The 57,671-nt window shown below is 35.5% G+C and carries 52 protein-coding genes, 5 tRNA genes and 1 other RNA gene (1 of these 58 running past the window's edge); 14 read left to right on the top strand and 44 right to left on the bottom strand.

The features are described 5' to 3' along the window. The 22 genes from rpoB to F6U93_RS07410 form a co-directional block, all read right to left on the bottom strand. On the bottom strand, nt 1-2,113 hold the 5' portion of the coding sequence (gene rpoB, locus F6U93_RS07515) for a DNA-directed RNA polymerase subunit beta (protein WP_150938413.1). 1,700 nt of this gene lie to the left of the window's left edge; only the first 2,113 of its 3,813 coding nucleotides appear in the window; the start codon lies at nt 2,111-2,113; the stop codon falls past the left edge of the window. A gap of 124 nt (nt 2,114-2,237) precedes the next feature. Beyond that, on the bottom strand, nt 2,238-2,612 hold the full coding sequence (gene rplL, locus F6U93_RS07510) for a 50S ribosomal protein L7/L12 (protein WP_150938411.1): 375 nt from the start codon (nt 2,610-2,612) through the stop codon (nt 2,238-2,240). Nucleotides 2,613-2,674: 62 nt separating this feature from the next. Continuing rightward, nucleotides 2,675-3,196 (bottom strand): 50S ribosomal protein L10, encoded by a 522-nt coding sequence (gene rplJ / locus F6U93_RS07505; RefSeq protein WP_150938409.1) that lies wholly within the window; start codon nt 3,194-3,196, stop codon nt 2,675-2,677. Between the two features lie 19 nt (nt 3,197-3,215). Continuing rightward, nucleotides 3,216-3,905, bottom strand: a complete 690-nt coding sequence (rplA, locus tag F6U93_RS07500) for a 50S ribosomal protein L1 (RefSeq protein ID WP_150938407.1) — start codon at nt 3,903-3,905, stop codon at nt 3,216-3,218. A 20-nt stretch (nt 3,906-3,925) separates the two neighbouring features. Continuing rightward, entirely contained in the window at nt 3,926-4,363 is a 438-nt protein-coding gene (gene rplK, locus F6U93_RS07495; protein WP_150938404.1) for a 50S ribosomal protein L11, read from the bottom strand. Between the two features lie 72 nt (nt 4,364-4,435). Further along, nucleotides 4,436-4,990 carry a transcription termination/antitermination protein NusG gene (gene nusG, locus F6U93_RS07490; RefSeq protein WP_150938402.1) on the bottom strand — a complete coding sequence of 185 codons (555 nt, stop codon included), beginning with the start codon at nt 4,988-4,990 and terminating at the stop codon, nt 4,436-4,438. A gap of 25 nt (nt 4,991-5,015) precedes the next feature. Then, entirely contained in the window at nt 5,016-5,210 is a 195-nt protein-coding gene (gene secE / locus F6U93_RS07485; RefSeq protein ID WP_150938400.1) for a preprotein translocase subunit SecE, read from the bottom strand. 148 nt (nt 5,211-5,358) lie between these two features. Then, nucleotides 5,359-5,431, bottom strand: a tRNA-Trp gene (locus F6U93_RS07480). A gap of 68 nt (nt 5,432-5,499) precedes the next feature. Further along, a complete protein-coding gene (gene tuf / locus F6U93_RS07475; RefSeq protein WP_150938398.1) occupies nt 5,500-6,687 on the bottom strand; it encodes an elongation factor Tu in 1,188 nt (395 codons plus the stop codon). 70 nt (nt 6,688-6,757) lie between these two features. After that, nucleotides 6,758-6,829, bottom strand: a tRNA-Thr gene (locus F6U93_RS07470). 147 nt (nt 6,830-6,976) lie between these two features. After that, nucleotides 6,977-7,049 (bottom strand) — tRNA-Gly (locus tag F6U93_RS07465). A gap of 61 nt (nt 7,050-7,110) precedes the next feature. Beyond that, nucleotides 7,111-7,192, bottom strand: a tRNA-Tyr gene (locus F6U93_RS07460). 75 nt (nt 7,193-7,267) lie between these two features. Next, nucleotides 7,268-7,341 (bottom strand) — tRNA-Thr (locus F6U93_RS07455). 101 nt (nt 7,342-7,442) lie between these two features. After that, on the bottom strand, nt 7,443-7,745 hold the full coding sequence (gene hpf, locus F6U93_RS07450) for a ribosome hibernation-promoting factor, HPF/YfiA family (protein WP_150938396.1): 303 nt from the start codon (nt 7,743-7,745) through the stop codon (nt 7,443-7,445). 123 nt (nt 7,746-7,868) lie between these two features. After that, a complete protein-coding gene (locus F6U93_RS07445) occupies nt 7,869-8,759 on the bottom strand; it encodes a tyrosine-type recombinase/integrase (protein ID WP_150938393.1) in 891 nt (296 codons plus the stop codon). A gap of 265 nt (nt 8,760-9,024) precedes the next feature. After that, nucleotides 9,025-9,219 carry a 30S ribosomal protein S21 gene (rpsU, locus tag F6U93_RS07440; protein WP_150938392.1) on the bottom strand — a complete coding sequence of 65 codons (195 nt, stop codon included), beginning with the start codon at nt 9,217-9,219 and terminating at the stop codon, nt 9,025-9,027. Between the two features lie 86 nt (nt 9,220-9,305). Next, nucleotides 9,306-10,472 carry an acyl-CoA dehydrogenase family protein gene (locus tag F6U93_RS07435; RefSeq protein WP_150938389.1) on the bottom strand — a complete coding sequence of 389 codons (1,167 nt, stop codon included), beginning with the start codon at nt 10,470-10,472 and terminating at the stop codon, nt 9,306-9,308. Beyond that, entirely contained in the window at nt 10,465-11,346 is an 882-nt protein-coding gene (locus F6U93_RS07430; protein WP_150938387.1) for a ComEA family DNA-binding protein, read from the bottom strand. Before F6U93_RS07430 ends, F6U93_RS07435 begins: the two co-directional genes overlap by 8 nt. Nucleotides 11,347-11,370: 24 nt before the next feature. Then, entirely contained in the window at nt 11,371-12,993 is a 1,623-nt protein-coding gene (locus tag F6U93_RS07425; RefSeq protein ID WP_150938385.1) for an alanine/glycine:cation symporter family protein, read from the bottom strand. Nucleotides 12,994-13,097: 104 nt separating this feature from the next. After that, nucleotides 13,098-14,117 carry a potassium channel family protein gene (locus tag F6U93_RS07420; protein ID WP_150938383.1) on the bottom strand — a complete coding sequence of 340 codons (1,020 nt, stop codon included), beginning with the start codon at nt 14,115-14,117 and terminating at the stop codon, nt 13,098-13,100. A gap of 3 nt (nt 14,118-14,120) precedes the next feature. Continuing rightward, nucleotides 14,121-14,348, bottom strand: coding sequence for a PspC domain-containing protein (locus F6U93_RS07415; RefSeq protein ID WP_150938381.1), 228 nt, complete (start codon nt 14,346-14,348; stop codon nt 14,121-14,123). A gap of 35 nt (nt 14,349-14,383) precedes the next feature. Further along, entirely contained in the window at nt 14,384-15,655 is a 1,272-nt protein-coding gene (locus F6U93_RS07410) for a DUF2851 family protein (RefSeq protein ID WP_150938379.1), read from the bottom strand. A 209-nt stretch (nt 15,656-15,864) separates the two neighbouring features. Between F6U93_RS07410 and F6U93_RS07405 the strand changes: the two genes are divergently transcribed. Further along, the gene (locus F6U93_RS07405; protein ID WP_150938377.1) at nt 15,865-16,275 is read left to right on the top strand and encodes a DUF2721 domain-containing protein; all 411 of its coding nucleotides are present in this window, start codon (nt 15,865-15,867) and stop codon (nt 16,273-16,275) included. A gap of 10 nt (nt 16,276-16,285) precedes the next feature. On the opposite strand, the gene F6U93_RS07400 is transcribed toward F6U93_RS07405, so the two are convergent. After that, a complete protein-coding gene (locus F6U93_RS07400; protein WP_150938375.1) occupies nt 16,286-17,521 on the bottom strand; it encodes an ABC transporter permease in 1,236 nt (411 codons plus the stop codon). 8 nt (nt 17,522-17,529) lie between these two features. Here F6U93_RS07400 and F6U93_RS07395 point away from each other — a divergent pair, with 8 nt between their 5' ends. After that, the gene (locus F6U93_RS07395) at nt 17,530-18,786 is read left to right on the top strand and encodes an exo-beta-N-acetylmuramidase NamZ family protein (protein WP_150938373.1); all 1,257 of its coding nucleotides are present in this window, start codon (nt 17,530-17,532) and stop codon (nt 18,784-18,786) included. A 1-nt stretch (nt 18,787) separates the two neighbouring features. Here the strand turns inward: F6U93_RS07395 and F6U93_RS07390 are convergent, their stop codons facing one another. The 3 genes from F6U93_RS07390 to F6U93_RS07380 all read right to left on the bottom strand — a co-directional run bounded on the left by F6U93_RS07390 (nt 18,788) and on the right by F6U93_RS07380 (nt 20,042). Further along, a complete protein-coding gene (locus F6U93_RS07390; RefSeq protein WP_150938371.1) occupies nt 18,788-19,213 on the bottom strand; it encodes a type II toxin-antitoxin system VapC family toxin in 426 nt (141 codons plus the stop codon). Further along, complete coding sequence (locus F6U93_RS07385) at nt 19,214-19,465, bottom strand: DUF6364 family protein (protein ID WP_150938369.1); 252 nt, start codon at nt 19,463-19,465, stop codon at nt 19,214-19,216. It abuts the gene before it with no gap. An 85-nt stretch (nt 19,466-19,550) separates the two neighbouring features. Next, on the bottom strand, nt 19,551-20,042 hold the full coding sequence (locus tag F6U93_RS07380; protein ID WP_150938367.1) for a YkgJ family cysteine cluster protein: 492 nt from the start codon (nt 20,040-20,042) through the stop codon (nt 19,551-19,553). A 256-nt stretch (nt 20,043-20,298) separates the two neighbouring features. Between F6U93_RS07380 and F6U93_RS07375 the strand changes: the two genes are divergently transcribed. Next, on the top strand, nt 20,299-21,003 hold the full coding sequence (locus F6U93_RS07375) for a class I SAM-dependent methyltransferase (RefSeq protein WP_150938365.1): 705 nt from the start codon (nt 20,299-20,301) through the stop codon (nt 21,001-21,003). Nucleotides 21,004-21,106: 103 nt separating this feature from the next. Here the strand turns inward: F6U93_RS07375 and F6U93_RS07370 are convergent, their stop codons facing one another. Together F6U93_RS07370 and F6U93_RS07365 are read right to left on the bottom strand one after the other, a co-directional pair. Then, nucleotides 21,107-22,861: a porin family protein gene (locus tag F6U93_RS07370; RefSeq protein WP_225312608.1), complete on the bottom strand. Its 1,755-nt coding sequence runs from the start codon at nt 22,859-22,861 to the stop codon at nt 21,107-21,109. A gap of 4 nt (nt 22,862-22,865) precedes the next feature. Next, nucleotides 22,866-25,886 (bottom strand): tetratricopeptide repeat protein, encoded by a 3,021-nt coding sequence (locus F6U93_RS07365; RefSeq protein WP_150938363.1) that lies wholly within the window; start codon nt 25,884-25,886, stop codon nt 22,866-22,868. A gap of 188 nt (nt 25,887-26,074) precedes the next feature. Between F6U93_RS07365 and F6U93_RS07360 the strand changes: the two genes are divergently transcribed. From F6U93_RS07360 to F6U93_RS07345, 4 genes are read left to right on the top strand one after another with little or no spacing between them, the layout of a single operon-like run. Beyond that, nucleotides 26,075-26,758, top strand: a complete 684-nt coding sequence (locus F6U93_RS07360) for a cell division ATP-binding protein FtsE (protein WP_150938361.1) — start codon at nt 26,075-26,077, stop codon at nt 26,756-26,758. A gap of 3 nt (nt 26,759-26,761) precedes the next feature. After that, on the top strand, nt 26,762-27,496 hold the full coding sequence (locus F6U93_RS07355; RefSeq protein ID WP_150938359.1) for a methyltransferase domain-containing protein: 735 nt from the start codon (nt 26,762-26,764) through the stop codon (nt 27,494-27,496). Beyond that, nucleotides 27,493-28,383 (top strand): glycosyltransferase family 2 protein, encoded by an 891-nt coding sequence (locus F6U93_RS07350; RefSeq protein WP_150938357.1) that lies wholly within the window; start codon nt 27,493-27,495, stop codon nt 28,381-28,383. The genes F6U93_RS07355 and F6U93_RS07350 overlap by 4 nt, the downstream gene beginning before the upstream one ends. A 1-nt stretch (nt 28,384) precedes the next feature. Beyond that, nucleotides 28,385-29,338: a glycosyltransferase family 2 protein gene (locus F6U93_RS07345; protein ID WP_191963470.1), complete on the top strand. Its 954-nt coding sequence runs from the start codon at nt 28,385-28,387 to the stop codon at nt 29,336-29,338. A 12-nt stretch (nt 29,339-29,350) separates the two neighbouring features. Here F6U93_RS07345 and F6U93_RS07340 read toward each other — a convergent pair whose 3' ends face one another. The 5 genes from F6U93_RS07340 to typA form a co-directional block, all read right to left on the bottom strand. Beyond that, nucleotides 29,351-30,436, bottom strand: a complete 1,086-nt coding sequence (locus F6U93_RS07340; protein WP_150938355.1) for a glycosyltransferase — start codon at nt 30,434-30,436, stop codon at nt 29,351-29,353. A 2-nt stretch (nt 30,437-30,438) separates the two neighbouring features. Further along, nucleotides 30,439-32,055, bottom strand: a complete 1,617-nt coding sequence (locus F6U93_RS07335) for a sulfatase-like hydrolase/transferase (RefSeq protein ID WP_191963469.1) — start codon at nt 32,053-32,055, stop codon at nt 30,439-30,441. Continuing rightward, entirely contained in the window at nt 32,042-33,355 is a 1,314-nt protein-coding gene (locus tag F6U93_RS07330; protein ID WP_150938351.1) for an O-antigen translocase, read from the bottom strand. The genes F6U93_RS07335 and F6U93_RS07330 overlap by 14 nt, the downstream gene beginning before the upstream one ends. A gap of 6 nt (nt 33,356-33,361) precedes the next feature. Then, a complete protein-coding gene (locus F6U93_RS07325) occupies nt 33,362-34,684 on the bottom strand; it encodes an O-antigen translocase (protein ID WP_150938349.1) in 1,323 nt (440 codons plus the stop codon). Between the two features lie 372 nt (nt 34,685-35,056). Next, on the bottom strand, nt 35,057-36,856 hold the full coding sequence (gene typA, locus F6U93_RS07315) for a translational GTPase TypA (RefSeq protein WP_150938345.1): 1,800 nt from the start codon (nt 36,854-36,856) through the stop codon (nt 35,057-35,059). A gap of 278 nt (nt 36,857-37,134) precedes the next feature. Here typA and kdsA point away from each other — a divergent pair, with 278 nt between their 5' ends. Both kdsA and F6U93_RS07305 read left to right on the top strand, forming a co-directional pair. Continuing rightward, nucleotides 37,135-37,953: a 3-deoxy-8-phosphooctulonate synthase gene (gene kdsA, locus F6U93_RS07310; RefSeq protein ID WP_150938342.1), complete on the top strand. Its 819-nt coding sequence runs from the start codon at nt 37,135-37,137 to the stop codon at nt 37,951-37,953. Nucleotides 37,954-37,985: 32 nt separating this feature from the next. Further along, nucleotides 37,986-38,834 (top strand): hypothetical protein, encoded by an 849-nt coding sequence (locus tag F6U93_RS07305; protein WP_150938340.1) that lies wholly within the window; start codon nt 37,986-37,988, stop codon nt 38,832-38,834. A 329-nt stretch (nt 38,835-39,163) separates the two neighbouring features. On the opposite strand, the gene F6U93_RS07300 is transcribed toward F6U93_RS07305, so the two are convergent. Next, nucleotides 39,164-39,943, bottom strand: coding sequence for an SDR family NAD(P)-dependent oxidoreductase (locus F6U93_RS07300; RefSeq protein ID WP_150938338.1), 780 nt, complete (start codon nt 39,941-39,943; stop codon nt 39,164-39,166). Between the two features lie 20 nt (nt 39,944-39,963). Beyond that, nucleotides 39,964-41,184, bottom strand: coding sequence for an NAD(P)-dependent oxidoreductase (locus F6U93_RS07295; protein WP_150938336.1), 1,221 nt, complete (start codon nt 41,182-41,184; stop codon nt 39,964-39,966). A gap of 338 nt (nt 41,185-41,522) precedes the next feature. Here F6U93_RS07295 and ssrA point away from each other — a divergent pair. After that, nucleotides 41,523-41,917, top strand: a transfer-messenger RNA (tmRNA) gene (gene ssrA / locus F6U93_RS07290). Between the two features lie 169 nt (nt 41,918-42,086). Here the strand turns inward: ssrA and F6U93_RS07285 are convergent. The 8 genes from F6U93_RS07285 to lipB form a co-directional block, all read right to left on the bottom strand. After that, the gene (locus F6U93_RS07285) at nt 42,087-42,269 is read right to left on the bottom strand and encodes a hypothetical protein (RefSeq protein WP_150938335.1); all 183 of its coding nucleotides are present in this window, start codon (nt 42,267-42,269) and stop codon (nt 42,087-42,089) included. Nucleotides 42,270-42,290: 21 nt separating this feature from the next. Beyond that, nucleotides 42,291-42,593: a ribosome hibernation-promoting factor, HPF/YfiA family gene (gene hpf, locus F6U93_RS07280; protein ID WP_150938333.1), complete on the bottom strand. Its 303-nt coding sequence runs from the start codon at nt 42,591-42,593 to the stop codon at nt 42,291-42,293. Between the two features lie 206 nt (nt 42,594-42,799). Continuing rightward, nucleotides 42,800-45,115, bottom strand: a complete 2,316-nt coding sequence (locus tag F6U93_RS07275) for a TonB-dependent receptor family protein (RefSeq protein ID WP_150938331.1) — start codon at nt 45,113-45,115, stop codon at nt 42,800-42,802. Nucleotides 45,116-45,166: 51 nt separating this feature from the next. Beyond that, a complete protein-coding gene (locus F6U93_RS07270) occupies nt 45,167-45,646 on the bottom strand; it encodes a DUF4625 domain-containing protein (protein ID WP_150938329.1) in 480 nt (159 codons plus the stop codon). A gap of 148 nt (nt 45,647-45,794) precedes the next feature. Next, nucleotides 45,795-46,253: a DUF4625 domain-containing protein gene (locus F6U93_RS07265; RefSeq protein ID WP_150938327.1), complete on the bottom strand. Its 459-nt coding sequence runs from the start codon at nt 46,251-46,253 to the stop codon at nt 45,795-45,797. 49 nt (nt 46,254-46,302) lie between these two features. Continuing rightward, nucleotides 46,303-48,672 carry a TonB-dependent receptor gene (locus F6U93_RS07260; protein WP_150938325.1) on the bottom strand — a complete coding sequence of 790 codons (2,370 nt, stop codon included), beginning with the start codon at nt 48,670-48,672 and terminating at the stop codon, nt 46,303-46,305. 226 nt (nt 48,673-48,898) lie between these two features. Further along, entirely contained in the window at nt 48,899-49,210 is a 312-nt protein-coding gene (locus F6U93_RS07255) for a hypothetical protein (protein WP_150938323.1), read from the bottom strand. A gap of 132 nt (nt 49,211-49,342) precedes the next feature. Then, on the bottom strand, nt 49,343-50,056 hold the full coding sequence (lipB, locus tag F6U93_RS07250) for a lipoyl(octanoyl) transferase LipB (RefSeq protein WP_394349746.1): 714 nt from the start codon (nt 50,054-50,056) through the stop codon (nt 49,343-49,345). A 208-nt stretch (nt 50,057-50,264) separates the two neighbouring features. Here lipB and F6U93_RS07245 point away from each other — a divergent pair, with 208 nt between their 5' ends. Next, complete coding sequence (locus tag F6U93_RS07245) at nt 50,265-50,963, top strand: TapB family protein (protein WP_150938321.1); 699 nt, start codon at nt 50,265-50,267, stop codon at nt 50,961-50,963. Nucleotides 50,964-51,019: 56 nt separating this feature from the next. Here the strand turns inward: F6U93_RS07245 and F6U93_RS07240 are convergent, their stop codons facing one another. Further along, entirely contained in the window at nt 51,020-51,184 is a 165-nt protein-coding gene (locus F6U93_RS07240; RefSeq protein WP_082935990.1) for a YqaE/Pmp3 family membrane protein, read from the bottom strand. A gap of 527 nt (nt 51,185-51,711) precedes the next feature. On the opposite strand from F6U93_RS07240, the gene lysS reads away from it, so the two are divergent. The 3 genes from lysS to F6U93_RS07225 all read left to right on the top strand — a co-directional run bounded on the left by lysS (nt 51,712) and on the right by F6U93_RS07225 (nt 57,523). After that, the gene (gene lysS, locus F6U93_RS07235; RefSeq protein ID WP_150938319.1) at nt 51,712-53,406 is read left to right on the top strand and encodes a lysine--tRNA ligase; all 1,695 of its coding nucleotides are present in this window, start codon (nt 51,712-51,714) and stop codon (nt 53,404-53,406) included. 395 nt (nt 53,407-53,801) lie between these two features. Then, on the top strand, nt 53,802-54,917 hold the full coding sequence (locus F6U93_RS07230; RefSeq protein ID WP_150938317.1) for a DUF2914 domain-containing protein: 1,116 nt from the start codon (nt 53,802-53,804) through the stop codon (nt 54,915-54,917). Nucleotides 54,918-55,060: 143 nt separating this feature from the next. After that, entirely contained in the window at nt 55,061-57,523 is a 2,463-nt protein-coding gene (locus F6U93_RS07225; protein WP_150938314.1) for a TonB-dependent receptor, read from the top strand. Nucleotides 57,524-57,671 lie beyond the last annotated feature (148 nt).

The following is a 57,671-nucleotide window of genomic DNA, read 5'->3' as shown; positions in this document are numbered from 1 at the left end:
CTTCATCTTCGGTACGCTCGTATCTAATTTGTATTTCTTTAGCATCAACGTAAAGTACTTCTCCTTCTCCTTCAGCATTAATTAACACTCTAGAATCAGTAGCCACTTGACGCTCTAAACCAGTTCCTACAATTGGTGCATCAACTCTTAATAATGGTACCGCTTGACGCATCATGTTTGATCCCATCAAGGCACGGTTCGCATCATCATGCTCTAAGAACGGAATTAAAGAAGCAGAAATTGAAGAAATTTGATTTGGAGCAACATCTGTATAATGTAATGCACCTGGATCAATTACTGGGAAGTCACCTTCCATTCTTGCAATAACCTTATCATGAAGAATTTTTCCATCGTCATCAACTTTAACAGTTGCTTGAGCGATTAATTTTTCTTCCTCTTCTTCAGCACTTAAATAAGTTGGTTCATTTTTAATATCAACAACACCATCAGTAACTTTTCTATAAGGTGTTTCAATGAATCCCATTGGGTTAACTTTTGCGTAAACAGAAAGTGAAGAAATTAAACCAATATTTGGTCCCTCTGGTGTTTCAATAGGACATAAACGTCCGTAGTGTGTGTAGTGAACATCACGAACCTCGAATCCTGCACGCTCTCTTGATAAACCTCCAGGTCCAAGAGCTGATAAACGACGCTTATGCGTAATTTCAGCTAGTGGATTGGTTTGATCCATAAATTGAGATAACTGGTTTGTCCCAAAGAAAGAATTAATTACCGACGATAAAGTCTTAGCATTAATTAAATCAATAGGAGTAAACACCTCATTATCACGAACGTTCATACGTTCACGAATGGTACGCGCCATACGTGCTAAACCAACACCAAATTGAGAAGATAATTGCTCACCAACGGTACGTACACGACGGTTAGATAAGTGATCAATATCATCAATCTCAGCTTTAGAGTTGATAAGCTCGATTAAATATTTAATAATGGTAATGATATCTTCTTTGGTAAGCACTTGCTTATCCATTCCTATATCAAGACCTAATTTTTTGTTCATTCTATAACGTCCAACTTCTCCTAAAGAGTAACGTTGGTCACTAAAGAATAATTTATCAATAATACCACGTGCTGTTTCCTCATCTGGCGGCTCAGCATTACGTAGTTGTCTGTAGATATGTTCAACAGCCTCTTTTTCAGAGTTTGTTGGATCCTTTTGAAGTGTGTTATGAATAATAGCATAATCACCTTGCTCAGTACTTTCTTTATGTAAAAGAATAGTCTTCACATCAGCATCAAGAATCTCTTCTATATTTTCTTTATCAAGAATTGTATCACGATCAAGCACAATTTCATTACGCTCAATAGATACAACCTCTCCCGTATCTTCATCAACAAAATCCTCATGCCATGTATTTAATACACGGGCAGCTAATTTTCTTCCTAAGTATTTTTTTAATCCTGTTTTTGAAACTTTAGCTTCTTCGGCTAAGTCAAAAATCTCTAAAATGTCTTTATCACGCTCAAAACCAATGGCACGGAAAAGCGTAGTAACAGGTAATTTTTTCTTTCTATCGATGTACGCATACATCACTTGGTTGATATCTGTAGCGAATTCAATCCAAGATCCTTTGAATGGTATAACTCTGGCTGAATATAATTTGGTTCCGTTGGCGTGAAAAGATTGGCCAAAGAAAACCCCTGGTGAACGGTGTAATTGAGATACTACAACACGCTCTGCACCATTAATACAAAAAGTTCCAGAAGGCGTCATGTAAGGAATAGTTCCTAAGTACACATCTTGAACAATGGTTTCGAAATCTTCATGTTCAGGGTCTGTACAATATAACTTTAACCTAGCCTTTAGCGGAACGCTGTAAGTAAGTCCTCTTTCAATACACTCTTCAATAGCATATCTTGGTGGATCTACAAAGTAATCTAAAAATTCTAAAACGAATTGATTACGAGAATCTGTAATTGGAAAGTTTTCCATGAAGGTATTATAAAGACCTTCATCACCTCTTTCCTCTGATTTAGTTTCTAACTGGAAAAAATCCTGGAAGGATTTAATCTGAATATCCAAGAAGTCTGGATATTCCGTTCTATTAATTATAGAAGAGAAATTTAATCTTTCAGCTTGTGTTGATAACATCAATGGACGGAATTTTGATTAAAAAAAAATAATAGTAGCGTATGTAAACGTTATATACGCAAAATGGTTTAGGTCTTGAAGAACGCCTTCAGACCTAAACCGTTAAATGTTTGAGATGTTAAGCTTACTTAAGCTCTACCTCTGCTCCAGCCTCTTCTAATTGAGCTTTAAGAGCTTCAGCTTCGTCTTTAGAAACTGCTTCTTTGATTGGGCTTGGTGCGTCATCAACTAAACCTTTAGCCTCTTTTAATCCTAAACCAGTTAATTCTTTAACTAATTTTACAACTGCTAATTTAGATCCACCAGCTGCTTTTAAGATTACATCAAATTCAGTTTGAGCTTCTTCAGCTTCTCCACCTGCAGCAGGACCAGCAACAGCAACTGCAGCAGCAGCAGCAGGCTCGATACCATACTCATCTTTTAATATAGTTGCTAACTCGTTTACTTCTTTTACAGTAAGGTTAACTAATTGTTCTGCGAAATCTTTTAAATCTGCCATTTTTCTATCGTTTTAATGATTTTGTAATAATATAATTGTAATAAAGTGCGTACTATTTAAGACTATCCTTCTTTTTCAGATAGTGTTTTTATAAGTCCAGCTATTGTACTTCCTCCTGATTTAAGAGCCGATACAACGTTTTTAGCAGGCGATTGTAATAATCCAACAATCTCTCCAATTAACTCTTCCTTAGACTTGATATCAACTAACATGTCTAATTGTTCGTCACCGATGTAAACAGCTTCCTCAATAAAAGCACCTTTTAATAAAGGCTTCTCTGATTTTTTACGGAAGTTTTTAATCAACTTAGCTGGTACGTTACCTGTCTCAGAATACATCACAGATGTATTTCCTTTAAGTACTGAAGGTAAATCTCCAAAATCTCTATCTGAAGCCTCCATTGCTTTTGCAAGTAATGTATTTTTAACAACTGCCATTTGTACGTTTGCTTTAAAAGCAGCACGACGTAAATTTGAGGTAGTATCAGCGTTTAATCCAGAAATATCAGTTAAGTAGATATTTGCGTTATTAGCTAATTCTGCAGTTAATTCCTCAATTACCAATGATTTTTCTTCTCTTGTCATAATAAAAGTTTTAACTTAATTAACCAATTTTAGAATCAACAGCGATACTTGGGCTCATTGTAGAAGACATAAAAATGCTTTTTACATAAACACCTTTTGCAGTTGTTGGTTTTAATTTCAATAATGTTTGTAATAATTCATTTGCATTATCTGCAATTTTATCAGCACTGAAAGATGCTTTACCGATAGCAGCGTGTACAATACCAGTTTTATCAACTTTAAAGTCAATTTTACCAGCTTTTACTTCTGATACAGCTTTTGCAACATCCATTGTTACTGTTCCTGTCTTTGGGTTAGGCATTAAACCACGAGGACCTAATACACGTCCTAAAGGACCTAATTTACCCATAACGCTAGGCATAGTAATAATAACATCAACGTCTGTCCAACCACTCTTGATTTTATCAAGGTACTCATCTAAACCTACATAATCAGCACCCGCTTCTTTAGCTTCTGCTTCTTTGTCTGGTGTTACTAATGCTAATACTTTTACGTCTTTACCAGTACCGTGAGGAAGAGATACCACACCTCTTACCATTTGATTTGCTTTACGAGGATCTACTCCTAAACGTACAGCTAAGTCTACTGACGCATCAAATTTTGTATTGGTAACTTCTTTAATTAAGGCTGATGCATCTTCTAATGAATATACTCTTCCTTTTTCAATTTTCGCTAAAGCTTCTTTTTGCTTTTTTGTTAATCTTGCCATTTTGTAATGTCTTTAATAGATTAAGAAGGAAATGTTCCTGTTACAGTGATTCCCATCGATCTTGCTGTACCTGCAATCATTTTCATAGCTGACTCAATTGTAAATGCATTTAAATCTACCATTTTGTCTTCTGCTATAGTCTTGATTTGGTCCCAAGATACTTTAGCTACTTTTTTTCGGTTTGGCTCTCCAGAACCCTTTTTCAACTTGGCAGCTTCTAATAATTGAACTGCCGCTGGTGGTGTCTTAATTACAAAGTCAAATGATTTGTCTTTGTAAACAGAAATCACAACTGGTAATACTTTACCAGCCTTGTCTTGTGTTCTAGCATTGAATTGCTTACAGAACTCCATGATGTTAACACCTGCAGCTCCTAAAGCGGGTCCAACCGGTGGCGACGGATTCGCAGCACCTCCCCGAACTTGTAACTTAACTACTTTACCTAATTCTTTTGCCATTTTTAATAATTTAATTTTGGTGTTATCTCTCTTTTGGAAGCGAAAGACTCACCTATCTTAATTGTAACACTATTATACTTTTTCAACTTGCATATAACTTAACTCTAATGGTGTTTTTCTTCCGAAAATCTTAACCATCACTTCAAGTTTACGCTTCTCTTCGTTAATTTTCTCAATCGTTCCATCAAATCCATTGAAAGGACCATCGATAACTTTAACGGTTTCACCTTTTGTATAAGGAATCGCTACATTAGCAGTTTCCTCAACAGAAAGCTCATCTACTTTACCTAACATTCTGTTTACTTCAGATTGTCTTAATGGCACAGGATCACCTCCTTTAGTTTCACCTAAAAATCCAATTACATTGGTAACCGATCTAATAATGTGCGGTACTTCACCAGTTAAATTGGCTTGAACCATAATATATCCAGGAAAAAACACTTTTTCCTTATGAATTTTTTTTCCGTTACGAATTTGAACAACACGTTCTGTAGGCACTAATACTTGATCAACATAATCTTGCATACCTAAACGAGCAATTTCGTTTTCGATATAACTTTTAATTTTGTTCTCTTGACCACTTACTGCACGAACAACGTACCATTTTTTATCACTTACTTCAGACATAAAATATTCTTTTTTCTGTTTAGTCTTAACGAATCAAATCAAAGTAAGTTGCAATCACCTTGCTAAATACAGTATCAACACCCCAAATAGCAAGTGAAAATATAATTGAAAATACAGCAACTAAAATAGTTAAACTCTGTCCTTCAGCCCAAGTTGGCCAAGTCACATTATTCTTTAGTTCTCCGAATGATTCCTTTATATAATTTACAAATCCAGCCATTGTTGTTTCTTTTTAATCTAATTGATACAAGTATCCATTTTAATTTTTAACAGGCAATCCTATTATTTACTTGTCGTGAGTACCACTTATGCCATCACGTTTATCCAAATGATGAGAAACAGTTATAAAAACCATTTCTCATTTTTTGCACGGGCGGAGAGACTCGAACTCCCGACACCTGGTTTTGGAGACCAGTGCTCTACCAACTGAGCTACGCCCGTAAACATAAGTCAAGGTATTCCAAAAAAGGAATACCTTAGCTTATTATTTTGATTCAACTAATTATTAATTAGTCTAAAATTTCAGTTACCTGACCTGCACCAACTGTTCTACCACCTTCACGGATAGCGAAACGTAAACCTACGTTCATTGCAATCGTGTTGATTAATTCAACAGTGATAGTTAAGTTATCTCCAGGCATAACCATTTCAACTCCATCAGGAAGTTGGATGTTTCCTGTTACGTCAGTTGTACGTACGTAGAACTGTGGACGGTAGTTGTTGTGGAATGGAGTGTGACGTCCACCTTCTTCTTTCTTAAGGATATAAACCTCAGCTTTAAATTTAGCGTGAGGAGTTACAGAACCAGGCTTAACGATTACCATACCTCTTGAGATTTGAGATTTCTCAATACCTCTTAATAAGATACCAGCGTTATCACCAGCTTCACCTCTATCTAAAATTTGACGGAACATTTCAATACCAGTAATAGTAGAAGTTAATTTCTCAGCTCCCATACCAACGATATCTACAGGGTCACCTGTTTGAGCAACACCAGTTTCAATACGACCAGTTGCAACAGTACCACGACCAGTAATAGAGAATACATCTTCGATAGGCATTAAGAAAGGCTTATCCATATCACGTACAGGCTCTTCAATCCACTCATCACAAGCATTCATTAATTCCATTACAGTATCTACCCATTTTTGCTCACCGTTAAGTGCACCTAAAGCAGAACCAGAAATTACAGGACCATTATCTCCATCGTACTCGTAGAAAGATAATAAATCTCTAACTTCCATATCAACAAGCTCTAAAAGCTCTTCATCATCCACCATATCAACTTTGTTTAAGAAAACAACGATACGAGGAATACCTACTTGACGACCTAATAAGATGTGCTCACGAGTTTGTGGCATAGGACCATCAGTAGCAGCTACCACTAAGATTGCACCATCCATTTGAGCAGCACCAGTAACCATGTTCTTTACGTAATCGGCGTGACCTGGACAGTCAACGTGCGCGTAGTGACGATTTTCTGTTTGATACTCAACGTGTGAAGTATTAATTGTAATACCTCTTTCTTTTTCTTCTGGAGCGTTATCGATAGTATCGAAATCTCTTGATTCTGATAAACCTGCATCAGCTAATACTTTAGTAATAGCAGCAGTTAAAGTTGTTTTACCGTGATCTACGTGTCCAATTGTACCAATATTTAAGTGTGGTTTTGAACGATCGAAAGTTGCCTTTGCCATGTTTTTAAAAAAATTTAATCTTAGTTATATAATAATATTAGTGTATTCTAATTTTTTAATCTAAATATAGAGCCAATGACGAGATTTGAACTCGTGACCTCTTCCTTACCAAGGAAACGCTCTACCCCTGAGCTACACCGGCGTAAAGTTTTTATTTCCTATTTTCTCAAAAAACCTTAAAAAGGTTATTCTAAAAAAAGAGCTTCCTGCCTTCGCAGGAATTTAGAGCGAGAGACCGGGTTTACTTCGTCTACGCTCAGCATAAACTTCTCTCCCGTTTCTCACTTAGAGCGAGAGACCGGGTTCGAACCGGCGACATTCAGCTTGGAAGGCTGACGCTCTACCAACTGAGCTACTCTCGCATTTCGATAAGCTTTACACTTATCAGGTTTCAATATTTTAAAGAATCTTAAAAAAAGTTTGTGGGGAGAGCAGGATTCGAACCTGCGAAGACGTAGTCAGCAGATTTACAGTCTGCCCTCGTTGGCCGCTTGAGTATCTCCCCAATTAACTTATTTCATTTCTTTTAAAGAACGTTCTCAAATCTTATTTTGAGATTTCTGCTTTTGCAGAAAATTTGAGCCGATGGAGGGACTCGAACCCACGACCTGCTGATTACAAATCAGCTGCTCTAGCCAGCTGAGCTACATCGGCTTTTCTGCTTTTTTTACATATAAAAAAAGCCCGCTATTTCTAACGGACTGCAAATGTATAGTTTTTTTATATTATTCAAAACATTTTTTTGATAATTTTTATCATAAATATGCTCTTAACTTTTCTTTTTTCTTTTTTAGTTGTCTTTCTAAGGATGCAACTGCCATATCTGTGCCTTCTTCAAAGCTTTTACATTGCTTTTTAACAATAAGACTATCACCGGGAACACTTACTTTAACTTCGAATATTTTATTTTCTTTATCACTAGTATTTTCAACTTTCAAAAAAACGTCTGACTTGATAACCTTGTCATAATACAAATCTAATTTATCCATACGCTTTTGGATAAACGTTAATAATTTTTCATCTGCATTAAAATTTACGGATTGCGTGTTTACTTTCATCTGTTTACTTTTAATTTAACAAACAGCTACAACGCCATAAGTTTTGGATAATTTTACTTCAAATCAATATATTATTCAAAACCTTTGACGTATTAACTATTTTAGATTAGACAATATGTGAAATTATTTTTTACTTCGTGGATGTGCATTTATATGTACTTTTTTAAGTTCGGCTATACTGTTATGCGTGTAAACTTGGGTAGCAGCCAAACTTGAATGTCCTAGAAGTTCTTTAACAGCATTTAAATCGGCACCTTGGTTTAACAAATGTGTAGCAAAAGAGTGCCTTAATATATGTGGACTCTTCTTTACTTTTGAAGATGCCGAACTAAAATAATCATTTATTATCCGGTAAACAAGAGTTTCATATATTTTAACGCCTTTTTTTGTCAAAAATAGAAATTGCTTATCGGTGATGTCTTCTAGCTCATGCCTTACTTCTAAATAACGTTTTAGACTTTGTACTACTGAATCTAACAACGGCACTATACGTTCCTTATTACGTTTCCCTAATACTTTTAACGTTTTATTATGCAAATCGACACTGGTTAACTTAAGCTCCACAAGTTCGATACGCCGAATACCCGTAGAGTAGAAAATTTCAATGATGAGTTTATTGCGTATACTTTCAAAATCATCACCAAAATTTAAATCATCTAAAACGGTTTTGACTTCGGCTTCTGAAAAAGGCACCTGTACTTTTTTACTTGTTTTTAAAGCTTTGTGTTTGGCTAAGGGATTTTGCTCAATATCACCAACCTTCAGTAAGAACTTATAATAGGTATTTAAAGCAGAGATTTTTCGATTGATGCTTCTATTCGATATGCCGTCTTCTACCAAAAGCACAATCCACGACCTTATTTGCGAATAATTAACGGTATTAATTGAAGGACTATCGAAAGTTTCTGCTATAAATTCAGAAAAACGGGTTAAGTCATTATAATAAGCCTTAACCGTTAATGCGGAGTAGTTTTTTTCAAGTAATAAATAATCTGTGAATGATTTGAAATCCATCTGAAGTTTCTCTATAAAATTATAGCAAAGGATTAAAGTTAACTTATTATTTAATGAAGCACAAGTTTATTAACACCAATTACAACCTAAAATGAGCCCTATAATTTGTTTCTATTAAACTCATATTTCAATATATTCCAAATTATCTAGGACGCCTTTTAAATCATAATTGATATAACTCACCAAATGTTTTTCCCCTCCAACCTCAAACAAAAAAATCCCGCATGAAGCGGGATTTGTATCTATTTTTAGAACTCAAAATAATTTAGATGTTCTCAGCATCTCTTAGTCCTTGGACGTATTGTGCTTTTTGAATCTGCGCTCTACGTAAAACAGAGGGCTTATCAAACTGCTTACGCGTTTGTAGCGCACGTCTTGCTCCAGTTCTATCGAACTTTCTTTTAAAACGCTTTAACGCTCTCTCTATATTTTCTCCTTCTTTTATTGGAATTACTAACATAGTGTCTTAACCTCCTCTCTTTTAGAATTTTCAGGCTGCAAATATAGAAATATTTCTAAATTCAGCAGCAAAAAATAAAAAATATTTTATGTCGCTGGTTTATAGGCCTTTTTGTCAATAATAATTTTAGATAAAATCTCTCTTAAAATCTCTGAAGTCCCTCCTCCAATAGGCCCTAAACGGCTATCACGTAATAGTCTTGCTAAAGGATAATCCTCCATATAACCATAGCCTCCTAAAAATTGCAGACATTGGTAAATAACATCATCGGCTACTTTAGTGGATTTTAGTTTTGACATAGTCGCTTCTTTCACCACATATTCGCTTTGGTCTAAACGGTAGGCCACTGAATAATTAAAGGCTTTACAGAATTCAACTTCAGTAGCTAAATCGGCAACCTTATGCCTCAAAGCTTGAAACTGATCAATAGACTTACCGAAAGCCTTACGGTCACTCATATATTGTAAGCTGTAATCAAGAGCAAATTCTGCACGAGCGTGGGCATTAACCCCCATGATTAAGCGCTCTAATGAAAAATGCTGCATAATATATGGAAAACCTTTTCCTTCTTCACCCATAAGGTTTTCAGCTGGAATCTTTACATTATCAAAAGCCAACTCTGCAGTATCAGAGGCTCTCCAGCCTAACTTATCGAGTTTGCTAGCTGAAATACCTGGAGTATCTCTATCTACAACAAAAATACTAATGCCTTTACCTCCAGCTTCAGGGTTCGTTTTAGCAGCTACAATGAGGTAGTCACTAAAAACACCGTTGGTAATAAAAGTCTTAGACCCATTAATAATGTAACTATTACCATTTTTAACGGCTGTTGTTCGCATGCCCGCCACATCACTTCCGCCGAAAGGCTCAGTAATACAAAGGCAACCTATTTTATCACCTGAAATACTAGGCGCTAAATATTGTTGTTTAATCGCTTCACTGCCTTCAGCATTCAAGTGCGTCATGGCTAAATAAGCATGAGCCCAAATAGCAGCAGCAAAACCACCAGAATTTACTTTTTGAAGTTCTTCAAGAAGAATAATAGTATAAAACAAATCTAAGTCCATACCACCATAAGCCTCCGGGTATTTAATCCCTAAAAAGCCCATTTCTCCAAATTTCTTCCAAATAAATCTTTCGATTTCTCCGGATTGCTCCCATTTATCAATATGCGGAACAACCTCTTTTTGTAAAAAATCTTGAAGGCTCTTTCTGAAGAGGTTATGCTCTTCTGTGAAGTACAAATTATTCATCTATATTTTTTTCGAGCTGCAAATATAATTCAATTATCTTGATTTTATTTACAGGGAAGTCCTTTACTTTCAATAATTCATTAAAGGTTTTATAGCCACTTCTTAATTGACGTTGTTCAATAATATGATGCGCTAAATCGTAATCAATATGAGGTATGGTCACTAAATCACTTACTGTGGCCCGATTTAAATCGATTTTCTGAACAGTATTAGCGTTTTTTACTGTAAACTCACGCGTAATACGTTGAATGACTTCTGGTGATAATCCATAAACCTCTTCAAGCTGTACATCGGCAATGAAACCGCCCACAAAAGTATTTCTAAATTTCACAATACGACCTGAAAGCACCTTCCCTACACCATTTATTTGCTGAAGTTGTTTTGCCGTAGCGGTATTCAAATCCTGTTTATCTCGGAAGGATTTCGTGCTCTTCACCTTTGAATAAGCTAACTGTTTTGACTTTTTCTTTTCACGCACCCAATCTGGAAACTTGAAATTTGGAGACAACACTGAAAGCAACGAATCAGACACCCCAGTCACTTTTTGAAATTCTTCGGAAGAATTCACCCACTTATTTTTACTTCTAAAGGCTAATAATCTATCAATTTCTTCATTCCCCATACCTAAAACAGCACCTTTAAAGTCATCAATATAATTAGGATTGAAAGGTTTTGGTGTGTTTTTATTCTGAAGTTCGGCCAGACGCAAAGAATCGATTTGCTTTTCTAAAGTATTGAATGCTTTGCTTTGCATATGAATTTCTTCCGAAGGCAAATCGACAAAAAAATAAAGCAATTGACAGGCTACAATGAGTATAAGCAATAAAAAAATCCCATTCCGCTGGTTTTTAGAAAACGTGAAATGGGATTTCATATTATTTATTTTAATCTGTTAAAACTATAAGTGCTTGGTAAGGTCTTCTGCTCCTTCATCTAAAGCTTCTTCTTTAACATTAATGGCTTTTAAATATCTACGCAATTCTTTTCTAATGACTGGTGACAAAATAACCACACCTATAATATTAGGTACAACCATAGCAAAAATCATCGCATCAGAGAAATCTATAACAGCACCTAAACTGATAGAAGCTCCTACCACAACGAAGAATAAGAATAATATTTTATAAATTAAATCACTTAATTTTCCTTTCCCGAATAAAAACACCCAACCTTGCATACCATAGTATGACCATGAAATCATGGTTGAAAAGGCAAACAAAATTACAGCAATAGTTAGCACTACTGAGAAATGTGGAATCACCGTATCAAAAGCTATAGCTGTTAACTCTACCCCTTCGGTAATAGGCACACCGTAGTCCATAAAACCACCATCAAAATTTGTAATCACAATGACTAATGCGGTCATGGTACAAATCACAACAGTATCTACAAAAGGTTCTAAAAGCGCTACAATACCTTCACTCGCCGCGTATTTTGTACGCACAGCAGAGTGTGCAATAGCAGCACTACCTACGCCTGCTTCGTTAGAAAAGGCTCCACGTCTAATCCCTTGAATCATCACGCCTACAAGTCCACCAGCAATTCCTAAACCAGAAAAAGCACCTTCATAAATTAAGGCAAAAGCATCATCGATTAAGGTCCAGTTAGCTCCTAAAATAATTAAAGAAGCCAAAACATATATTCCTGCCATAAAAGGCACAACTTTTTCGGTTACCGATGCAATTCTTTTAATCCCTCCAATAATAACTACAGCAACAAGAACAGCCATAACCATCCCGAAATACATACCGGCATTTTCATTTTCAAAGTTAAATAGTTTGGTAAACTGTGCAGCTGCTTGGTTGGCTTGAAACATATTACCTCCACCAAAAGATCCACCAATTACAAAAATGGCAAAAAGTACAGCAAGCACTTTGCCAAAACCTCCCATACCTTTTTCCTTAAAGCCTTTAGTCAAGTAGTACATTGGACCACCATAAACAGTCCCATCTTCACCAACATCTCTATATTTTACTCCTAAAGTACACTCTGCAAATTTAGACGCCATACCTAGCAACCCTGCCACAATCATCCAAAATGTAGCTCCGGGACCACCTATAGACAACGCAACAGCAACTCCAGCAATATTTCCTAAACCTACTGTTGCAGATAAGGCAGCTGTTAAAGCTTGGAAATGTGAAACTTCACCGTGCGCACTATCATCTCTAAGGGTTTCAATAATATTAGCGTCTTCATTAGGTGTAGAATCACCATATAAAGTATCGGCACCATGTTTTTCAATGTCTTCATATTTTCCTTGTACCACTTTTATAGCCTTACCGAATCCTGTAAAGTTTATAAATTTAAAGTAAAAGGTGAAAAATATTGCCCCTCCCATCAAAACGATTAAAACCCAAGGAATTTGATAGGTTTCAGAAAATGGAATTTCATAAAATATAGCCTCTACAAACCAACCCGTGTATTCTTTAAAAATACGGTCTATTTGTTGAGAGGTTGATTCTTGAGAAAAAATTAAAATTGGAGTTAACAGGGTAAGAATTGAAAGAAGATATTTCCTCATAAGTTAGTAATTATTACTTTTTTTGTTGATTTGGTTCTAAAAGCTAGCAAGATGCTAAAAAAAATCGGTTTTTTAAAACTCAGGCTGTTAAAAATAATAAACCTCTAATCTAAACCAAATATAGAATTTAAAACTGCTATCTGTTCTGGACGCCCTAAAAAGATAACTTTTGAGTTTGGCACCAAAACCAAATCGGCTTCAGGGTTTACAAGGTATTCTCCCTTTTCGTTTTTAAAACCTATAACCGTGCAACCGGTTTTTTGTCTGATATCTAAATCTTTTATGGTTTTTAAACTTCCAGTATCATAGAGATCTTCTACTGCAACTTCTTCAACATTAATATCTGAACTCCCAACAATAGATAAGTTATCTATAAACTCTACTAAACCAGGAACCACAACCAAAGACGCCATATGATCACCGCCAATTTTATCTGGTAAAATCACACTATCAGCTCCTGCAAATTTCAACTTATCATAAGAAGATTCATGTGATGCCCGGCTCACTATGTTAATAGTGCTGTTTAATTGTCTAGCCGATAGTACCACAAATAAATTATCAGCATCGTTGGGCAAAGCAGAAATAAAACTAGAGGCTCTATCAACACCGGCTTGCTTTAAAATATCATCCTCGTTGGCATTACCAATCACATAAGGTACATCATCCATTTGCAAACGGTCTTCCAGTTCTTTATTTTTTTCAATAACAACAAAGGGTTTCTTATAAGCTTTGAGTTTCTTAGCGGCTTGCTTTCCATTTCGGCCATACCCACAAATAACGACATGGTCATTAAAACTATCTATCATTTTTTGCATCCTTTTTTGTTTAAGTTCTTCAACATCATTTTTACTTAAAATATACTCGGTAATTATAGAGAGGGCGTACCCGACAATCACTACGCTGGCGAATATTAAAAATATGGTAAAGATTTTAGATTCTGCATCTAGCGGAACCACCTCACTAAACCCTACAGTAGTCATGGTTATGACCGTCATATACAAGGCATCAATCCAGGTGTAATCTGAAATATATCGAAACCCAAAGACGCCAATCAAAATGATTATGAGCAGTAAAACTAAGGCTTTGTATATCCTGATTCTAAAAAACCGACCAACTAAATTCATAGGCTATAAATCAAAAACAGATGAGCGTTTTGTGTACACCAAATCTTTAATTCTTATCCAGAAAGCTAAAAATAAATACAAGGCGAAACCAAAACCAAGCGTTACAAAAGTAAGGTACATAAAAGATGTACGTACTACTTTAGCTCGAATTCCAAATTTATCGGCAATACGCTGGCACACATAGTAACCGCGTTTTTGAAAAAACAATAAAAGTTTATAAATATTGTCCATGCCGCAATTTAAGACTTCCTGTAAAGCTTTAAAAGCTATTTATTTAAAAGTTGATTGCCCACGGCACATTTAAGGCAAGCGTTGACATCACAATAATTGGTTTTTAACTGAATTATGGCTTGTGAATCCATTGCTGAATTAGCCACCTTTTTTAAATTATTAAAACCTTTAACTACCGAATTATTTTCAGCCGAGATTTTATGAGCTAAATCAATAAGATCTGAGGAGACATCTCTACCCCTTTGTTTGGCGTATAAAAATTTGATGGGCAATATGGTATTTATAAGTAATAAATCGATGAAAGGTTTTGTTAACGCTTTCGCGGAAGGCTTTGACGTTTTTTGAAAGGTGTAATGGGTTTTCCAAAAGGCTGAAGTTTCAACACGGAACAGGTCATAAAAATAATCAAGATCATCGGAAGCTATTATTTTTGAAAACAAATTGTGATGTTCGGCATACAAACTCGCCAATTGTGATAAGCGGATGGTAGGAAAGTTTGGTGGACGCAACCTAAAGAATTGCAAAGGCAGCACATGTATATTGTTTAGCTTAAATTTTTGCCTTAAAAACTGATAGTCCTTTTTCAGTTTTAAATAATATGCCGCTTCAATGGTATCTACTAAAAGTCCTGCTTGCCCAAAAAACAAAGCTTCCAAACCCGTTTGCTTACTTTGTGTTTTTCTCACTATAGAAAAATCAATTGACTCTGCTAAACTAAAAAAAGCTTCACCATTGACTTTGAGTCCGAAATTTTTAGCCAGCATTTTAAACAAAACCGCTTCCCAATCATTTTTTGAAGCTTCCAAAAGATTTTCTATCATCTTAGATTTCCGCTCTAAGCGTTCAAAAAACAGACGTTCTAACCAATTATTTAGAATAAAATCGTCAATTGAAGCAAAATCTTTTTCACAGTTAATCCACTTTTTTCCTTTTGTAAACAGCGATTTATAATTATGGAAGACATCGGGTTTCATGTAATCTTTCAGCTCTAAGGTTGGAATCACGGCACCATCCCTTCTATAGATATCGGTATCATGCTCCCAAACCACATGAAGAATCACATTATCATAAGCAGGGTCTTGTTCGTGGTTGTGTACATACCAATCTGAAGCATTGACATGAATCTCAACATTACCCGCCCAAAGCTGTTCATCAATTTTTAGCTTGGCATTAAAAAAATCGGGGCCTGAATTAAAATTATGCTGTCCCACCGATTGGATTAAAACAGCTTCACCGCTAGTAGTTTTTAAATGTCCTATCTCAAACTTTTTATATTTCCAGAGGTAATGTAGAAAATCTTCCTTCATAAAATAAAGATATAAAATTCCTACAAAATATTTCTCAATTAAAGTAGCATATTCTGCTAGTCACGAACTAATACTATTTCAACCCTATAATATCGTCTGTAATTTGTTTCTTTTTCTCCCATATTTCAATAAAAAATAATTCAAATTAAGAATACGGCATTATACACTTAAATTGGTATAACTTCCTAAATTTGTAAAAAATATAATTTATGCACGGACTTGATTTATCTACCCCAGCACTTCTATTTTCAGCAATTTCCTTAATTATGCTGGCTTACACTAACCGTTTTTTAGCCTATGCGGCTGTGGTTAGAGATTTACATGATAAATATCTTAAGAATCCTGACGAGCGCTACATCAAGCAAATAAAAAATATAAAAAAACGCCTTTACCTGACACGCTCTATGCAAATTGCTGGTATTTCAAGTTTATTGCTTTGTGTGCTTACTATGTTTTTAATCTATATTGAACAGTTCACCGTAGCGGTTTGGGTCTTTGGTTTTGCCTTGGTTTTATTAATAATTTCTTTAGGCCTTTTAATTATGGAGATTCAAATTTCTGTAAAAGCACTAGAGCATCATATTAGCGATATTGAAAAGGTAAGTGATATTGAAAAATAACAACCGTAATTTATCGAAAACGCATGGCTTTCACCGGAGATATTTTAGTAATAATATAAGAAGGTAATAGAAGCATGAGTAAACAAAGCACTAGCGTGCCAATGTTTAGCACCAGAATATAGCCTAGACTAATATAAACAGGCGCTTCGGTCACATAATACACACTCGGGTCTAGAGGTAGTAATTTCAAATATTTTTGAGCAAATAGGAGTCCGAGACCAATAACATTTCCCCAAACTAATCCTAAAAGAATTAAATAAGAAGCGTTATATAAAAACAGTTTACGAACGCTCCAGTTATTACTTCCCAAGGCTTTTAAAAGTCCGATCATTTGTGTACGCTCCAATATGAGTACCAGCAATGCCGTAATCATATTAATACCGGCAATAAGAATCATAATGCCAATGATGCCATAAATATTTTTATCGAAAATTTTAATCCATTCAAAAACCGACACGTAGCGTTCTGTAATACTTTCGGTATTTAAGGTAGGTGGTGTATTCTCGTAAATTTCAACCGTTTTAGATTGTAGCTTATTATAGTCCTCTAAAAACACTTCAAAATTTCCAATTTGGTCTTTTTCCCACCGATTTATACGCTGTAAATGGCGTAAATCTCCTAAAATATAGCGGGCATCGAGTTCTTGAAACCCTGAATTATAAATACCTACAATTTTATAATTGATAATATTGGGCATCTTTTCGGTATCTTCCTTAGCAAAAACCATTTGCATGGTATCGCCTACATCAAAATGCAGCCTGTTTGCTAAATAAGAGGAAATTAAAATATCTTCGTTTCGCTTGCCTGTATAATCAGGAAGACGTCCAGCAACTAAAAAGTCATTAAAATAGCTCCAATCATAATCGGCTCCTACACCTTTTAAATAAGCGGCTTCAAAATCGTCTTCGGTACGTATCACACCAAATTTAGCCGCCACCCCTTGAATGTGCTTAACCCCTTCAACGAAATTAAATTCTGGATAAAAATCTACCTTATTAGAAATGGGCTTAATACTTTCGTGGGAGTTGTTACTATCGAAATTAGAAATGGTCACGTGCCCATTAAAGGCCACCACCTTATCTCGAATTTTCTGCTGTAAACCAATTCCAGTAGCAATAGCAATCATCATAACTATAATTCCAATAGCAATTGCAGCGATACCAATTTTTATTATTGGCGCCGATATACTACTTTTATACGCTTTACTACCAATAATGCGTTTAGCTAGAAAAAATTCGTAATTCAATTTATCTTATGGGGTTTAATATTTTCAAAAATACAGTTTTATTATTTGTTTTGGTAAACATTTCTTGTGCGGGTGATGTAAAAGCAAAAAATGGAGATAATTCTAACGGTATCCAGGTTCAGGAAAGCGCTAATGCTAACAAGAAAAAAGCAAACTCTAAAGACATCATTATTGGTGCCAATCAAACCGAAGACTATTTACCCTTATTAGAAGGTAAGCGTATTGGCATTGTCGCTAATCAAACCTCGGTGATCTTCAAAAGTAACCAAACTTACACCCACCTAGTTGATTCTTTAGTTTCCTTAGAGGTTGATATAAAAAGTGTTTTCGCTCCAGAGCACGGCTTTAGAGGCCAGGCAGACGCAGGTGAAGTGGTCAAAGACGGCATAGACACCAAAACTAAGCTACCTATTATTTCCCTTTACGGAAAAAACAAGAAGCCTTCCGCAGAACAACTTGAAGGCATTGACTTGATTGTTTTTGACATACAAGATGTGGGTGCACGTTTTTACACCTATATTTCATCTTTGCATTATGTTATGGAAGCCTGCGCAGAACAAAATATTCCTGTGCTAATTTTAGACCGACCGAACCCGAATGGTAGTTATACAGACGGTCCTATTTTAGAAAAAGCCAATCAAAGTTTTGTGGGCATGCACCCTATTCCTGTGGTTCATGGTATGACCATTGGCGAATACGCTAAAATGATTAATGGTGAAAAATGGTTAAAAAACGGCTTACAATGTGAACTTACTGTGATTTCTAACAAAAACTACAAGCGTGACTTGCCATACAGCTTAGCCATAAAACCGAGTCCGAATTTACCAAATGACCAATCGATTAAACTTTACCCAAGTTTATGCTTTTTTGAAGGCACGAATGTCAATGCTGGTCGAGGCACCGAGAAACAATTTCAAGTTTTTGGGAGTCCGTTTTTAAACAAAACACTATTCAAATACCAATATACACCGGTAGCCAATGCAGGTGCTAAATACCCAAAACATCAAAATAAATTATGCTTCGGAAAAGATTTATCTGGAGTTGAAGCACCTAACTATCTTAACCTCGAATGGCTTATTGAAGCTTACCAAAATACGGTTAGTAAAAAAGATTTTTTCAATAACTTTTTTATAAAACTGGCAGGAACTTCAAAATTACAAGAACAGATTGAAGCCGGCTTAGATGCTGAAACTATTCGAGCTTCTTGGAAAGATGGTTTGGAAGGTTTTGAAGTCATTCGTAGTAAGTATTTATTGTACCCTTGAATTACACATTACTAGACCTTCCTTTCAGATAGGTTTCAGGTGTTAAAACAGCGAGTTCACTCCTTTTAAAATCTTTTAGATTCCTTGTTAGAATAATCGATATTTGACCATATTCTATAGCTGAAAAATTCTGTAAGGCATCTTCAAAATCTTTAAACTCTGAATTCAGGGCATTCACCACTGCATTCTTATCCATTTTCACAATATCAATAAAATTAAGAAGCTGTTTAAGTTTTTCAACTATAATTGAATGACTCGCGGTTTTCCTAAGTAGATAATAAATATTTGAAATGATTACTGGAGTAGTAAACCCTTCTATGTCTTTTTCAGCACAAAGATTCAATACTCTTGCTGAATGTTCTGCAAACGGTTTTCTGTCATAAAAGAAATCAAGCAGTACATCGGTATCAATTAAAACTTTATCCATTTATGAATATTTTTTTTCTAATCGATTCTTAAGCTCCTTTTTATAATCCAAATTCTTAGGCATTTTAAAAGAACCTTTTAAAGATTCCACCGCAGGGTTTAACTTCATATTTACCGTGTCGTGGTCTACTTTAGTAAGCATTTTCAAATAACTCTCAATAATATCAGAAAGACTACGGTTTTTGTCCTTCGCGTAGCTTTTCGCCCTTTCAATGATTTCTTTTTCTATCGTCAAAGTCAACTTGGTGTTCATAATACTTAGCTTATATACACAAAGTTACAAAATTACACGTGTAATTTTACAAAAATTAACACGTATCGTAAAAAGAATTCGAATTCTACTTAATCCGTTTCTTCATTTCCTCAACAATATTAAAGGCTGCAGGGCAAATGGCAACATTTTTTAAGGTTAGATTAGAAATCTGTTGAAACTTTTTTCTATCGGTGTGTGGAAATTCGCGACAGGCCTTTGGACGAACGTCATAAATCGAACAATAATTATCGGCACCTAAAAATGTACAGGGTACAGACTGCAAGACATAATCATTTTCCTCATCAATACGTAGATACTGACTAATAAACTGCTGCGGTTTTAACCTAAAGAATTTAGCAATACGCTCAATATCTTTATCGGTAAACAATGGCCCTGTGGTTTTACAGCAATTGGCACATTCCAAGCAATCGGTGCGCTCAAACTCTTCTTCATGTAATTCCTGCATGATGTAGTCTAAGTTTTTGGGTGGTTTCTTTCTAAGCTTCGCGAAAAACTTTTTGCTCTCGTTATGCTTTTCTGCGGCCTGCTTTGGAAGGTTTTTTATTAGGTCTTGCATGGTACAAAAATAGGACTTTTGGAATTATTATTGATTATTGCTGTGAACCTCTATAAATAATGTTCTCGACTCTGCTCGAACACCGGTATATTTATAGCTTCTTTACGGTCTTCGAGCGGAGTCGAGAAATATCTAACTTCTAATATTAGAATTGATTATTGATGATATAAATTTTTCACTTTTAATTTTTAATTTTTCATTCTTAACGCTCCACCTTTGCGACTCTACGTATCTTTGCGTAATAAAAATAAGAGTTATGAAAGACCTTTTCGGGATGGCTTTACAAGATTACCAAAACGGTAATTACACTGAAGACCTCATCACATCAACCAATATTTCTGATGAAGACAGCTTGCCACTGCCCTACTTGTTTCGCGAGTTTAAAGACATGCCCAAGTTAGAGCAGAAGGCCTTAAAGCTAACCAAAGGACTAGTTTTAGATGTGGGTTCGGGTGCTGGTTCTCATAGTTTATATCTACAGAAAAAAGGTTTTAATGTAAAAGCCATCGATGTCTCGGAAGGCGCTATTGATGTTGCAAAAAAACGTGGCGTGAAACATACCGCATTACATAGCCTATTGGACGAAACGGAAACTTTCGATACCATATTGCTTTTAATGAATGGTACTGGTATTTTTCAAGAAACCTCTCAAATATCTACTCACTTAAAGCATTTAAAAGGTTTATTAAATTCAAACGGACAAATTTTAATCGATTCATCAGACATCAAATACATGTATGAAGATGAAGATGGCGGCTATTGGATGGACATGAATGCAGGCTATTATGGTGAACTCGATTACTTTCTATCTTATAAAGGAGAAAAAGAAGAGGCTATGAAATGGCTGTATTTAGACCTAGACACTTTGAATTTAGCTTGTGAAACTGTGGGGTTAAATTGTGAACTTATTCAAGAAGGTGAACATTTTGATTATTTGGCACGGCTTACCGTAGCTTCTTAATTTAATCTTGAAGTATAAAAACAGCTTATCATCTTATAACAAGCTATGAAAAAAGGCGCTTTACAAAAGCGCCTTCTAATATTTACTGTCGTTTATACCCCCTTTAGATTCCAAATTTATAAGTGGCACCGCCAAGAATTTGGAACGGTTGCACTTGATAAGTCTGCCATCTTTGGTATTTATTATTCGTAAGGTTATTCATTTTTATAAAAAGTGATAATTGGTCATTGATATGATACCCACCATGGATATTAATATCAAAATACCCATCAACATCAACGGTTTCTTCGCTTCCTGTAGACTCTAGACTTTTCTCATCCTTGCGCTGTCCCATAAAATAGATATTCGCTCCAGCAAACCAGTGTTCATCAATTTGATAATTACCAAACAAAGACCCGTTAAGTGAAGGCAAATTCCAGGCTTCAGCTTCAGCATCGGTGTTATAGATAAAATATTCTGCTTTCAGCCCCAGTTCTAGGTTACGAACTAAGTCTACATTCAAAGCACCGGAAATCCCAAATGCCGTCACATCATCATAAACCACTCCAAATGAGTTTCCGTATTCATAATCACGACTTCCCGAAATATCTTTAATGGTGTTTGCCTTAAAAAGCGCTTTATTCTTATCAGAAATATAGCGTCCGCTCACATCGTAGCTTACATTACTAGCCAACTTTCCTTTTACCCCCACAAAAGCATTAAAAGCCTGATTGGTTGGTGCTATGGTTAATGTAGGTGAAACAAACGGGTTTTCGTTAGCAAAATCACGATAACTATTTTGCTGCAATTCTCCGGTTACACCACCGTAAGCCATTAGTAAACCATCAACAAATTGATACGAGGCCAATACATTTGGGTAGAAGTAAAACTTACCTTCACCAGCTACTGTGTCATTAAAATAAGTTACTGCAGCCCCTAAATTAAAAGAAAAGTCCCCTTCATTTAACTCAAACGTCGGCGCGATAGTCGCTTGAAAATTACTGTACTCATAAAGTTCATCAACATTATAAGACCTATCAAAATCACCACTTAAATAATCAAATTTAAAAGTGGTAGACACTTCAGAGTAACTAATGGGAATATCAAACTGACCATCTAAAACAATTCTGTTTTCGGTAGAACCATTATTATCGAAAAAACGACGCATCAACACGTTTCCTGATTTGAGGTACGAATCTTCAAAAGTCACATCACCGCCAATAAACCCATCATAAAACGAATGCCCTACATCCAAGTAATAAACTAAAATATCATCACTGGCAATGGGCTCTGGAATACCATACCAATTGTAATACTGGTGCTGAAAACCACCTTCAATACCCCAAGCCAAATCACGTAATTGAGAATTGTAGTTTAGGTTAATCTTAGAGTTTGAAAAACTATTAGGCACCAAAGCGTCTTCAATACCTCCTTTAGAGGAGTGATGACTCAAATACCCGCCTACACTTTCGCTTCTACTTAACATTTTACTCACGTAAGCTTCAGCCAAAACCGTTCGAAAACTTCCGCCACCTAAAGAGGCATAATTATCGTATAGTTTTTCACGTTTTTTTCTTTGAAGTAATTCTGCATTACCCTTTGAAGGTGTAAATGTAGAGGCTACAGGAAACGAGAAGATATTATATTGAATCTCCTTTTTAGTATCGGTCGTTTCATCATCTAGAGCAGGAGACTCCTTAACTTTAAAAGCATCAGAAACTGTAGGAACATAAGGTTTTACCACATCAATAACACCTGTTTCTAAGGTGTCGTTTTCTTTTCGCTGAGAAAAACCAATCGTGATGTTTAATAAGACTAGAACTAAAAATATATTTTGAATGTGCTTTCGCATTGGTATAGATTTACTTTTATGAATCATGGGCTTAATCTTCTGAATGAACTGAGGCATTGGTTTTAGACTCTTCTTCCTTAATTAGTGCTAAATCTTCTGAAGCCTGTATAACGACATCATCAAACTCTGAAAAATTTTGAATGACACTTTCTAAAATATAAGTCGCTTGGAAGGCATCTTCAAGGGCATAGAAGTTCTTTGCCATTAACACCAAGCCTTTCGCACTATAATATTTATACACTGAAAAGTCTTTGGCTAATTTTTGAACCTCAACATTAGAGCCTTCAAAATCACCTGTTGCATTTTTAAAGTAAGCACTGTAATACAAAGCTTCAGCCGCAGTTTCTCCTGTGGCCACCTTTTCAACACGTTGATAAGCTGCTTTCGCTTTGGCTTCATCACCAGTTTTCATGGCTGAACGCGCGATAATAATATGCGCATCTCCTTGAATTTTAGCATCAATATTTGGATTCGCTAGTACTTTTTCCGCGTAAGCGACTGCTTGCTGATAATTCGCCATTTGATAGTTGGCCTTCATTAAATTTGACTGTGCGAAAATGACATTATGCTGAAAGCTAGCTTCGTTTTCTAGTCGTGACAACAGTGGCGTTGCTCCATTCCAACTTTTCTTATCGAGATGGTATTGCGCTAATTTCATTAAAGCTTCTTCAGAAAACTGGCTTTGCGGCGCATCAACAACATATTTATAGTGTGATGATGCGTTATCAGGCAGCCCTTGTTTGGTGTATAATTGTGCCACATAAAAATGAGCATTGAGCGCATTTAAACCTCTTGGAAACTGACTAAGGTACTCGTTAAATTGCTTTATAGCCTTCTCTGTATTATTATCTAAATACTGTTTTTCTGCAGCTTCGTAAGTCGCGTTATCTAAATCTACATCTGTCACTTCAACATAATCGAGTGTTTTCACCCAAGTCGCATATTGGTCAACTTCACCCATATCGATATAAATTAAACGCGCCGTAGAAACGGCTTGAACTGCCTCTGGACTTCCAGGGTAATCGCTGGCTACTGTTTTAAATTTAGTTAATGCTTTAGCATTATCACTAGCGTTATAATACACTAAACCTTGACGCAATAAGGCTTTTGGCACAAATGAGCTCATGCGATACTCTGCGCTTAGGGCATTGTACGCCGTCATGGCTTTATCGATATTATTTTCTTTGACATAAGAATTTCCTAATTCATACATGGCATCGTCACGCAATTTAGACTTCGGATAATCACTGATAAACTGCTCTAAAGCATTTATTTTTTTTGAAGCACTCCCCGCGTAACCCATACTCATAGCACGCTGAAATGCTGGATAATCGGAATTGATTTCGTTAATATTAATAGCTTTATCGTATGCTGAAATGGCCTCATCGTAATTACTTGACACAAAATAAGCATCACCCAAACGCAGATAAGCATCATTCAGCCTTGCCTTATCACCGGTTCCCCCTGAAACAAAACGATTGAAATACTCGGCAGACTGCTCATATTTTTTCAGCTTAAAATAAGTATAAGCCATATTATAATCGAGGTTCTTAATCTCAGGGGCTTCAGCCGACTCCGCTTGTTGCTCAAATTGTTTGAAGCTGATAAGCGCTTCAGAGTAATTGGTTAAATTATAATCAGATTCGGCGTGCCAAAAGGTGGCTCGAGACGTGTATTTTGGATCTCTTGGCTCGCTTAAAGAATTCGTAAACATTTCTTTTGCAGCAGCGTATTGTCCTTCGTCATATAATTCTAATCCTCTATAAAAAGTCACTTTTTGGTAAGCGACTTTACTTTCATAACTATTATTACTTTTTAGTAATTTTAGTGCTTCTTTATAATTTTTAGAGGTAATATAGGAGTCAATTAAAAGTGATTGAATTTCTTCGGTATGTGCCGAATCGGGATATTTATCTAAGTAGCCAGTTAAAACCTGTGGTGCCGATTCGTATGGATTTCCAATTTCATAACTAACTTTAGCGTAGTTTAACCAAGCATCTTCCTGAATCTTTGCATCAAAATTCATGTACGAGGCCGTTCTAAATGCGTTTAAAGCCTCTTGTTTCTTGTCTAAATTAATATAACTTTCACCCAAATGGTAATAAGCGTTTTGTGTCACTGAGTTATTACCTTCTACAATTTTATTAAACTCAGAAACCGCATTTTGGTAATCCTTCTGCATGTAATAAGCATAGCCTAACTGATAGTAATCGGTGTTATTCCACTTCCCCTTTTTGCCTTCATAGGCTTTTAAATACGGAATGGCTTCAGGATATTTTTTAAGATTAAAATAACTTTCACCTATGATTTTTGAAAGTTCAGAAACTTCTTCTGATGTACTAGAATCTAAGTTTCCTTTAGCCAAATCGATGGCTTTCTCAAAATTACCAAGCTTAAAATTTAAGTCTGCCTGGTAATAAGACATCTTTTCTTGGTAACGTTCTTGATTACTCACTTGGTCAAAATATGCTGTAGCTTCATCATAATCATCGCCTTGGTAGGCCATATAACCTATATAATACTTCGCTTGTGAGCCATATTCCTGAGAGCTTTCTACTTTGCTTAAATATTTTTTAGCATCAGGATATTGTTTGGTTAAAAAGGCTGTATAGCCCCTATTAAAGTTATACTTTTCTTGTTCTGCATAACTCAAAGCCCCAACATCGACCTTATTGTACCATTTTCTGGCATAGGCATACTTGGCTTGATCGTAGTAATAATTAGCCACATCAAGATAAGCGGTGTTTCGTTTAGTACTCGTTGGATAGTCTTCTACAAAGTCTTCAACCATTTGCTCGGCATTTTGCTGATTGAGTCGAATGGCACAATTTGCCGCATAATACGCGCAATCGCCTGCAACACTATGTTCATTGGTGGTTTTCTTGACTTCTTGAAATAAGTTTTGTGCCGCCCCGTATACCTGATTATCATATAAAGCAAGTGCTTTTTGATAATCAGCCAGCGGATTTGTGTAAATGGCAGACTCCTGGGCTATGATTTGTAAACTAAAAGTTAGCGCCACTAAAAGTGACAGTATATTTTTTTTAGTCATTAATAGTTTGGTTTTAATTGAAACTCAAAGATATTTAATACAAGAAACATAACGCAAAAATCTACGTATAATTATAAACCAAGTTATTAAATGATATTTCTTGATCGAAATAAACAAAAGTTTTAAACGTTTTAAGGTTTCACTTATAAGTAATACATTTACAACACTAAAAATTATTTCCTTATTTCATGTCTAACCCTATCTTAGAATTAAAAAACGCTTCGATATATCAAGGTGAAAACCTGATTCTTTCTGATGTTAATGTAGAAGTTAATAAAGGTGATTTTGTTTACCTTATTGGTAAAACAGGAACAGGAAAAAGTAGTTTTATGAAAACACTTTACGGTGATTTACCCCTTACAAAGGGTGAAGGTCATATTGTAGAGTTTGATTTAAAAACACTTAAAGAAAGAGACATTCCGTTTTTAAGACGAAAACTCGGCGTGGTTTTTCAAGATTTTAAGCTACTTACCGATAGAACCATAAACGACAACCTCATATTTGTTTTAAAAGCCACAGGATGGAAAGACAAAAAAGAAATGAATGCTCGTGTAGAAGAGGTTTTAACTAAGGTTGACATGAAAACTAAAGGTTTTAAATATCCTTATGAACTTTCGGGAGGTGAACAGCAGCGTGTAGCGATTGCTAGAGCACTACTTAACAACCCAGAACTTATTCTTGCCGATGAGCCTACAGGTAATTTAGACCCGCAAACCAGTATTGAGGTCATGGAAGTACTTCAAGATATTAGCAAAAACGGCAACACCATTTTAATGGCTACTCACGATTATGCTTTATTACTAAAATACCCTAGTAAAACCTTAAAATGTGAGGATAGTGCTATTTTTGAAGTGGTGCAAAGACGCGGATAACATATGTACAACACGCTTAAAAAGAACATAAAAACACTAATACCTAAACGTTTTTTACACAAAAACGAACTTTTTATTCGTAAATTTTATGCTGCTTTTTACAAAGGAAATAAACACGAATGTCCTGTTTGTAGTCATCAAATCAAGCAATTTATTACTTTAGAAAACAACGATTTACTTTGTCCGTTTTGCGGAAGCATTTCTAGAAACAGACGCCTTTGGATACTTTTACAAGAGCATTTAACGGGTAAAATGCTGCATTTTTCACCTTCAAGAAGCTTGTTTCGTAATTTAAAAAACACAGATACCCTAGACTATTATAGCTCAGATTTTGAAAATGAATTTATTGCCGATTATAAATTTGATATTACAAATATTAATCAGGAATCTGAAAAATTTGACACCATCATTTGTTATCATATCTTAGAACATATTGTTTATGACTCCAAGGCTATGAGCGAACTCTATCGTGTTTTAAAAAAGACAGGAACTGTTTTTATTCAAACACCTTTTAAAGATGGTGATATTTATGAGGATGATAATATCACCTCACCTCAAGACAGAGAAAAATACTTCGGTCAGCATGACCACGTAAGAATTTATTCTGCGGAAGGGTTAAAAAAACGATTGAAAGCTGCTGGTTTTAAAGTCGCTATAAAATCATTTAATAATCCGGAAGCCGATTTTTATAACGGATTCAAATCACCTGAAACGGTTTTAGTCGCTTCTAAATTATGATTTCAATTTTAATTCCAGTTTATAACTACAATATCTCAAAGCTTGCAACAACCCTTCACAAAGAAGCAATCAGCCTCGATATTGATTTTGAAATCATTTGTTTTGATGATCATTCTGAAAGATTTACTACAGAAAACAAAACAACTCTTGAAAGTCTTAAGCACAGTAAGTACATTTACGCCAACTCCAATGTTGGCCGTACTGCTGCCCGACAACAATTATCGGATAACGCAACCTTTGACTGGCTCCTGTTTTTAGATGCTGATGTCATTCCTAAATCAAGCGCGTTTATAAAAAATTACCTGGACGAAATCCCCAATAACTACGATGCGGTATTTGGTGGTTTTGCATATGAAGACCAAAAGCCAGAGGGTGACTCGGTTTTACGATGGACTTACGGCAAAAACTTTGAACAAGTTGATGCAAAAAAGCGGAATTTAAATCCGTATCAAGTGATTATTTCGGCCAATTTTATGATTAAAAAGTCCATTTTTAATCAGGTTTATAAGCAAATAGACATCAAAACTTATGGCACCGATAATTATATTGCTTCGTTATTAAAAGAAGAAAACGCAAAGGTTTACCATATAAACAACGAAGTTTTTCACTTGGGATTAGAAAGTAACACCATTTATTTTAATAAAATAAAAGCTAGTGTTTTGGCCCTAATTTGGTTGCAAAAGCAACACAAAATGGACAACCACGAGAATAAATTATTATCTACTTTTGTATCTTTAAAAAAATTTAAACTGAATTACCTACTCAGTTTATGCTTTAAATTATTTGGTACTTCCATGGAAAAAAATATGCTTAGCGATAGACCAAACATGATGCTGTTGCAGCTTTATAAACTAACATTTATCTGCTACAAAGACTTAAATGGTTAATATGAGTGATGCGCCTTTTTTTTCTATAATTATTCCGCTTTATAACAAAGCGCATCATATTAAAAGCACCATTGAAAGCGCTTTAGATCAAACCTTTGAAGATTTTGAAATTATTGTTGTAAATGATGGGTCTACAGATGGCAGCGAAAGTCAAGTGCAAGCCATTTCTGATGAACGCATTACACTTCACACTAAACAAAATCAAGGTGTCGCTTTTGCGAGAAATTTTGGTGTAGAAAAAGCGCGTGCCGAGCGTATTGTTTTTTTAGATGCCGATGATTCTTGGTACCCCACACATTTGGAAGATTTAAAAGCTTTGTTTTTAGAATATCCTGATTGCGGACTCTATTGCAAAGCCTATTATAAAAAAGAAGGTAAATCCCTAAACCCTTCGAAATATAACAACCTACCCACAGCCCCTAACTGGAAAGGCATCGTGAAAGATTATTTTGATGCCAGTATTGTTAACTGTGTCGCTTGGACTTCGGCGGTAGCCATGCCTAAAGCTGTTTTTAATAACCTTAATGGTTTTGACACTAAAATCACCATGGGAGCTGGTGAAGACATTGATTTATGGATGCGTGCCGCGCTAAAATATCCGGTAGCGTTTCACAATACACCAACTGCGATTCATCATCTAGATGCCACAAACAGAATCTCGCACTCCAATACGAACCTGAGACGTTTTATAAATTTAGACCAGTATGATGCTTATGCAAAAACCAACAAGTCCTTAAAAAAATACCTGGATTACAACCGGTTTGCCTTTGCCATACAATACAAATTGGCAAAAAACTTTGAACAATTTGAGGCTTACAGGGATAAAATTGACATGAGCAATTTAAACAACAAGCAAATATTTTTACTCAATAGCAATCGGCTGACTTTAGTTCTATTTTCACGATTGAAACATACATTAAACCTATTAAACATCAGATTGAGTGCTTTTAACTAAAGGCTATACGATCTAGACTTTCTCAAAAACCATTTGCCATTTTTTCGATATCGCATCTTTGCTAAACTTAGCCACACTATCTAAGGCATTTGCTTTAACTTGCTGGTACCACTCTTGGTCATTCACCATCTTTTTTATGGCATCAGCTAAAACCGTATCGTCATAAGAATCCAACAACAAACCATTCTCATTATGATTAATAATTTCTGAAGGCCCAGTTTCACAATTAGTAGCTATTACTGGTGTTCCTGTGGCTAACGACTCAATCAAAACCAGAGCAAAACCTTCGTACAAACTTGTTAACACTGTACAGATAGCCTGTTTCATATATACAAAAGGATTATTGGTAAAAGGTTTAAACACCACATGTTCAGTTATATTTAAATCGGTCACCATTTGTTCGTACAACGGCTTTTCTAAACCATCACCTAAGATTATCAACTTAACCCCTGAATTGTACACTTGAGATTTTGCATAACCTTTTATCAATAAGCTTATATTTTTACAGTGCTCGTCTAACCTGCCACAATACAAGATATAAGGGTAGTCTATGTCAAACTCACTTTGTGTAGCCCTATGCACGGCTTCCAAATCAACAGCATTTTCAACACAAATAATACCTCGTTTTTTATACAGGGATTTGATGGACTCACATAAGCGAGGATTAACCGCAACAACCTGATAGGCGTCCTGAAGTAACCACTCATTGATGACAGGACTATTTTTGAAATCATTGATGTAAGCCGAACTATGAATCACATAGACAACTTTAAAACCTCTATAAACATATTTGCAAACCGACACCTCATTAAACAAGCCATTGGTTCGCATTCTGTTATCCACTATAAAATCAAATTGATGTGTATTTAAATACTTCCGAAGCATGATACTCCGTTTCACTTTATTTAAAACAGAATTCCGTTTATCCTTAAAAGCTCCAAGATTAAAAAGCGCACCAGCATAGTCGTAATTAATAATATCAGTAATGGTGACAACATGCACCTCATAGCCCAAATTAGAGAACATGACAGACTGTATTGCTGCAGAGCGCTCGGCCCCACCCAAACCTAATGATGGCGTCACAATACAAATCTTCATCTTCAATTAAATTGGGTTTTCTGTTCTTTTAATAATAACGAATCATAATCTTTATTATTTAAGATGATGCGTTTTTGCTTAACAAAGTTAGAATTAAAAATACTTTTTTTAGGATTTACAAATGTAGATTCTACATCACATAAATCAGCTATACTATGAAATAATCCTTCTGTTATGTATGGTCTTTTAGGATTAAATTCAAACCGCGATTCATGAGTAGATTTAAAGTCCTTAGACTGCCATAAAATGAAAGGGATTTGAAACATGGGCAACGAACCTACATCATCGGTATGCCCAACAAACTCCATGCTGTCATACACTTCTTCTCCGTGGTCTGAAAAATAAAGTAAGGCACTATGCTTCTCATTCTTTTTAAGCGTTTCAACAAATGAACTCACTACAAAATCATTGTATAAAACAGCATTATCATAAGTATTAATCACCTGATTGGCCTTGTCACTTTGAAACTTAGTACCAGTAGCACCACGGAACACCTCAAAACTTTCAGGGTATCGATATTTATAATCGAAATGCGTGCCTTGCAGATGAATAAATACGACCTTCTTTTTGGCTTTATCTGCTAAAGCTTTTTCCAGATGGACATTCAGATTTTCATCGTAAACTTTATTATTCATAAACCGCGCTGCCGTTAAAAACACCGTTTTATCACTAGCATTAGCCACTTTAGACACAAAACTTTCATGCAAGCCAATTGGATTTTGATTAGACAACCAAAAGGTTTTATAGTCTGCCCTATTTAACAACTGCACAATGGTTCCATTTGCATCATCTACATTTAAAGTCAGCGCCTTTTTAAGAGTTTCAACGGTAAGTGCATGCGGACTAATAACATTGTCATACACCACTAGCTCAGGTTTTAAAATATTCAGTAAGGGGGTTGTATTTCGTTCATATCCGTAGAGACCAAGGTGACGTCTGCTTGTTGATTCACCAATAACAACCACAATAGTTTCTTTAGAATCATTAGCTACCTGAGATGGTATCGTTTCAAAAGGTCCGAATTTCGTTTTATAAGCATCTAAATCACTATAATAGGAATCCTTATTCAAATCATAAAAAGATTTCCCAACAATAAACGGCAGGTTTTCTCTCCGGGTGTAACTCACAAGTACAAGAGAACTCAACAATACAGCAAAAGCTATGAGTATTTTTGATTTACCAGCATTTAAAAAACTAATGGTGGCGGTCTTTTTTAGTGTTTTGAGAAACACGAGCGAAATCACAACAAGCACAAATAATAACAAGTAGACCCTATAATCTAAATAAAAAGATAAAAACTCTTTGGCTTCGGTATAATTAGTTTGTGAAAAGATAAACACAGAAGACGCATTGAACTTGGCATTAAAAATCAAGTAATACCCTGTTTCAAAAAATACCGTAAAAACAAGTATTAAATACATGAGTTTTAAACAGGCCTTTTGAAACTTATGCCCGTTGAGCAGTTGAACCGGTAACAACAGAATAAATCCGAATAAAATATTTTCTAAAACATTATAAACACGTTCTATATAGATACTACTAAACAACAACTCAAAAACAAAAGCTACGAGTATAGGCAAAAAGTAAGTGCCATATAATTTAATATTATTCTTTTTCATCTGCTTCATGAATCGTAGAAACTTGGGGTGTAAAAAGTGTTTTCCTAAACACAAATAATAATACAAACAGGTAGATAAAACAGGATAATGCATGGGCTTTCACGACACCTACAAGACCAAAGTTATCTATAAAATAAATGCTTAAAAAATAAATTAAAAGCATATAAATAGCTTCACAAACCATATATAAACCCACCATTCTTTTTGCTAAAAATTGATAAGAAATGGTAAGAAACATAATTCTGAAAAAATCACCAATTAATTGCCATAAAAAGAGCTCTTGCATTGGCAAGAAGGCATCAGTAAGTACTAGCTTTATAATAAACACTTTTAAAAGATAAATCACTAAAAAACAAATAAGTACTATAGGCAAAACCATTTTATAAAAGTGCGAAACAACATTTTTGAGCAGTGCATTTTTTTCTGAAAGTGATGGCAGCAAATACATTTGAAACAAGGTATACACAAAGAGCATAAAGTAATTTGAGATCTTACGCATGCCCTCCCAGTATCCAGCTTCGTCAACTCCCACATGGTTAATCACATAGTTTCTTATTACTACAAAAATAAAGGGCATCATGATTCCTGAAAACAGGGTCATTGAAAAAAAAGATAAAATTTTTAAAAAAAAGGCTTTAGAAACTGATGAAATCGAAATACTTTGACAAAGTTTCAAAAACAAATTGAACCTTAAAAACAAGGATAAAAACAACACTAAAGGCGTCAGCACTATAGCTAATAAAGCGCCCTTTAGCTGATTGATGCTCATCAAATAAACAATCATTCCCGCTGAAGAGATATAAGATACAATATTAATAAGCACCAAATCCTTCACCTTTTTTAAGCCATTAAGTAGTGCTACGAAAAACACTTGTACCGTTAGGAAGGGCATAATAAATGCCGAAATTTTAAAGAGGTAGATATATTGGTCTGAATTAAAAACGAACGCACTTAGAGGTTTCGCAAAAACAAACAAAGCAATTCCCAGTAAAAAACCAATTGAAAGTGCGACAATAAAACCGGAAGAAACGATGGTCTTGAAACGACTCTCATCCTGCTTGTATTCAGCTACGAATTTAATCATGCCGTTCTTAAAACCAAGAGACGATAAGTTTTCAAGCGACTGAGAAAAGTTAACTAAATTCCCCGTAATAGCCATACCGGAAGGCCCGATAAAGATTGCAGTAAACTTCGAACTGATGAAACCTGTAACTAAACGTACAAAAACACTTAAAGAATTTACAGATGCGACTTGAATAAGTTCATTAGATTTAAGCTTACTAAGTAATCCTTTAAACATTAAAATTTAAGACTTTAGTTTTGTTTCTTCGGCTTTCCCTCCATCAAGACCAAAAAGGGAGCCTCCAAAGATGAGCAAAATTATACTAAAATACATCACATAACTCACAAAATGTGCAATGACTGCCCCTTCTATGTTATCATATAAGTTGATAAAGTATATACTCGTACTATAAAGTGTAATGATTAAAAATGCTTCAGTAAGCACATAATGCCAGAACATTTTTTTAGCTAAAAACTGATAGGCGATAACCAAGGCCAAGACTTTTACAAAATCACCTAGCAATTGCCATAAGAATAAGTTTTCTACAGGCTGAAACTCGGGAGTTAAAACGATGAGCACAATATATTTCCGAAGAAAATAAACAAGAATCAACCCAATACTTAAAAAAGGAACAATTGTTTTATAAAATCCAAAAACAACGCTTCTAAACTCTTTATTATCCTTTATTTCTGAAAACCTAGGCAAGAGATACAAGCCTATTAATGAGCTCACAAACATCAAGTAATACTTAGAAATACGAGTCATGGCTTCCCAAAAACCAGCATCTTTATAACCAATGTTTTCAATAATATGTGTGCGTATAGCAATAGCAACAAAAGGCAACAAAACCGATGTAAATAAAGCCATAAGGGCATACACTCTCATTTTTTTCAACATATCAAAACTAAACATGCTTGCTTTAATAAGAGGAACTAAACTGCGGCGGTTTATAATTCCGACTAAGGTGATTAAAAATATGAGTGACTCTGAAATTACAGCAGCAATTAATGCCCCGTCAATCTTGTTTTGATAAATAAGAATGAGCGTTACTGAAACGCTTAAAAGCTGACCAATAATATTGATAACAATTAAGATTTTATACTTAGAAAACCCGTTTATTATCGAAAATGAAAACATGTTTAAGATGTAAAAAGGAAGTGCCACAGCAAAAATCCGAATCACATAAGCATAGTCATTATAATTTGGAAAAATAAGATCATTAATCCAGTTGGCATTCAGGTAGCAAAACAAACAAACCAGCACAGTGGTTATAAAGCCGGTGTAAAAAGTGGTGGAGATTACTCGGCTGAGTTCGGAGGTCGTGTCTTTGAACTGCCCAATATATTTCACAATGCCTTTATAGAGCCCTGCAGAAGCAGTCGTTTGAGAGGCCGTTACAAAGTTTCTTAAATTTCCAATTAAAGCTAAACCTTCGGCTCCTATAAATACCGCAATAGCTTTAGAAGTTAATAAACCTGCTACGATTCTAGTGAGTACGGCAAATATTTGTAATGAAGCAATTTTTTCTAAAACCTTGCTATTTATATAGTCTATTAATTCCCTCAATTAATATATGGTTTGGTTGTTTATTGATGACAAATCTACTTTCATCAAAGCATGTGTAACCAAATATACAAAATCATTTAAACTGACATGATTTCTTAGAGAAGCGCACACATTAAACCGTTTAAAGGTAATTGTGCTAATTTTTTTTAAGGAAGAGGTAGTAGAAGTTAATACACATTATCGCTGAATTAGTAATGATAATGGGTAAGGAAGACGGCGTTAAGGCTATGCCATAAAACACGAATAGTAAACATCCAACGGAGTTTACTATTCGTAATTTAACAACAGATTTCATTAAAAAGGAAACTAAAAGGACAGCACTAGCTAAATAACCTAGCCACTCTACCCAAGAGATTCCTAAAAATGTCATCTTTATATACTTTTATTTCTTTTACGATCTACTTCAGTTAAATAGATTTTACGAAGACGTAAGAAGTTTGGTGTTACCTCTACGTATTCATCTTTCTGAATGTATTCTAAAGCTTCTTCTAATGAAAATTTAATTGCCGGAACAATTTTAGCTTTATCATCAGCTCCAGAAGAACGTACGTTACTTAATTTTTTAGTTTTTGTTACGTTAACCGTCATATCATCACCACGAGAATTTTCTCCAATAACTTGACCTTCGTAAATATCTTCACCTGGATCAACGAAAAACTTACCACGATCTTGTAATTTATCAATAGAATAAGGAATCGCTTGTCCTTTTTCCATAGATACTAATGATCCGTTTTGACGTTCAGGAATACCTCCTTTTAATGGTTGGTATTCTTTAAAACGGTGTGCCATAATCGCTTCACCAGCAGTAGCCGTTAATAATTGGTTTCTTAATCCAATAATCCCTCTTGAAGGAATGATGAATTCACAAACCATACGGTCACCTTTAGCTTCCATACTTAACATTTCACCTTTACGCATAGTCACCATTTCAACCGCTTTTCCAGAAACTGTTTCAGGCAAATCAATTGTCATTTCCTCAACCGGCTCACATTTTACACCATCAATTTCTTTGATGATTACCTGTGGTTGCCCGATTTGAAGCTCGTAACCTTCACGACGCATCGTTTCAATTAAAACAGATAAATGCAGTACCCCACGACCAAAAACCATGAATTTATCAGCACTATCGGTTTCATTAACACGTAAAGCTAAGTTTTTCTCAAGCTCTTTAGTTAAACGGTCTTTAATATGACGTGATGTTACAAATTTACCATCTTTACCAAAGAAAGGCGAATCGTTAATAGTAAACAACATACTCATTGTTGGCTCATCAATGGCGATGGTTTTTAAACCTTCAGGATTTTCAAAATCTGCAACGGTATCACCAATTTCAAAACCTTCTAATCCAACAATAGCACAAATATCTCCAGTTTGAACTTCGTCAACTTTAATACGGCCTAAACCTTCAAAAACGTGAAGTTCTTTAATTTTACTTTTTACAATACTTCCGTCGCGTTTCACTAAAGAAATATTTTGACCTACTTTTAATTCACCACGTGTTAAACGTCCGATAGCTATTCTTCCTGTAAAAGAAGAGAAATCTAAAGAGGTGATTAACATTTGGGTATTCCCTTCAGGAATTTTTGGAGCAGGAATATGATCGATAACCATATCTAATAACGGCTCGATGTTTTCAGTTTGCTTTTGCCAATCTTCACTCATCCAGTTGTTCTTAGCCGAACCGTAAACGGTAGGGAAATCTAACTGCCATTCTTCAGCACCTAATTCAAACATTAAATCGAAAACTTTTTCATGTACCTCATCTGGCGTACAGTTTTCTTTATCAACTTTGTTTACAACCACACATGGTTTTAAACCTAAGTCAATCGCTTTTTGAAGTACAAAACGCGTTTGTGGCATTGGTCCTTCAAAGGCATCAACCAATAATAATACACCATCGGCCATGTTTAAAACACGTTCCACTTCACCTCCAAAATCGGCGTGACCTGGTGTGTCAATGATATTAATTTTTGTGTCCTTATAAATAACAGAAACGTTTTTAGAAGTAATTGTAATCCCTCTTTCACGCTCTAAATCGTTGTTATCCAGGATTAAATCACCTGTGTTTTCGTTTTCACGAAATAATTGACAATGGTACATGATTTTGTCAACTAACGTAGTTTTTCCATGATCTACGTGTGCAATAATTGCAATGTTTTTAATATTAGCCATAAATAGTGCCTTATTTTGAGCGGCAAAGGTACTCTTTTTTCATCGAAAATTGATTTTTTGTTTTTTATTTTAAAAAGGCCTTTTCATCTGATGATCATTTGTTTAAATGACAGAATATAATAAAAGGGTTTCAAGTTGATGTTTTGTACAAGTTAAATCTTCTTTTTAAGAGCAAAACCTTAATTTTTGAAGCGTATTCAAGAGTTCAATCCAGAGTCAATAAAATAGTCGAAATAAATATATTTAATACGTAACTTTGCAGCCTAAAATTTAAGACTATGAATCTTAAGGATGTTCCAAAAATAAAACATACCGACGCTAACAATTTCTTTTTACTATGTGGCCCATGTGCTATAGAAAGTGAAGAAATGGCATTACGTATTGCTGAAAAAGTAGTAGAAATCACTAACAAATTAGAAATCCCTTATATTTTTAAAGGGAGTTTTAAAAAAGCAAACCGCAGTCGTATTGATAGTTTTACCGGTATTGGCGATGAAAAAGCCTTAAAAATCCTTAAGAAAGTATCTGACACCTTTGATATTCCAACGGTGACCGATATTCATGAAATTTCTGATGCCGCTTTAGCAGCACAATATGTTGATGTGTTGCAAATTCCTGCCTTTCTAGTGCGCCAAACCGATTTAGTCGTAGCTGCAGCCGAAACAGGAAAAGTAGTCAACTTGAAAAAAGGCCAATTTATGAGTCCGGAAGCCATGAAACACGCCGTTCAAAAGGTGAAAGATTCTGGAAGCGACAAAGCATGGATTACTGATCGTGGTACCATGTTTGGCTACCAAGATATGATTGTAGATTTTAGAGGCATCCCAACCATGCGCGAATACGCACCTACGGTTTTAGATGTCACCCATTCACTTCAACAACCTAATCAATCGGCTGGCGTTACCGGTGGTAGACCAGATATGATTGAAACCATTGCTAGAGCTGGTATTGTAAACCACGTGGACGGCTTATTTATAGAAACACATTTCGACCCTGCAAATGCAAAAAGTGATGGCGCTAACATGCTTCATTTAGATAATTTGGAGCAACTTTTAACGCATTTAGTAGCCATTAGAAAAACGGTAAACGCTTTCTAATTTACCGTTGACATACCCTGTGCCCCATTAACATGACCCTAAAACCTGTTCTAGGCTTAGCCCTATTATTCTGTTCTCTCAACCTAATAAGTCAAGAAACAGCTGCAAAATATACCGCCACTAACAAAGGAAAATTCTTTTTTAGCTGGGGCGGAAACCGTGAATCCTATTCAAAATCAGACATCCATTTTAAAGGCAACGATTACGATTTCACCATAAAAGATGCTACCGCACATGATAAACCCAAAGGTTGGCATATTGATTACGTAAACCCTTCACGGATGACCATACCACAAACCAATGCTAAATTCGGTTATTTCGTTTCAAACAATTACACAGTTTCTATTGGTTTAGACCATATGAAGTATGTCATGGATAACAATCAGACCAAAAACATTGATGGTTATATAGATTTACCAGACTCTGACATAGGTTCCGTTTTTAACGGCACATACAACAACGACGCCGTTTTTATCTCGAAAAACTTTTTACAGTTTGAACATACTGACGGCCTCAACTATATCTACGCTGAATTTGCGCGCTACGACGATATTTCAAAGTTCTTAGGATTACCAAATACCGATAAATTTCAAATTAACCTTACCGAAGGCTTAGCTGGAGGTATCCTGCTACCAAAAACCAATTCGACCTTATTAAAAAAAGATCGCTATGATGATTTTCACTTATCAGGTTTTGGAGTTTCAGCTCACGCCGGCATTAACTTCACTTTTTATAAACACTTTTTTATGCAGCTCGACATGAAAGGCGGCTACATTAATATGAGTGATATTCGAACGACACAGCATCCTACCGACAGGGCTTCTCAACACTTCTTTTACTTACAACGCGTTGTGGCTTTTGGTGGTCTTTTTAGGATTTGATTTTTTGGGCACATTTTTAAGGTTTAAACTTTAAAGAAAACAGCCATAAGCTGTTAGTAAATGCACAACACCTTAAAAACCGCGCTTTCCGCTATATCTTTTTTGTGCTAAACCTGTTTCTATAGTTCAGCTTTATTTATTAATTAAGTTTCAATTCAACTTAACATTTGGCACAAAAAAGGATGCCGCTGCAATCCCTTGTGCAACTGCATGAATAAAAACAAACACTTCTTAACACTGCACTATAACCGTAAAAAAAATCTTTATTGAGGACATTCCTCGGTAACCCATGAAGGGCTGGACACCCCTGTAATCCCCTCAAGGGAATATTAATCTTCGCGGTTTTTTTGCTGAATGGTTCTCACAATATGAGACGCTGTTCTTCTTGGTAGAAATCTCGGTAAAATGGCTAAAAACTTATTAAAAGCCCCCGGAATAGCATAAGATTTTCCTTGAAGCATGGCTTTATAACCATAGGCAGCCACTTCACTGGCCGTACCCATATTGAATTTAATTTTATTCTCCTTTGTATTTTCTGAAACGGTTTTCTGAAAAGAGGTTTGCGTTGGCCCTGGACATACCGCTGTTACCGTAACACCAGTTCCTTTTAATTCGTTGGCAATGGCTTCAGAGAAAGATAGCATATAGCCTTTGGAAGCATAATAAATAGACATTAATGGTCCTGGCTGGAATGCTGCTAAAGAAGACATATTCAAAATTTTACCCGAACCACGTTCTACCATACCTTTTAAGACCAGTTTGGTTAGGTGTGTAGCGGTTAAAATATGCACGTGTAACATAGCCGATTCGCGCTCCCAATCTGTATCTACAAACGTACCAAACAAACCAAACCCTGCATTATTTATAAGCACATCAATAGGGGCATTATCAATTTCATTCATGATATCTACAGCCACATTGGGCACACCTAAATCTTTTACTAAAGTCACAATTTCAACATCAAAATCTTTAAGCAGGTCTGTTTTCGCTTGCGCTAAAGTATCAGGATTTACATCTACTAATATGAGTTTATAATGGTCTTTGGCTAATAAAATAGCCAATTCATATCCTAATCCGGAAGCGGCTCCGGTGACTAAAGCTGTTTTCATTTTAAATGTCTTAGTTACGCCTAAAATCGTTTTTGGTGGTCTACAAAGTCTTGTAGATGTTTAAAGTTTGGTGTGAGTTTACCATTTTCGGTAATTTTTGCCCGTTGCAAAATACCATCTTTATCGTTATTAAAAAAGGCCGGTAAGATTTCTTGCAAAAAAACTTCACCAAAACCAAGACTCGCATCTTTTGGCAGTTCGCAGGGTAGGTTACTAACTGCCATCACTGCTATAGCATTTTTATTCTTGAAATTGGTTTCTTTACCTGTTTCTGGGTCATAACCGTAAATTGGCGCTTCAATATTAGAGCTTCTAAGGGTTGTAGCTATAGGACCGTTAACATCACAGCTGATATCAGCAATGACCTTAATATTAAATGCTGATGATTGTACATCTTCCTTAGTGTAAAAATACGGCGCCCCTTGACTATAAAAATGACCCGTAAACAATACATCTGTTACCCGAGCAAACTTCATGAAATCAGATTCATAATCTTGCGGATTTTCATAAAAATGTACCTTATTAAACACAGTGCCGGCTTTATGTTTGTAGTAGTCCACGACGTGAATTTTACAATATACGGGCTCGTGAAAAGTTTTATTTAAAAAAGCATCAACAGAAACTGATTTTATAGGCATGGCGTCTAACATGTCCTGCACACTATTTGCCACGCGCCCATTTCCTGTAACTAATAGTTTTAAATTTGGAAGTTTTAGTTTTTTTAAATGATTCAATAAATCTCGTTTACCACTTAACTCACCTGCTCTAGGCAGTTGCCAAGTATTATATTTTAAGCCCCAGGTTCTAAATCCGTTATAAGCACCAACAATGCCGGCGTATTTACCAAAACCAAGTAAACGCTTTCCTTGACTGTTCACCATGGTTTCAAAGTCGATAAGCGTGATGTTTTTATCTAAAACTGCTTTTAAAAGTGAACGGTTATGTGCTTGCTTTTTTATGGTATGAGAAAAGAACAAGTAGGTTTTATTCGGAATAAGAGCTTCCTCCGGAACTTCTTTAACACCAATCATCACATCACAATCGGCGATATTATGGATAACCTCAAAACCTGCTTCTTGGTAAGCTTTATCTGAAAACACACGAATATTGGAAGCTTCTATCTTAAAAACAGTCTGAGGAAAGCGTTGCTTAGCAGCCAATAATTGTTCAGGCGAAAGCACCACGCGACGGTCGGGTGGGGTTTTCCGTTCTTTGATAATGGCGATTTTTAACTGATTCATAAAAATCTTGTTTAAAAAATACTTTAGATCGTATGTTAGACTTCTACTAATTTACTCATTTATATACTGATGTGGTTTACAATGTTAAGCTGGTTTTTTTTATTTATTCAAAGCTAAACATCAACAAGACTCCTCATTTCAACCTGACAACCGCTAATTTGGCATAGCTTTTGAACAATTAGTAATGGTTTTTAATGGCAGTAAGAAGTTTTTTAATAACTTTGCCGCCCGCGTTAAGGATTGCAGCGGCATCCTTTTTCCTCCCAATAGTTGTCGGGAAGGGAAACCTGCCTTTCGGCAGGCAGGCGCCAAAATAAAAATTACTATTTCAATATAATGGGGTCGACTGGTTTTGACAGCGAGATTAATTGAACGGTAAGCACGTCGTGTAATGGCATTGAAACACGTAAAAGGCTAGACCAACTTTTAAACGGCGAGAATAACTACGCTTTAGCTGCATAATTCGAATTATAGTAGAATTAGCCTAGGTACACAAGGTGTACAAGCTTTATGTCTCCGGAAAGCCTTGATTGACGGCGTTCCATTTTGAGGCATCGTAAATGTCAATATAGAAAGTGAAGCGCTTCGATTTGCTTTCGAAACTAAAGAAGATAAGTTATAAATAGGTTGTCTTTAACCAGCTTATAATCGAAAACCCAAGAAAAGAATAAACGTGTAGAAAGCCCTTTGGTTACTTGTTTGGACGAGAGTTCGATTCTCTCCGACTCCACATTAAGCCCTGAAAACAAACGTTTTCAGGGCTTTTATTTTGAATCAAGTACTCCTTCATACTACGCTGGTGTCACCACAACAGTATAAAAAAAGCTTTCTAAAAATGAACACGACATGACTAAGTGTTCGTTTTTAGAAAGCTTCTATATTTTAGATTAGGTACGTTTTTTTTAACCGTATACCTTTGCACTATGGCCTGCAACTTCTCTATCCTGAGAATCTTCGGACTTTTCTTTTTTACTTTGAAAATAATAGTAAGTCAATAGGCCTAATTGAACTGCTGTTAAAAAAATTTTTGTTTTTCTTCCTGAGGTCGCCAACTTGGCGAGTCCTAATACTTTATTTGATTTCATATTGTTTTTGATTTAAGTTTATTAATAGGTTTTCATCTTTTCTTTCCGCTTGCGTAATTGACGCTCTAATTCATTTATAGATTCTGAAACAGCGTTTCTAAAGTCGTCATGACTGGCCTCTGCAAATAAACGTGGACCTGGAAGACTTAATCTAATATTACAGATTTTCCCAATTTCGTCTGAAGTTGTATTTTCAGTTTTAATAAAAACATCGGCACGAATAATCATATCGTATTTCTCGCCTAATTTTTCTAGCTTCTCTTTAGCAAAAGCTTCTAGAGCATTGCTAGTATCTACATCATGATATTCAAATATAATTTGCATAGTATATGTTTTAGTTTAATACTAAACTAAAAGCTTTTAGGAAGAAATAGGTTCCGTAACACACAAAGTGTTAGCTCTATACATATTATAGGGATTCTTGATATTTTTGGGAAAGAGTCAATACTTTTTAGAACACCCAACACAAACCCTATTAAACACCTGAAATCAGCACTCTAAAACTATTTAAAACCTGAATTATACTAGTCTTATAATTCATATCGAATTTTAATCCCACCAAACCAATTACGTGGTGCACCCGGATAATAGTAACGTGGTTCTGAATCACCAAAACCAACGGCGTTTATTAAAATTGAAGCCGCGTAAGTTTCATCAGTGAAATTATTGATACCAGCATTCACCTCAACATTAAAACGCTCTGAGAGTTTGTTTTTATAAGCGAATTTCACATTAAAAACGGTATAAGGATCAGAATACAAAGTGTTTGCATCGTTCATGGGCATATCTCCAACGTATAACATATTGGTATCAAAGCTGACATGATTTAAGCCGAATTGGAGCCCGCCATTGACTTTATGATCAGGCACACCGGTAAGTTCATTACCAGAATAATTTGAGTTACCATCAACAAAATCTATAAATCTGTGATCTGTTATTTCAGCATTCAGATAAGGCTGAAGCATTAAATTGTTATTAAACTCTTGAGTATATGACATGGAAAACTCCACCCCTTTATGTTCTGTTTTTCCAGCGTTTCTTCCGATGTATTGGTCTTCACCTACGCGATTAGCTACTAATAAATTATCAATATCAAGCAGATAGGCTGAAACTTGCATACGTAAACGCTTCTGAAAAATATAAAGTTCACTACCCAGTTCATAATTATAGCCTGTTTCTGGTCCTAAATCAGGATTAATAAGCCCTTCTGGGGTTAAGGTTTCTTCTATTGAAGGAAAATTATAACCACCACTAAAATTCGCATAAACCTCTAAATTTGGTGTAAATTGATATAAAACATTCACATTTGGGGCCAAAATAGGGTCAAAATCGCGATCAGCGGAAGCATTGTCTTCAGCCACATGATAATAATCTAAAAACGAAAAGCTGGTTTTATTCATATTAAGACCCAACTGTACTTTTAGAGCTTCTGTAAGCACTAAAGTTGTTGTAGCAAAAAGATTGAGGCTATGACGTTTTTCTAAATTATCACTTAGTAAATCGCCTTCTACACTACCGTTTCCAGGCTGCAATTCATATAGGTTTTCAAGTGTTTTCCAACGGTACTCATCGGCGTATAATTCGGCACCAAAACTTAAACTTGAGGTGTCATCTAGAAATTCAAAATCCTGAACAAAAAGTGTACGTGCACCATATCCATTGGTATATTCATCTAAAATATTAAATGGTCGCGGTTCATAATGATCGAGATAAGAATAAAACACCGAAGTCGTATTGCTAAAGCGGTTGGTAAATCGATGGGTGTAATTTAAACCTATTAAAATTTGGTCATTGTCTTCATAGCCTTGCGCGGCTTCCCAGGTGTATGCTGCTTGTGAAGGATCTTCTTCAAAATCTGATTGACTTATAGAACTGGCGATTTGTGCAAAATAATTGGTGTAGTTTATAAGTAAGCCCAACTCATTTTTCTCATTAAACTTGTAATTAGTATTTAAAAGCACCGCATTTCTTCGGTAAGCACTGTTGTCACGAAACCCATCAGATTCTAAATGATCATAATTAAGGTGCAAATTGAATTTTTCTTCAGCTGTACCAAAAGTGATTCTATTTTTAAGTAAACCAAAACTTCCCATGGTAAAATTGTTAGAAAAGTGTGTTTCTCCTACGGTGGCTTGTTTGGTATTTAGCATTAAAGTCCCACCCAAATTACTTCCGTAAGGGGTTGCTTTAGGCCCTTTTACCACCTCGATATTGGCAATATCTTCAGGGTCAAAAGCATCGATGGATGTTTCTCCGGCACCATTGGTTATGGGAATACCGTTAAAATATGCTCGAATTTTATTGGTGCCATAAAGGGTTCTAGACCCCACACCCCTGATTACCATTCTATTGGTATTTAAAGCGCCACTTTGTATATAAACACCTGGTATTTCATTAAGCGCAGAAACAAGGTTAACCGGGCTATAGGCTTCGATCTTTTTTGAACTGATTTTGGTGGTAGGAATGATAACCTGACTTTCCTTTTGGAAAATTGAAGAAATTACTACAGTATTAAGTTGCTGTCTATTTTCTAAAGGGAGTAACTGAATTATCGTATGGCGTGTACTTAAACGAACGGTCTTCGTTTCGTAGTTTGGGTGTTTCAGAACAAGCTGTATTGGAGCTATTAAACTATCAGGAAGCCTAAATACTCCTAATATATCCGTTTTTGCGATTAGCGTTGAATCTAGCAGCAAACTAACCTCAGCAACACCAAGACCTTGTTGATTTTCAACATAGCCTCTAACGGTTTGTGCTGATAAGGTATAACAACAGGTTACCAGCCAAAATAACAAGGTTGCTTTTAGAAGAAGTAAATTTATATTTAAAGTCGGTCTTAAAACCATAGTTCAAAACTAGCTTTAAATATAAAAATGACACTCCTTATTCTTCAATTTCTAATCAACAATCTTTATATCAACAGAAGTTCTAGATTGCCAACCGGTTTCATCGGTTACCGAATAGGCACAGTGGTAATCACCTGTATCAACATCATTTGGAATAGTAATGGCGATATTTATTTCATAAGAATCTGGTGCACCATCAATGGCATAATTATCTACAACTAACAAAGGATTAACAGGTTCTTTAACGGGCTCTAAACTACAATCTCCCTCTTGGTCATCATGAGTATGGTGATCAAAATTGTTATGAATATTCAAACTGTAGGACGCTAAGGCTTGATTATCGGTAACCAAAGCTCTAAAGTTATAAGTCTCTCCTCTTTTAAGTGCTTCGCAGGCCTGCGGAAAACCATCGTCATAATTTATGGTAATTGTTGGTTTTTCTTCATCTTTATCTGCGCCATCGTCACTAGAACATGAGGCTAAAAAGAGTAATAATATTAGGGCGGCACTAAATTTTGAGAGCTGTTTCATTTTATAAAGATATAAAAAGGCTGTCTGAGAAGCAATCAAATTCGTCTTTGAGAACTCATTATGATAATCTAAATCAAGTTGACAGTGAGTTTAACTGTTCTGACAGCCCGTATTTATTTTTTTGGTAGAAAATTAATTCCTAATATGCTTAAATAATTGGATCTAAAATCTCCAAATGCCCTTCAGCAACAGTTGTATTCCCAAGTTCATCAGTTACGATAAGTTCTACATGGTATTCTCCGGATGGAACATTAGAAGGAATATCAATATGCTCATGAAATTCAGCGTTGATCACTTGGTATTTTGAACCATCATAAACTTGTTCAAAATCCCAATCAACTTCATCATCAGCTGGAACTAAATCATGCGAATGAATTTCAAGGGTAATGCTACTAATTACACCTTCAGCATAGATTTCAGCTTCTATATGTAAATCTGATCCTTTGTAAGCTACTGGTTCGGTAGAGTGCGCATCGCCTTCACCGTATTCAAAATCGGTAATGACAGGCGCATCAATGGTTCCACCACCATCATCATCACTACTACAAGATTGAAAAAAGATCCCTAAAGAAAGGAACAGTGCTAAAAGTTTAATGTTTGTTTTCATAATTTTTGTTTTGATAAATTATTAATTAATTGCTTGTTTGATTTAAAATTTAAAAGGGTAATGTTATTGATAATGATAGGTTTCTACCGGCTTCGGGTACGTCTATCAAACGATAGAAACTAGTATGATCAAAATATTTGGTATTGAATACATTGTTGAGTTTAATACGTAATTCTACAGGCAAATCGTTATTGAAAAGGTCTATCTCTGACAAATACGATAGGTTAAATACCTGGTAACCATCAGTCACTTCTTCTGGCGGAACAATTTCATCTTGGGCAGCGGCTATTTTATATTCAGCGATAAACTGTGGCTTGTCAAAAAACAACAGATTTTTAAACTGATATCTTGCAGAAACCAACCCAACTAAAGGCGGTGAAAACGGAATGGTAAAACCTTCTTTGGGGCCACTTGTTTGTCTAGAATACACGTATTCCGCGGAAGCGTCTAAATGTAAATTATTGAAAAGCGTTGTACTTGCTCGCACTTCTCCACCTACCCGAAACACTTGACTTTGCGTGTACTCATAAATCTGCAAGGTTTCGTAGTAATTTGAAGTTGGATTTAAGTAAATAAAGTTTTCAAAATAGTTTACAAACGGACTCACACCTACACTAAAAGCTTCTGTAGTATGGTCGATATCTATATCTAATTGGTATGACGACTCTGGATCTAAATCTAAATTCCCCTTTTCATAACGGTACATGTGATAGTTTACGCCATCTGATGCCAATTCATTAGCCAATGGCATTCTAAAACTCTTACCCACGTTCAGCTTATAAGTGGTGTGGTTATGAATATAACTCAACCCTGCGGAGGCACTAAAACTTCCAAAATCTAAGGTTTTGTTTTCCGCTCGCTGCATGTATATGTATGAAGTCGTACCATCTGGGTTATTTCTTGGTGTTTGAAACCAGTCATAGTAGGCCTTAGTTTCTGTAACACCGTAATCGTAACGCAATCCAGCCAGTATATGAAAATCTGGATTAACCTGGTAGGTATCAAAAGCAAAGCCGCCTACGGTAAACCGATTGTACTCCGGAATTAAAAAGCCCCAACCACCTATATTATTGTCTTGATACTCAAGATTAACACCAAAAACCATATTGTGTTTGTCATTGGGACTAAAAGCATCACGAACATTTAAAGCGTAGGTGTTTTTATTAAAAATACGCTCTTTCGTGCTATCGGGTTTTGGCATGTAACCATGCGGTGTAGGCTCAGAATGTTCTTCTCTTTGGTTATTTTGAAAACCTAAATCGAATAAAAACGTATGCTTCCCACTTTCTATAGAGGTATTGTTGGTGATTTTAAAGTGGTTCACCTTATGAAAAGGTAAATCAATGTCCCGACTTGAACTGTCATAATCTATATCTGAAACAATCACTTCCAAACCATGTGCATTGGCAAAAAAACCGTTTTTAGCATAAACATTACTAAAGGTGGTTTCCGATTGAATATTATCTTTTTCATATCCCAAACTAAAACTCGCATTAGCCTCTTCACCAGCCGTGTTTCTTAAATTATTGTCATGCAAATCAAAAATGTAGTTTTCATAGGTGATTTTATCTGTAGGCACTTTATAATCAGCGTAATCACGATAGGTTAAACGTCCGCGATAATACCAATGATGTTTTCTGGCTTCAATACCTGTTGAAATACCAAATAAATCATTGTTTGACTCCCCTAATAGATTAACCTCTCCTTTAAAAGAGTGTAATTCAGGGGTGTTGTTAGGCTGAATATCAACCACTCCGGCGATGGCATCTGAGCCATAAACTAAAGAAGCTGGTCCTTTAATGATTTGAATGTTTTCAATACCGTATTGGTCAATTTCTAAACCATGGTCACTCCCCCATTGCTGTGCTTCGTGCTTAATACCATTTTGAACTACAGCAACTCGATTAAAACCCAACCCACGAATGACAGGTTTAGATTGCCCCGACCCAATATTTACCGTACTCACACCAGGAATTTTACCTAGGGTTTGCATCAAGCTATTTTCTCTATTGGCTTTTAGAAAAACTTCTGAAACTGCCACAGCCACAATGGGCTTTTCCTTATTTTCTCGTAATTGCGTTTTTCCGCAGATTTCAACTTCTTCGAGATGTGTGGCCGACTCTTTGAGATAGATGGTTAGCTTCTGCATTTCAGGTTTTACCGCTATATTTATTTCTTCGGAAGCATAGCCCATGCTAGAAACCGTTAACGCATAGGTTCCGGGAGTTAAATTTTCTAAAGTAAACGCGCCAGTGCGCGATGAAATAGAAAATATATCCTTTCCATAAATTGTCGCACCTTCTACAGGATGTAAACTACTAGCGTCCAACACAGTCCCTTCAATATTAAAAGACTCTTGTGCAAACGCTATAGTACATAGGCTTAACCAAAGCCACACACTAAGTGTTTTTTTTAACATATTAAAATACTAATGAAAGTTGAAAAATTGTTCTTGGTAATAGAACTTGTGATTTTCCCCTCAATATGAAGCTTAGCTCTTACACGAGAACAGTATTAACATGATTTACAACGCTTAACTAACAAACTAGAACCTTAAAAAGGTAGATTCTTGAAATAATTTTGATAGTTAAAAACGTGTTTCATGGTAACACATTCAAGCAAAGTGCTAAAATAAATAAGGGGAATTATACTAAGAAAGGCGGCGGTCTAGAAACCAGCTCGTCGGTATCGATGGCATTGGAATGCCTATAGTTGTAATACTTTCTTAATTCTTGTTGGTAAACATAGTCCTTGATTTCAAAAGAAAATTCTTGAATATCAGGAGCAAGTGCTGGAGTTAAATTAAAAGCCGTAGCATGGTTACAAACCACACAATGAAGGGCATGATCTTCATCATCAGAATGATGAAAAACCTCATGCAGTCCTACCATTTTCACTGATAGAAAAAGGATAAGAAAAAAATAAGCGATATTATTTTTAATACGACTTGTTCTCATTAATCTGCAAATTTAGAAAATATAAATAGAAGCTTGCTCACTAAAAGTGTTAAGAAAACATTAAAGCCGCTAGATGTTTTCAGGTAAACCAACATGACTCAAACAACCTGAAAACAAGTTTATTAGTGCCGTTTACTTATATTCCGCTTCAAAAAGGGTTTTAAAATGTTTTAGAAGTTTTTCTTTAACTTCAGTTTCGTCAATATGTTTTTTACCAAGTTCAACATTTAAGGAGGTTACTGCTTTACCTCGAATACCACAAGGAATGATATTATCAAAATAACCTAAATCGGCATTCACATTTAAAGCAAAACCATGCATAGTCACCCAACGACTTGCACGTACACCCATCGCACAAATTTTTCGAGCAAAAGGCGTTCCCACGTCTAACCATACACCGGTTTCTCCGGGACTTCGCTCTGATTGGAGTCCGTAATCGGCTAGAGTTAGAATGATCATCTCTTCCAGTAAACGTAAGTATTTATGAATATCGGTAAAGAAATTTTCTAAATCTAAAATAGGATAGCCTACTATTTGTCCAGGACCATGATAAGTGATATCACCACCACGATTTATTTTATAGAAAGTGGCTCCCTTTTCGGTAAGCTGTTCTTTATTTAAGAGTAAGTTAGACAAATCACCACTTTTACCTAAAGTATACACATGCGGATGCTCAACAAATAATAAATAATTAGGTGTAGGCAATTCTACTTCCTCACGCCTATTCTTAATTTTTAGGTCTACAATGTTTTTAAAGATGTCTTCCTGATAATCCCAGGTAGATTTATAATCTTTAATCCCTAATTCTTGAACTTCTACAACTTTATTCACTGGCTTTTTTATCATTGCAAGTCCTCTAATAACTAAGGTGCTTGACATTTTTCATAAAACAACTTGAGACATAAATCTCCTTGTTATTTTTTTTGCAAATATAATTATTAAATACGAATTAAAGACCAGTGACTAAACCGCAGCCTGATTACAAATACCAATATAAAACAAAGAATATCAACACATTATAATTATCTTTATTGTAAACAAACTATTAATTACCATGAAAATTACTTTAAAAACACTTAGTACCTCCCTCTTTTTCTTCGGAGTTTTAATAAACTCCTGGCAAGCAAGCGCTCAAGATTGTAGCGATTATTACACTTTTGATCAAGGGACGACATATGAAATTTCACACTATGACAAGAAAAATAAATTGCAGTCTACTGATAATTATGAGGTTGTTTCTAGCTCAGGAAACAAAGCAACGGTTCATGCCGTAATGAGAGATACTAAAGGTGAGGAAATGCTGAACCTTAAATATGACATGGTTTGTGAAGACGACAAAGTTTCTATTGATTTTAATAAACTCTTGACTGAGAAAATGACATCGGAAATGACTGGAAAAGATATTAGTGTGGATGTCGATGGCACCATGATGGTCATACCTAACAACTTAAAAGTTGGACAATCACTTCCAGACAATCTATTAAACTTAAATCTTTCTAGTGCATCAATGAACATGAGTTTTAAAATAAAAGTTTATAACCGAAAAGTGGTTGGTGAAGAAAAAATAACTGTTCCGGCGGGAACTTTTGATTGTATGGTTATTGAACATGAATCTGAGATCAACATGTTAATTACAAAAAACACCAAATCAAAACAATGGATAGCCAAAGAAGCTGGTATTGTAAAACAAGAAACTTATAGCAAAAATGGTAAGTTGGAGAGCAAACAAGAATTGACTTCTTTCTCGAAATAATCTTTTTCTAAAACCCACAAAAAAAGTCTAAACTAGTTTTTAGTTTTTGAGGGGCTTTAATTGGCGTATTTAGGATTGTTTAGAATCACTAGAGCCGCAATAACGCCAGGTACCCAGCCACAAAGCCACAATAAAAACACGATTAATACCGAGCCACACCCCTTACCGATAACGGCTAATGGCGGACAAATAATAGATAATAAAACTCTCCAGAATGACATTTTTTTGTTTTTAGTTATTGGTTTCTGACTGTTGACTATTGACTGTTGAAAAATTGTTTATTCGTTTATTTGTTGAATCGTGAAATCAGATTCTATAAAAGATTCCTCCTAGCGTCGGAATGACAAACAACTAATTTTGTCATTATGAAGGAGGTACGACTCAAGAATCTCTACTTTATTAATTAGTAGTGTAAACGTGCGCATACTTTTAAAATTTAATATTGTTACAACCTAAATTTTTCACTTTTCACTTTTAATTTTTAATTTTTAATTTTTCACTCCTCTCTCCTACCAACAAAAAGTAAGACGCCAACAAACATAAAATGTTACAAGAGATTTTGCAAATAGTTGTGATTGGCGCGTTAGGGATAGCAATGGAAATCCTTTTTGAGAGGTACGAACAAAAAGATTGCAACGGATAGCCCGACCCTTGGGTAACGCCCTAAAAATTCATAAATCATTAGTTAAAAAAAGGAAATCAATTGATTATCTTTGCGTCTTAAAAATTTTCACACCGTATTTAGACCATGTCACAATTATCTGAACAAGAGCTTGTAAGAAGAGAAAAGCTCACGAAGCTTCGCGAATTAGGGATTAACCCTTATCCTGCTGATTTATACCATGTAAACCACACCTCTAGAGATGTCAAGAATGACTTTGAAGAAGGTAAAAAGGTTATTATTGCTGGGCGATTAATGATGATAAAGGTACAAGGCAAGGCCAGTTTCGCACAGTTACAAGATTCTGAAGGTAAGATTCAAGTCTATTTTAATAGAGATGAAATTTGCCCTGGGGATGACAAAGTGAAATACAATGAGGTTTTTAAGAAACTTCTCGATTTTGGCGATTTTGTTGGTATTGAAGGCGAATTATTTAAAACCAAAGTTGGTGAAAAATCGGTTAGAGTTAAAGACTTCACCCTTTTAAGTAAAGCTTTAAAACCATTGCCATTACCAAAAGAAAAAGATGGTGTGATTTACGATGCGTTTACCGACCCGGAGCACCGTTACAGACAACGTTATGCCGATTTAGTGGTAAATCCACACGTGAAAGACGTTTTTATTAAACGTACCAAATTGTTTAATGCCATGCGTTCGTTTTTTAACAACTCAGGGTATTTTGAAGTTGAAACGCCTGTTTTACAGCCTATTCCTGGTGGTGCTGCGGCACGTCCGTTTATAACACACCACAACAGTTTAGACATTCCGTTATACATGCGAATTGCCAATGAGCTTTATTTAAAAAGACTTATAGTTGGTGGTTTTGATGGGGTTTACGAGTTTTCTAAGAACTTTAGAAATGAAGGTATGGATCGTACCCACAATCCAGAATTTACAGCAATGGAAATTTATGTCGCCTACAAGGATTACAACTGGATGATGGATTTCTGTGAGCGCTTACTAGAATACTGCTCTATGGTTGTAAACGAATCAACCAAAGTAAAATTTGGCGAACATGAAATCGACTTTAAAGCGCCATACGCTAGGGTGACTATGGCCGATTCTATTAAAGAATTTACAGGTTTTGATATTACAGGTAAAACTGAAGATGAAATAAGACAGGCAGCTAAAGACCTTGGGGTTGAAGTTGACGAAACCATGGGGAAAGGGAAACTTATTGATGAGATTTTTGGTGAAAAATGTGAGGGTAATTACATCCAGCCAACATTCATTACCGATTACCCTAAAGAAATGAGCCCACTGTGTAAAGAACACCGTGACAACCCTGAATTAACAGAGCGTTTTGAGCTTATGGTTTGTGGTAAGGAAATAGCCAATGCTTATTCTGAGCTAAACGACCCTATTGACCAACGTGAGCGTTTTGAGCACCAATTAAAACTTGCTGCAAAAGGAGATGATGAAGCTACCGAGTTTATTGACCACGACTTTTTACGTGCTTTAGAATACGGTATGCCTCCTACTTCTGGAATGGGAATTGGCATGGACAGACTGATCATGTTCTTAACTAACAACCAATCAATTCAAGAAGTGTTATTCTTCCCGCAAATGCGCCCAGAGAAAAAAGCGCCTCCTATTAGTGAGGAAGGTAAAGCCGTTTTGGACTTGTTAAAGAAAGCTGAACAATTGACCTTAGCAGACTTAAAAACACAATCTGGCTTATCAAATAAAAAATGGGATAAAACCATTAAAGAATTGACAAAAAACAACTTAGCTAAAGTGGAGAAAACAGACGATGGTTTGTTTGTTGAAATTATCGCTTAACTGGGAAAATAATTCCAATTATAACCTATTAATTGTATTGCATAAAAAAAGCTGGAACCACCCAGCTTTTTTTTGTTAACTAACTAAACATAATAATTTAACCAAAATATTTCAAAATTAAAAAGTCATTTTAGGAGGAACTTTTTAATTATTCTTGTTTCAAATTTATTACACTACAAAGAGAGTGATTTTACATCTTAAAATTGAGTAATTTAGATTTGTTTAACAGGATTAGTAACAAACTTTACAATTTCATTAAGACTACTCATTAAGTTTGTTAATTTTTTTAATATTACTCATAGTTATGATCCTATATTAAAATAATAACAACCGTTTTTAGGGGTTACTTAATAAATTCATTTATTCTGCTATATTTGTTTCAACCAAACTAGAATATGAAACGCCGCTTAGTAAAAATTAGAAATAGTGCTCTGCTTAGGTTTCTTCAAAAACATCAAAAATACGCTCCAATTATATTCTTTATTGGCGGATTTATTTTTGATAGTCTAACCCTAGGGCGCATTGACAGAGTTTATGACATTTCGGTGCTATGCATACACATGTCTACCTTAACGCTAACCCTGTATTTATTCAACTTAGCTGATGACGGCAAATGGAAAAATACTTTTTTAGAACGGCTGGAACCCTACTTTCCTTTAGCTATCCAGTTTTTCTTCGGGGGTTTATCTAGTGCTTATGTGATTTACTTTTCAAGAAGCGTTTCACTCTCTAAAACAACTTCGTTTTTTGTGATTTTAGTGGCTTTATTTTTGGCTAATGAATTGCTTAAAAAGCGTATTTCTAACAAATATTTGCAGTTTAGCATCTACTTTTTTATAAGCTTTACATTTTTTGCTTTTATGATTCCAGTATTTCTAAGAGATATGGGACATCTTATTTTTATCGCTTCCGGACTTATAAGCCTAGGCACCACGCTTGCTTTAATCCGAGTGATATATAAAAAGAGTCCAAGCACAAGAGCCGAATTACATCTAGGAAAATTAATGGCTTTAATTTTCTCCATATACATCACGATTAATGTATTCTATCATTTCAAACTCATTCCTCCGGTGCCTCTAGCCTTGCAAACTGGTATTGTTGCTCATAACATTAAAAAACAAAACAACACCTATAATGTTACCTACGAACAGAAGCCCAAATTAGTTTTCTGGAGAGATTACCGGGCTCAATTTATAAGATCAGCCAACGAACCTGTTTATATTTTCTCTTCAGTTTTTGCACCTACAGCCTTGAAAAAATCCATTATTCATCGATGGAAATGGTTTGATGCCAACAAAGATGAATGGCTAACTTTTGATAATATCAGTTTCAACATTACTGGTGGTAGAAATGAAGGCTATCGCGGTTATACCTTTAAAAAGAATGTAAAACCAGGGTTATGGAGTGTAGAGGTTATCACACAAGAAGAGCTCGTATTAGGCATTATTGATTTTGAAATTATCATGGATCCTTCACAAAAACCAAAACGACTTACCACAAAATCATTCTAAAAACCAAGCACTTAGCTTTTTAAATCAATCAGTCCTAATTATTTTCAGGCATTTTACTGTTAAGATGATTTTTTCTTGTTTTTTTAACATGATTCTTCCATATATTTAGCAAAACCAAACGCCCTCCCAAAAAACCAACTAAGATGATTAAAAAACTAATCGTTGGACTGACTCTTGCCGCCATGTTCTCGTTTGCCTTAGCTAACCACTTCAAGGCGCTCGTTCACACTAAACTCAAAGATTACGCCAAGAACTCTTACCCCGAAAAAATTTATGTTCAAACCGATAAACCCTATTACGCTTTAGGCGATGACATATGGTTCACAGCCTACTTGGTAAATGGGGTCACACATAAAAGGTCTGATAAAAGTGCCGTCATTTACACCGAACTCATAAACGAACAAGACAGTATCGTATCTAGAAGAGAACTGTTTGCCGATCACATGGCTGTTGCTGGAGATTTTAAAATTGAAAAAAACTTTAAACCTGGAAAGTATTTACTCAGAGCCTACACCAACTACATGCGTAATCTGGACGAAAGTTATTTATTCCAAAAAGAAATTGTTATTTGGGACGTGAATACAGACACCGAAGAAACAAACACTCCCAATTCTTCAGCCGTAAAAAAACTAAAACTCGATTCCAAAACTGCAAAAACCTCTGAAATTTCATTCTTTCCAGAAGGTGGAAATTTGGTTAATGGCTTAACATCAAAAATAGCGATTAAAGCTAAAAACAATAAAGTAATAAGCGGCCAGATAAAAGATAACGAAGGCAACTTCATCACACAATTTGAAACAAAACACTTTGGTATTGACCTGATTAACCTAACGCCTGAAGCGAACAAAACCTATTATGCTTCTGTAAACTCTAATGGTAAAGAGGCAAAATTCCCTCTTCCAAAAGCTTTACCTAATGGACATCACCTAAGGCTAGTAAACTTAGGAGATAGAATCATTATTAAAGTGACCGCCAACCATTCTATAGGTTTAAAGCACACCTATTTAGTTGGGCACCAACGAGGCCACCTTATTTATGAGAAATTTGAATCTAACGTCACCGATGAATACACCGTAATTCTTGACACCAAGCAATTGAAGGATGGCGTGGCAAGTTTTACTTTATTCGACAATAATGGCAAACCCGTTTGTGAACGCCTCATTTTTATTGACTCCCCTAATAATAACATTGATGTGCAAGTAACTCTTAGTAACTCAAAGCCTAGACCTAGAGAAAAAATCACCATGCACTTAAATCTAAAAGATGATAATGGTCAACCTTTAGCCGGACAATTATCAATGGCCATCACCGATTTGGATGCTATTGACCAAAAAACAACAAGTGAAAACATAAAAACTTACCTCCTACTTAATTCAGATTTGAGAGGAACGATTGAAAACCCGGGCTATTTCTTCGAAAAACCAAATGACAAAAGACGAAGCGCTGAACTGGATTTAATCATGCTAACCCATGGCTGGAGACGATTTAAATGGACAGATTTACTTTACGGCCCACCGGAAAGAATGAAATTTGAAGCAGAAAAAGGCTTGTATTTTTCGGGTTACACCACTGCTTTAGAAAGCGGTAAAACAAGAAAACCTGCAACGGCTAGATTAACTTTTATGAGCGCTCAGGTGCACCAAGAACAACAAAGCACTGCTACTAACGGCACCTTTAAATTCGGCCCCTATATTTTCAATGACTCCATTCAGGCACTCATAGAAGCACGAACCGACCATTTTAAAAATGAAAAAAGCACAACAAATAGAAACCTTTCTATTTATTTAGATAAGAAATATTACGACCCGCCAAAAATTGTAAAAAAAGAAGTTTTAAAACCTGTTATAAGCGATAAAACAAAAATTACCAAGTTTAAAACACAAGCCAAGGCCATTTCCGAAATCGATTCTATTTATTTAGAATCGGCCACACAACTTGATGAAGTACTAATTACTGCTAAGATGAAATCGGAAGCCGCTAAAGGAACTGAAGAACTCAACGAAAGAACACATTATGGCCATCCTAGCAAACGCTTAGACTTGGCTGATCATGAAAATTTTCGACACCTTCCTGCTATTAATCTAATAGGTCACCTTCCTGGAGTGACAACAATTGGTGACTCCATTTATATTCGTACCAAGCTTGTTACTGAAATTTATGTGGATGACTCCCAAGTAGAGGTTTCAGATATTATACATATGACAGGCCAAGAGATTGACTTTATTGATGTTTTAACCGGAGTTAGCGCTACAACTTATGGTAATTCCGGTTCAGGCGTTATTGTAATTCACACAAGAACTGGAATGTTCATCAGTTCAAACATAGAGCGCAAACCAGGTATCGTTAATTTTACAGCACATGGCTTCTATAGCGCTAGAGAATTTTATTCGCCCGATTATGATGACGAATTCACCATGTCAGGCAAACGTGATTTAAGAACCACCCTGCATTGGGAACCTCTAGTAGAACTTTCAAAAACAGATAAAAACACACATGAGGTATCCTTTTTTACTAGTGATTCTCAAAGTACTTATGGGATAAAAATAGAAGGTATTACAGAAAATGGTAATCCGTTTTGTCATTTATCAACTTTGGAAGTTGAATGATTAAGCAACCTTTTAAAAGCTTGTTTTCAATTAAAAATGAATAGTTAAAAATTAAAAATGGGCAAACTGAACTTCCCTAAATAATGTTGACCGTTTTTAATATTAAGTTTCGTTGTTAAAAATAGTAATTGTTTTTTTAGGAATCATA

Origin of the sequence: Pseudotamlana haliotis, from assembly GCF_008806375.1 — a bacterium.
GTDB classification, from domain to species: domain Bacteria; phylum Bacteroidota; class Bacteroidia; order Flavobacteriales; family Flavobacteriaceae; genus Pseudotamlana; species Pseudotamlana haliotis.
The sequence above is the reverse complement of the archived record's forward strand: the minus strand, read 5'-3'. Positions and strand labels throughout refer to the sequence as shown.

Excerpts from the sequence above, each read along its gene's own strand:
- F6U93_RS07410 (WP_150938379.1), bottom strand. The coding sequence starts at position 15,655 with ATGAAGGAAGATTTTCTACATTACCTCTGGAAATATAAAAAGTTTGAG.
- F6U93_RS07285 (WP_150938335.1), bottom strand. The coding sequence starts at position 42,269 with ATGAAATCAAATAAAGTATTAGGACTCGCCAAGTTGGCGACCTCAGGA.
- F6U93_RS07230 (WP_150938317.1), top strand. The coding sequence starts at position 53,802 with ATGAAACGCCGCTTAGTAAAAATTAGAAATAGTGCTCTGCTTAGGTTT.
- nusG (WP_150938402.1), bottom strand. The coding sequence starts at position 4,990 with ATGTCTGAAGTAAGTGATAAAAAATGGTACGTTGTTCGTGCAGTAAGT.
- F6U93_RS07260 (WP_150938325.1), bottom strand. The coding sequence starts at position 48,672 with ATGTTAAAAAAAACACTTAGTGTGTGGCTTTGGTTAAGCCTATGTACT.
- F6U93_RS07385 (WP_150938369.1), bottom strand. The coding sequence starts at position 19,465 with ATGAACACCAAGTTGACTTTGACGATAGAAAAAGAAATCATTGAAAGG.
- F6U93_RS07340 (WP_150938355.1), bottom strand. The coding sequence starts at position 30,436 with ATGAAGATTTGTATTGTGACGCCATCATTAGGTTTGGGTGGGGCCGAG.
- F6U93_RS07355 (WP_150938359.1), top strand. The coding sequence starts at position 26,762 with ATGTACAACACGCTTAAAAAGAACATAAAAACACTAATACCTAAACGT.
- F6U93_RS07365 (WP_150938363.1), bottom strand. The coding sequence starts at position 25,886 with ATGACTAAAAAAAATATACTGTCACTTTTAGTGGCGCTAACTTTTAGT.
- typA (WP_150938345.1), bottom strand. The coding sequence starts at position 36,856 with ATGGCTAATATTAAAAACATTGCAATTATTGCACACGTAGATCATGGA.
- F6U93_RS07380 (WP_150938367.1), bottom strand. The coding sequence starts at position 20,042 with ATGCAAGACCTAATAAAAAACCTTCCAAAGCAGGCCGCAGAAAAGCAT.
- F6U93_RS07225 (WP_150938314.1), top strand. The coding sequence starts at position 55,061 with ATGATTAAAAAACTAATCGTTGGACTGACTCTTGCCGCCATGTTCTCG.
- F6U93_RS07265 (WP_150938327.1), bottom strand. The coding sequence starts at position 46,253 with ATGAAAACAAACATTAAACTTTTAGCACTGTTCCTTTCTTTAGGGATC.
- F6U93_RS07330 (WP_150938351.1), bottom strand. The coding sequence starts at position 33,355 with ATGTTTAAAGGATTACTTAGTAAGCTTAAATCTAATGAACTTATTCAA.
- lysS (WP_150938319.1), top strand. The coding sequence starts at position 51,712 with ATGTCACAATTATCTGAACAAGAGCTTGTAAGAAGAGAAAAGCTCACG.
- F6U93_RS07270 (WP_150938329.1), bottom strand. The coding sequence starts at position 45,646 with ATGAAACAGCTCTCAAAATTTAGTGCCGCCCTAATATTATTACTCTTT.
- F6U93_RS07275 (WP_150938331.1), bottom strand. The coding sequence starts at position 45,115 with ATGGTTTTAAGACCGACTTTAAATATAAATTTACTTCTTCTAAAAGCA.
- hpf (WP_150938333.1), bottom strand. The coding sequence starts at position 42,593 with ATGCAAATTATATTTGAATATCATGATGTAGATACTAGCAATGCTCTA.
- tuf (WP_150938398.1), bottom strand. The coding sequence starts at position 6,687 with ATGGCAAAGGCAACTTTCGATCGTTCAAAACCACACTTAAATATTGGT.
- F6U93_RS07445 (WP_150938393.1), bottom strand. The coding sequence starts at position 8,759 with ATGGATTTCAAATCATTCACAGATTATTTATTACTTGAAAAAAACTAC.
- hpf (WP_150938396.1), bottom strand. The coding sequence starts at position 7,745 with ATGAAAGTAAACACGCAATCCGTAAATTTTAATGCAGATGAAAAATTA.
- F6U93_RS07375 (WP_150938365.1), top strand. The coding sequence starts at position 20,299 with ATGAAAGACCTTTTCGGGATGGCTTTACAAGATTACCAAAACGGTAAT.
- kdsA (WP_150938342.1), top strand. The coding sequence starts at position 37,135 with ATGAATCTTAAGGATGTTCCAAAAATAAAACATACCGACGCTAACAAT.
- F6U93_RS07370 (WP_225312608.1), bottom strand. The coding sequence starts at position 22,861 with ATGATTCATAAAAGTAAATCTATACCAATGCGAAAGCACATTCAAAAT.
- F6U93_RS07240 (WP_082935990.1), bottom strand. The coding sequence starts at position 51,184 with ATGTCATTCTGGAGAGTTTTATTATCTATTATTTGTCCGCCATTAGCC.
- F6U93_RS07425 (WP_150938385.1), bottom strand. The coding sequence starts at position 12,993 with ATGAGGAAATATCTTCTTTCAATTCTTACCCTGTTAACTCCAATTTTA.
- rplL (WP_150938411.1), bottom strand. The coding sequence starts at position 2,612 with ATGGCAGATTTAAAAGATTTCGCAGAACAATTAGTTAACCTTACTGTA.
- F6U93_RS07295 (WP_150938336.1), bottom strand. The coding sequence starts at position 41,184 with ATGAATCAGTTAAAAATCGCCATTATCAAAGAACGGAAAACCCCACCC.
- secE (WP_150938400.1), bottom strand. The coding sequence starts at position 5,210 with ATGGCTGGATTTGTAAATTATATAAAGGAATCATTCGGAGAACTAAAG.
- F6U93_RS07390 (WP_150938371.1), bottom strand. The coding sequence starts at position 19,213 with ATGGATAAAGTTTTAATTGATACCGATGTACTGCTTGATTTCTTTTAT.
- F6U93_RS07345 (WP_191963470.1), top strand. The coding sequence starts at position 28,385 with ATGAGTGATGCGCCTTTTTTTTCTATAATTATTCCGCTTTATAACAAA.
- F6U93_RS07305 (WP_150938340.1), top strand. The coding sequence starts at position 37,986 with ATGACCCTAAAACCTGTTCTAGGCTTAGCCCTATTATTCTGTTCTCTC.
- rplJ (WP_150938409.1), bottom strand. The coding sequence starts at position 3,196 with ATGACAAGAGAAGAAAAATCATTGGTAATTGAGGAATTAACTGCAGAA.
- F6U93_RS07335 (WP_191963469.1), bottom strand. The coding sequence starts at position 32,055 with ATGAAAAAGAATAATATTAAATTATATGGCACTTACTTTTTGCCTATA.
- F6U93_RS07360 (WP_150938361.1), top strand. The coding sequence starts at position 26,075 with ATGTCTAACCCTATCTTAGAATTAAAAAACGCTTCGATATATCAAGGT.
- F6U93_RS07420 (WP_150938383.1), bottom strand. The coding sequence starts at position 14,117 with ATGAATTTAGTTGGTCGGTTTTTTAGAATCAGGATATACAAAGCCTTA.
- F6U93_RS07415 (WP_150938381.1), bottom strand. The coding sequence starts at position 14,348 with ATGGACAATATTTATAAACTTTTATTGTTTTTTCAAAAACGCGGTTAC.
- F6U93_RS07300 (WP_150938338.1), bottom strand. The coding sequence starts at position 39,943 with ATGAAAACAGCTTTAGTCACCGGAGCCGCTTCCGGATTAGGATATGAA.
- rplK (WP_150938404.1), bottom strand. The coding sequence starts at position 4,363 with ATGGCAAAAGAATTAGGTAAAGTAGTTAAGTTACAAGTTCGGGGAGGT.
- F6U93_RS07245 (WP_150938321.1), top strand. The coding sequence starts at position 50,265 with ATGAAAATTACTTTAAAAACACTTAGTACCTCCCTCTTTTTCTTCGGA.
- F6U93_RS07255 (WP_150938323.1), bottom strand. The coding sequence starts at position 49,210 with ATGAGAACAAGTCGTATTAAAAATAATATCGCTTATTTTTTTCTTATC.
- F6U93_RS07405 (WP_150938377.1), top strand. The coding sequence starts at position 15,865 with ATGCACGGACTTGATTTATCTACCCCAGCACTTCTATTTTCAGCAATT.
- lipB (WP_394349746.1), bottom strand. The coding sequence starts at position 50,056 with ATGATAAAAAAGCCAGTGAATAAAGTTGTAGAAGTTCAAGAATTAGGG.
- F6U93_RS07430 (WP_150938387.1), bottom strand. The coding sequence starts at position 11,346 with ATGAAATCCCATTTCACGTTTTCTAAAAACCAGCGGAATGGGATTTTT.
- F6U93_RS07435 (WP_150938389.1), bottom strand. The coding sequence starts at position 10,472 with ATGAATAATTTGTACTTCACAGAAGAGCATAACCTCTTCAGAAAGAGC.
- F6U93_RS07350 (WP_150938357.1), top strand. The coding sequence starts at position 27,493 with ATGATTTCAATTTTAATTCCAGTTTATAACTACAATATCTCAAAGCTT.
- rplA (WP_150938407.1), bottom strand. The coding sequence starts at position 3,905 with ATGGCAAGATTAACAAAAAAGCAAAAAGAAGCTTTAGCGAAAATTGAA.
- rpsU (WP_150938392.1), bottom strand. The coding sequence starts at position 9,219 with ATGTTAGTAATTCCAATAAAAGAAGGAGAAAATATAGAGAGAGCGTTA.
- F6U93_RS07395 (WP_150938373.1), top strand. The coding sequence starts at position 17,530 with ATGGGGTTTAATATTTTCAAAAATACAGTTTTATTATTTGTTTTGGTA.